The organism is Afipia sp. GW821-FHT04G03, from assembly GCF_059419985.1.
The window spans coordinates 1,022,767-1,070,000 of the sequence record NZ_JBWKSV010000002.1 but is presented as its reverse complement, the minus strand read 5'-3'; the positions used below and the strand labels follow the sequence as shown (position 1 = coordinate 1,070,000).

The following is a 47,234-nucleotide window of genomic DNA, read 5'->3' as shown; positions in this document are numbered from 1 at the left end:
CTGTTACGCTTTCTTTAAAGGATGGCTGCTTCTAAGCCAACCTCCTGGTTGTTTTGGGATTCCCACATCCTTTCCCACTTAGCCACGAATTAGGGGCCTTAGCTGTAGGTCCGGGTTGTTTCCCTCTCCACGACGGACGTTAGCACCCGCCGTGTGACTCCCGGATATTGCTCTCAGGTATTCGGAGTTTGGTTGGGTTTGGTAAGACGGTAAGTCCCCCTAGCCCATCCAGTGCTCTACCCCCTGAGGCATTCATCCGAGGCGATACCTAAATATCTTTCGCGGAGAACCAGCTATTTCCCAGTTTGATTGGCCTTTCACCCCTAACCACAAGTCATCGGAGTCTTTTTCAACAGACACCCGTTCGGTCCTCCAGTGAGTGTTACCTCACCTTCAACCTGCTCATGGCTAGATCACTAGGTTTCGGGTCTAATACAACGAACTTGGCGCCCTATTAAGACTCGCTTTCGCTACGCCTACACCTATCGGTTTAAGCTTGCTCGTTAAATTAAGTCGCTGGCCCATAATACAAAAGGTACGATGTCACCCAGAACGTATCTTGGGCTCCATCTGTTTGTAGGTGTCCGGTTTCAGGTCTATTTCACTCCCCTCGTCGGGGTGCTTTTCACCTTTCCCTCACGGTACTGGTTCACTATCGGTCGATGAGGAGTACTTAGGCTTGGAGGGTGGTCCCCCCATGTTCAGACAGGATTTCACGTGTCCCGCCTTACTCGAGCATCAATGTTCGCATTACTTGTACGGGGCTATCACCCTCTAAGGCTCTGCTTTCCTGACAGATTCCAATTGTCTCACATTGATGACTGGCCTGGTCCGCGTTCGCTCGCCACTACTAACGGAGTCTCGGTTGATGTCCTTTCCTCCAGGTACTTAGATGTTTCAGTTCCCTGGGTTCGCTTAAAACCTCCTATGTATTCAGAGATTTCATACCTTCACTTGATAACCGAAAATCCAAACCCACGGTGACTTGCGTCATCGTGCGCTTAGAGTTTCGGCTATCGAAGGTGGGTTTCCCCATTCGGAAATCCGTGGATCAAAGCTTCTTCGCAGCTCCCCACGGCTTATCGCAGCGTAGCACGTCCTTCATCGCCTCTCATCGCCAAGGCATCCACCGAACACCCTTAAGGCACTTGATTGCTCTCATTATCAATATCCACACACTCGGCAGAATGTTGAACTGCACACTTGCTGAAGATCCGAAGATCATCAGCGCGCCCCCTCGATAGAGGCTGCATGCAGCTGGATATGATTAGAAAGACCAGCTTGCTTCGTAAGATCGAACCGATAGTGAGGCGGTCAAGCTTCACTAACAAAGACGCTGTCACACAAGGTAACAACACCGGCCGTCTTGCGACGCCCGATGCCATCCAGAACCATCTTGCGATGCTTCAGAATGAGCGGCCAGGAGATAGTGTATGAACCCGCAACGCATATCTTGCGACATGCTTCGCGATCCATACTCGGATCGATCTCCTCTTTACGATGTCAGAAATCACGCACGCAGCATCTTGGTGAAGACACTGAATGCGAAGTGATGTTTCGCGGACGACGATTTTGATGCACGCATGATACGTCAGTCTGTCTGGCCTCTGGTGGAGGCAGACGGGATCGAACCGACGACCTCATGCTTGCAAAGCACGCGCTCTCCCAGCTGAGCTATGCCCCCGTTCCAGAAGACGAATGCTCGACGCTGATAGACGCATGGCGCAATCAAAGTGGTGGGCCTGGGAAGACTTGAACTTCCGACCTCACGCTTATCAAGCGCGCGCTCTAACCAACTGAGCTACAAGCCCTAACGACCAATTTCCTTAAAAAGGATTGGGACATGCTTGCGCGCGCCGGCTTGCGCCAACGCATCGCACAAGCGCAGCCCTGGCGCGTGTTCGTCCGCGAAGAAAGAGAAACGAAGACGGCGGTGTCCCGCCAATGCAGCTCAACAATCCTGACGATCGTTGGCCACTGATGTTTCTGAAGAGGTTCGATAGAAACAAGTTTCTGAAGAACCATCCTTAGAAAGGAGGTGATCCAGCCGCAGGTTCCCCTACGGCTACCTTGTTACGACTTCACCCCAGTCGCTGACCCTACCGTGGCCGGCTGCCTCCATTGCTGGTTAGCGCACCGTCTTCAGGTAAAACCAACTCCCATGGTGTGACGGGCGGTGTGTACAAGGCCCGGGAACGTATTCACCGTGGCATGCTGATCCACGATTACTAGCGATTCCAACTTCATGGGCTCGAGTTGCAGAGCCCAATCCGAACTGAGACGGCTTTTTGAGATTTGCGAAGAGTTGCCTCTTAGCGTCCCATTGTCACCGCCATTGTAGCACGTGTGTAGCCCAGCCCGTAAGGGCCATGAGGACTTGACGTCATCCCCACCTTCCTCGCGGCTTATCACCGGCAGTCTCCTTAGAGTGCTCAACTAAATGGTAGCAACTAAGGACGGGGGTTGCGCTCGTTGCGGGACTTAACCCAACATCTCACGACACGAGCTGACGACAGCCATGCAGCACCTGTGCTCTATGCCCCGAAGGGAAGGTTCCATCTCTGGTACCGGTCATAGACATGTCAAGGGCTGGTAAGGTTCTGCGCGTTGCGTCGAATTAAACCACATGCTCCACCGCTTGTGCGGGCCCCCGTCAATTCCTTTGAGTTTTAATCTTGCGACCGTACTCCCCAGGCGGAATGCTTAAAGCGTTAGCTGCGCCACTGAAGAGTAAACTCCCCAACGGCTGGCATTCATCGTTTACGGCGTGGACTACCAGGGTATCTAATCCTGTTTGCTCCCCACGCTTTCGTGCCTCAGCGTCAGTATCGGGCCAGTGAGCCGCCTTCGCCACTGGTGTTCTTGCGAATATCTACGAATTTCACCTCTACACTCGCAGTTCCACTCACCTCTCCCGAACTCAAGATCCTCAGTATCAAAGGCAGTTCTGGAGTTGAGCTCCAGGATTTCACCCCTGACTTAAAGACCCGCCTACGCACCCTTTACGCCCAGTGATTCCGAGCAACGCTAGCCCCCTTCGTATTACCGCGGCTGCTGGCACGAAGTTAGCCGGGGCTTATTCTTGCGGTACCGTCATTATCTTCCCGCACAAAAGAGCTTTACAACCCTAGGGCCTTCATCACTCACGCGGCATGGCTGGATCAGGCTTGCGCCCATTGTCCAATATTCCCCACTGCTGCCTCCCGTAGGAGTCTGGGCCGTGTCTCAGTCCCAGTGTGGCTGATCATCCTCTCAGACCAGCTACTGATCGTCGCCTTGGTGAGCTCTTACCTCACCAACTAGCTAATCAGACGCGGGCCGATCTTTCGGCGATAAATCTTTCCCCGTAAGGGCTTATCCGGTATTAGCTGAAGTTTCCCTCAGTTGTTCCGAACCAAAAGGTACGTTCCCACGCGTTACTCACCCGTCTGCCACTGACGTATTGCTACGCCCGTTCGACTTGCATGTGTTAAGCCTGCCGCCAGCGTTCGCTCTGAGCCAGGATCAAACTCTCAAGTTGGACTTGAAACTTTAAACCGGCTGATCACATCGTTTTGACGAGGTCCCACCATTGTTAGCCGAAGCTAACTTGCTGTCTGCGATTCACATCGCGGACAACGATGGTGTAACCTTATAAAACGTGTACCGCCGAAGTCTTTCGTCCGGTCCCAACCTATTGAAAAACCGAAATTTTCCAACATGCCGAGACCCGCAAGGACTCCGCCGTCCACGTTTCTCTTTCTTCATCTTTACTTGTCAAACAGCCCGAAACCCGAAGGGTCTCACCCGCTCCTTGCAGAGCGAAAAACTCTGGTGTCTCTACTTAAAGAGAACCCCGCAACCTCACCCGACGCCGAATGACAACCGACAACTATCGGCTGTTTTTTCACTCACCTGGGAGAGGAGCTTAACAGGCACGGAAGCTTGCCTGGGCTGTTGGGCCCCGGCGCCGCCGCGCTCAGTGGTCGGGTTATAGGCCCTGCCATCAGAGCTTGTCAACGCCCATGTCAAGAAATCGTCGCATCGCACCCAAGAATTTCACAGGGCCGAGAAACCCTGATTTATCAGGCCTTCGCGCCGTACTTGAGCCACATTCCTGCGACGTCCTGCTCATCAAGTATGCCACGGCGGGGCGAATATCAGTATAACTTCGCCGCACCGGTTCGGGGATTCGGATGATTTGGGATCATCGCGAGGCTTCGGATCAAAACTTCGACGAGTTGCACGGCATTGTTGTTCAGGCGCTCCGCCATCAGTCATGGCGCGGCGAACATCGACGGCGGGTAAAACAATCAGCTGCTTGTGGCTTGCGATCGCTCCGCACGGGGTGGCGGGCCCAAAGAACGGCGCACCGGCAGCTCGTTGAATGCCGGAAGACTTGAAAGACCAGGAAGACTGAGAAGACTTTGAAAATCCGGAAAGACAAGGTCTGCGAAGACTTGAAGGTCTGCGAAGGTTTGGGGGGACGGCGGTTTTGAACCACGGGACGTCACGCGGGGGACACTATGGGCGTGCCGGGATCATTGATCTCGGTCACGAGCCCCCGCTGTCCGTGGACGGTTCGGAAGCTGCGGTCATCGATCGCCGACGCGTCTCCGTCCAATGGTTCAGCGGCACGATTCTCACCGGTCTGTGCGGCGCGGCTTTGATCGGCGGCGCCGTTTTCGCGTCGCTCGATGGCGAAATGACATTCGCCAAGGTGCCCGAACGTGTCGAAGGCGCGTTGCGCGGTGCATTCGGCGCGAATGACAAGGGAGCTGTCGCGCGCAAAAGCGACCGGCTTCCGCCGCCCAGCGATTCGACGGCCGCGCGCCAGGTGATTCGCGTTTCAACGGTGGCCCGCGCCGGCAACCGCGACGTCATGAAGGTACGCCCGTTCGTTCGAATCGCAGGCAACCTCTCACTCACCACCAGCGATCTCTCTTCCAAGGTCCCGGCCTTCAATGCGCAGCGCATGTTGACCGACGTCGGCAGCGCGGCGCCCGCAGACGGCGACGCCCAGACCGCCGAGCCGGATGCGGAAGTCTCTTTCGTGACGCGCGACCTCGCGTCGGTGCTGCCTCGCGCGAAAATCGCGGCCAATGTCGCGATCGACGAAGTTCTGCTGCGGGTCCGCGACGCATCGAACTGGCGGGGCAACAGCGCCGTGAAATATGCGTCAAGTTCACCGACCGATTTCAAGATGGCCTATGCCGCGGAAGGCACGCCCGATCCCTACGCGGGTTTCGAGGCGCGCGTGGTGCCGGAAAACGTCACCCTGCTTCCGAAAACCAAGGATCAGGCCACCGGCGGGAACCCCTCCAGCGAGCGCATCCACATCGTCAAGAAGGGCGACACCGTACAGACCATCCTGCGCGATATGGGAGCGTCACCGGGCGAAGCGCTGGCCATCGCCAACAATCTCGGCGCGCGCGGCCGCGACGGCGGGCTCAAGGAAGGCCAGAAGCTGCGCATCATGATGGCGGGGACCGGCCCCGGACTTCAGCGCCAGCAACCGGTTCGCGTCATCGTCGCCAACGAAGCCACCATCGAGGCCGTCGCAGCGCTGTCCGATCTCGGCAAATACGTCGCCGTCGATCCCCAGAGCTTCAATACCGTGACCGAGACCGCAAACAGCAGCGACGATGACGAAGATGATGACGGCACCGGCGTGCGGCTCTACCAGAGCATTTACGAGACCGCGCTGCGCAACAAGGTTCCGGCCACCGTCATCGAAGACATGATCCGGATCTACTCCTACGACGTCGATTTCCAGCGCAAGGTGCAGGCCGGCGATTCGTTCGAAGTGTTCTTCGCCGGCGAGGACGAAACGCCGGTCAATAACGAAAAGACCGAGGTGCTGTATGCAGCCCTCACCGTCGGCGGCGAAACCAAAAAATACTATCGCTTCCAGGCGCCGGACGACTCGATCGTCGACTACTACGACGAGACCGGCAAGAGCGCGAAGAAGTTCCTGGTCCGCAAACCCGTCAGCAACGCCATCATGCGCTCCGGCTTCGGCGGCCGCCGCCATCCGATCCTCGGCTACACCAAGATGCATACCGGCGTGGATTGGGCAGCCCCTTACGGAACTCCGATTTTCGCATCCGGCAACGGATCCATCGAGAAGGCCGGATGGGAAGGCGGATACGGCAAATACATCCGCATCAAGCATCCCAATGGATATGAAACGGCCTACGGCCACATGACCGCTTTCGCCAAGGGCATGGAGCCCGGCAAGCGCGTCCGTCAGGGCCAGGTGATCGGCTTCGTCGGCTCGACCGGCCTCTCGACCGGTGCCCACGTCCACTACGAAATTCTGGTCAACGGCCGCTTCGTCGATCCGATGCGCATCAAGCTGCCGCGCGGACGTTCGCTTGAGGGGCCGATGCTGACGAGTTTCGAAGCCGAACGCGACCGGCTCGACACCATGATCAACAACCGACCGGGCAGCAATCGTCCGCAGCCGCAAGCCGCCAAGGGCCAGAAGACAGCGCAGGCCGCGGGCGAGCGCTAAATCCCGGCTCCGTGTTTCCCGACAACATTCCTCAATCTTGAAAGATTGCCGACGCCGGTGTCGCGTGCCGTACCGTGCGTGCATCGCAACGTCGGTTTTCGTTGCCAAGCAGCGCTCGACCCCAAATACTCCCTGCATAAATCCCGGCGCGAAGACGCCAAACAGGGAGGCTTGCCATGATGAACCGATTTGTCGCGAGCGCGACACTCGTGGCCGCACTCGCGGTCGGCACAACCACCGCAGCCTTGTCGCAAGCCTATGAGGTGGCGAAGCTGGTGCCAGGCTCGGCGTTTCACGGCGTTCATGGACTGGGCATCGACAAGAGCGGACGCATGTTCGCGGGCAGCGTCGCAGGCGCAGCGCTTTACGAAGTCGACCGCAGCACCGGCACCGCGAAGATTTCCGTGACCGCCGCCGACGGCGGCATGGCCGACGACATCGCGTTCGCGCCCGATGGCACCATGGCGTGGACCGGGTTCATCACCGGCGATCTCTATGCGCGCAAAGGCGACGGCCCGATCAGGAAGCTCGCGTCCGGTCTGCCGGGAATCAATTCGCTGGCATTCCGCAAGGACGGCCGGCTTTACGCCACGCAGGTCTTCCTCGGCGATGCGCTCTACGAGATCGACGTCGAGGGCGCAAAGCCTCCGCGCAAGATCATGGAAAAGATGGGCGGGTTGAACGGATTCGAATTCGGCCCGGACGACCAGCTCTATGGACCGCTGTGGTTCAAAGGCCAGGTCGTCAAGGTGGATGTCGACAAGGGCGAACTCGCAGTGGTCGCGGATGGGTTCAAGGTGCCTGCGGCCGTCAATTTCGATTCAAAGGGCAATCTTTGGGTGGTCGATACTGCGCTCGGCCAACTCGTGAAAGTGGATCCGAAGACGGGCACGAAAAAAGTCGCAGCCCAGCTCAAGCCCTCCCTCGACAACCTTGCCATCGATGACAAGGATCGCATCTTCGTTTCCAACATGGCCGATAACGGCATTCAGGAAGTCGATCCCGAAACCGGCACGGCGAAACAGATCATTATCGGGCAACTCGCACTGCCCGGCGGCATCGGCGTTGTCACTGACGACGGCAAGGACACGGTCTACATCGCCGACGTCTTTGCCTATCGCACGGTTGACGGCGGCACCGGCAAGGTCAGCGAAACCTCACGCATGCACGCGGACGGCGTCACGCTGGAATATCCGATGAGCGCCACGGCCAAGGGCGATTTCGTCGTGCTGTCGAGCTGGTTCACCGGAACGGTACAACTCATCGAGCGCAAGACCGGCAAGACGGTCGAGATGCTGCACGGCTTCAAGGCCCCGCACGATGCCGTGCGCCTCGGTGATGGCAGTCTTCTCGTGAACGAACTCGGCACGAAATCGCTGGTTCGCGCCAGCGGCGAGCACGGCAAGGATCGCAAGACGGTGGCCGGCGATCTCGCGGGCCCCGTCGGCCTCGTCACTGCGAACGACAACACGGCTTATGTGACGGAGGCCTTCGCCGGGCTGGTGTCGAAGATCGATCTTGCGAGCGGCGCCAAGACCGTCGTCGCCAAGGATCTGAAAGGTCCGGAAGGCATCGCGCTTGCGCCCGACGGAAAACTGATCGTCGCGGAGGTCGGCGCCAAACGGATAATCTCCATCGATCCGCAGACCGGCGCCATTACAGAGCTTGCCGGCAACCTGCCGATCGGACTTGCGAGCGCCGCAGGAACCTTGCCGACGAACATCCCGACCGGCGTCGGCGTCGGCGCGTCGGGCACGATCTACGTGTCGTCCGACATCGAGAACGCGATCTACACGCTGAAGAAAAAGTAGCCCGGCAGACAGCTGTACAAATAGAAATAGCCGGGCACGTTGCCCGGCTATTTTATCTTCAATTCAGCTTGCTCTTGGGCACCGGTGGCGTCTCGGTATCGATCCTGGCAAGTTGACCATTGAAGGTCAGGCCGCCATCGCCCGCCGAGACCGCGACCACTTCACCGTCATGGATGCGTCCGGCCAGGATCATCTCCGCCAGCGGATCCTGCACTGCGCGCTGGATCGCACGTTTGAGAGGACGTGCGCCGTAAGCTGGATCCCAGCCCTTCGCAGCCAGCCAATCGCGCGCCTTATCGTCGAGCGTCAACGTGATCTTGCGATCGTCCAGCAGCTTCGAGAGCCGCTGCATCTGAATATCGACAATGCGGCCCATCTCGGTTCGCTGCAGCCGGTGGAACAGGATGATCTCGTCCACGCGATTGAGGAATTCCGGACGGAAGCTCGCGCGCACGATGGCCATGACCTGATCGCGCACCGCCGACGTATCTTCACCCTCTCCCTGGCTGACGAGATATTCGGAGCCAAGATTTGAGGTCATGATGATCAGCGTGTTGCGGAAGTCGACCGTGCGGCCCTGACCATCGGTCAGGCGGCCGTCGTCAAGAACCTGCAGCAACACGTTGAACACATCCGGATGCGCCTTCTCGATTTCGTCGAACAGCACGACCTGATACGGCCTGCGGCGCACGGCCTCGGTGAGCGCGCCGCCCTCGTCATAACCGACATAGCCCGGAGGCGCGCCGATCAGCCGCGCCACCGAATGCTTCTCCATGTATTCGGACATGTCCATGCGGACCAGCGCGGTCTCGTCGTCGAACAGATATTCCGCGAGCGCCTTGGTCAATTCGGTCTTGCCGACGCCGGTGGGGCCGAGGAACATGAACGATCCGATCGGACGGTTCGGGTCCTGCAATCCCGCACGCGAGCGCCGCACCGCTGTCGATACCGCGGTGACCGCTTCGGCCTGACCGATGACGCGCTTGGCAAGCTGCAGCTCCATCTTGAGCAGCTTCTCGCGTTCGCCTTCGAGCATCCGGTCGACGGGGATGCCGGTCCAGCGCGACACCACCTGCGCGACGTGGCTCGCCGTGACGGCTTCCTCGAGCACGACGTTGCCGGCCTTCTCGCTCTCCTCTAGCGCCTTCAGCCGCTTCTCAAGCTCGGGAATGCGGCCATAGGCCAGCTCACCGGCCTTCTGGAATTCGCCACGACGCTGCGCGTCGGCCAGTTCCTGGCGCGCCTGCTCCAGTTCGCTTTTGACCTTCTGGGCGTCGGACAGCTTGTCGCGTTCCGCCTGCCACTTCGCAGTCAGCGCATCGCCCTTTTCCTCAAGATCGGCCAATTCTTTCTCAAGCCGCTGGAGACGCTCCTTCGACGCGGAATCGGTTTCCTTCTTCAGCGCCTCCTGTTCGATCTTCAGCCGCACGATGTCGCGGTCGATGGTGTCGAGCTCTTCCGGCTTGGAATCGATCTGCATCTTCAGCCGCGCGCCGGCCTCGTCGATCAGGTCGATGGCCTTGTCGGGCAGAAAACGGTCCGTGATATAGCGGTTCGACAGCGTCGCCGCTGCCACGATCGCGGAATCCGTGATGCGGACCCCGTGATGTAACTCGTACTTCTCCTTCAGCCCGCGCAGGATCGAGACGGTGTCTTCCACCGTCGGCTCGCTGACGAACACCGGCTGGAACCGGCGTGCGAGGGCGGCGTCCTTCTCGACATGCTTGCGATACTCGTCGAGCGTGGTCGCGCCGATGCAGTGCAGCTCGCCGCGCGCCAGCGCAGGCTTGAGCAGGTTCGACGCATCCATCGCGCCGTCGGCCTTACCCGCGCCGACCAGCGTATGCATCTCGTCGATGAACAGGATAATCTGGCCGTCGGACCCGGTGACTTCGGTCAGCACGGCCTTCAACCGCTCCTCGAACTCGCCGCGATACTTCGCGCCTGCGATCAGCGCGCCGAGATCGAGGGACAGAACCGATTTGTCCTTCAGGCTTTCCGGCACGTCGCCATTGACGATGCGCAGCGCAAGGCCCTCGACGATGGCGGTCTTGCCGACGCCGGGTTCGCCGATCAGCACCGGATTGTTCTTGGTGCGGCGTGACAGCACCTGAATGGTGCGGCGGATTTCCTCGTCGCGGCCGATCACCGGATCGAGCTTGCCGTCGCGCGCCGCCTGCGTCAGATCGCGAGCGTATTTCTTCAGCGCGTCATAGGCGTTCTCCGCCGTGGCGCTGTCGGCGGTGCGCCCCTTGCGCAGCGCGTTCACGGCGGCATTGAGATTTTGCGGGGTGACGCCGCCCTTGGCGAGCAGAGCGCCCGCGTCGCTGTCCTTGTCGAGCGCAAGCGCCAGCAACAGCCGTTCGACCGTGACGAAACTGTCGCCAGCCTTGTCGGCAGCCTGTTCGGCGGCGTCGAAGGCGCGCGCAGTGGCGGGCGCAAGATAAATCTGCCCTGCGCCGCCGCCGGAAATCTTCGGCATCTTGCCGAGCGCATCCTCGGTCGCTTTCAGGATCGCACGGGAATTGCCTCCCGAGCGGTCGATCAGCCCACCGGCCAGACCTTCGCTATCGTCGAGCAGCACTTTGAGGATATGCAGGGGCGTGAACTGCTGATGGCCCTCACGCATGGCCAGACTCTGTGCCGACTGGATGAATCCCTTCACGCGGTCGGTGTACTTTTCAATATTCATTCGGTGTCCCTCAGCCTGCCATTCCGCCCCGAAGGCACGAAATTAGCATCTTCAATGGGTTTCCGCTGCCGGCGTTGACGTTCCTCAACCCGGAGCGGTGGCCGGTCTGGGCCGGCCTCACGCAAATGTGGGAACCCCGGCACGCCTGCGAAAGAGGCAGGGCCAAAAATTCACCCGCGCTGGAATGGCAGGGTAAATTCGCATAAGGATGCCGGATGTCGAACGCCTCCCCCGTCACCGTTAACGGTATCTATCGCTATCCCGTCAAAGGCCTGTCACCGGAAGCGCTCGACCGCGTGGTCCTTCGCGAGAGCCAGACGCTTCCTGCGGATCGCCGTTATGCCATCGAGAACGGACCCACGGGCTTCGACCCGGCGGATCCGAAGTATTTTCCGAAGATCCGGTTTCTGATGCTGATGCGGAACGAGCGCCTTGCCGGGCTGCAAACGCGGTTTGACGACGCCAGCAACATTCTCGCGATTCATCGCAACGACGCGGAAGCCGTGCGCGGCGATCTGGAAACAGCGAGCGGGCGCGCCGCCATCGAACAGTTCTTTGCCGAGAATTTTACAAACGAGTTGCACGGATCGCCCAGAATTCTCTCGGCGCCCGGGCACAGCTTCTCGGACGTTGCAGCCAAGGTCGTCTCGATCATCAATCTCGCCAGCCTTGCCGTGATCGAAACCCTTGTCGGGCAGCCGGTCCATCCGCTGCGGTTTCGCGCCAACCTTTACGTGAGCGGCTGGCCCCCATGGCACGAGTTCGACCTGATGAACACCACGCTCGAGATCGGCGGCGCACAGCTGCGGATCATCAAGCGGATCGTGCGCTGCGCGGCCGTCAATGTCGATCCGGTGACCGCCGAACGCGATCTGAACATCCCGCAGGCGCTGATGCGGGCGAATGGCCATGCGGATTGCGGCGTGTATGCGCAAGTCATCGCCGGCGGCGAGATTGCCACCGGCGATGCGGTTGTGAGTGAAGAGCCGAAGCTGTTTTGAACGATCAGCTCGTCGGCATCACGTAGGCGTAGATCCGCCCGCGCGAATAGCTCGACTCGGCGACACGGCGGCCGTGGTTGCCCGAGATGACGATCGGGTTGCCCTTGGCGTCGATGCCGCTGACGACGCCGACATGACCGCCGCGGCGGCCACGCGACATCACGGCGATGGCGCCGACCTGCGGGCCGGAAATGCGCTGGCCGTAGCTAGCGAACGAGCGCGCCATGTCCGAGCCCGTGCCCTTATGACCCGAGCGCTGAAGCACCATGTTCATGAAGCGCGCGCACCACAGGCTCGCACGCCCTGTGGGATTGCCGCTGCCGATGTAACGCCGCGCTTCCGCAACGATGTTCGATCCGCCGAAGCTCTGCGGAGCAGAAGTTACGGCAGATGCTTCTGCCGGCGCATGACCGCCGCGCCGTCCATGACGAACGCGATATCCACGATGTTTCTTGATGTGATGCTTCTTGATATGATGCACATGAGCATGACGGCTGGCGCCGTGATGTGGCCTCGCCGAAGCCGGGGTCGCGATTGCGACAATTGCCAGTGAGCACAATGCAACCGCAGTGAGACCAACAGGCCGACGAAACGCGTTACTTACAATCATCCATAGTCCTCGTTACACCCCCATTTTCCATCGCTCCATGCCGGAGCGATATGAGTGAGCGGGCGTATGACGGGCGGGATGTGGCAGAAACAAGACAGCTGCGCGCTGAGCGGCGTTGAGCAAGACTGCTATGCGCTCCGCGATTATCGCACGATAACTTAAGGGCCGGAATCACGCGATTTCCGGACGATTTCGCCGTTCGGCCTAATCGCGGCGGCTCAGCAGAAAAACACCCTGCTCGCCGAACATGTTCCAGAACCACCACGGCGCATTGAGCCGCAGCGGCCTGCCGTAGAGGTCAAGCGCCACCGCGCGCTCCATCTTGACGTTGATCTCGTCGCAGAGCTGCACGAAATCCTTGATGGTGCAGAAGTGGATGTTCGGCGTGTCGTACCACGTCGCCGGAAGATTATCGGTGCGCGGCATCTGGCCCTTGACCAGAAGCTGAAGGCGCATTTTCCAGTGCCCGAAATTCGGAAACGTCACGATCGCCCGGTGCCCGATGCGCAGCAGGTTTTCCAGAACCACGCGCGGCTGGCGCGTCGCCTGCAACGTCTGCGACAGCAAAACATAATCGAACGCATCGTCAGGATAATTGACGAGGTCGGTGTCGGCATCGCCCTGCACGACCGCGAGGCCCTTGGAGACGCAACGATTGACGCCCTCGCGCGACAGTTCGATGCCGCGGCCATCGACACCGCGCTTTTCCAAAAGTTGCAGCAGGTCGCCCTCGCCGCAGCCGACGTCCAGCACCTTCGATCCGGGCGGCACCATCTCCGCCACTAGCAGATGGTCGGCGCGGTAGCCGTTCTCGGTCACGGGCAAAATCGCGGTCGGTTTGAAGGCCTGATCCTGGATGGTCATATGCGCGCTCCTAGGTCAGGCCGTGCGCGGACGCGGCCGATTCCAGGAACGCACGGGAAATCTCGATGAATTCGGGCACGTCCAGCAGGAACGCGTCGTGCCCCCTGTCGGTCTCGATCTCGGCGAACGACACCCGCGCGCTTCCGGCGTTGAGGGCATGCACGACCGCGCGGGATTCCGACGTTGGAAACAGCCAGTCGCTGGTGAACGACACGACACAGAAACGCGTGCGCGTGCCGCGAAAGGCCTCCGCCAGCACGCCATTGTGGTCGGCGGCGATATCGAAGTAGTCCATCGCGCGCGTCAGGTAGAGATAGCTGTTGGCGTCGAAGCGTTCGACGAACGACGAGCCTTGATGCCGCAGATAGCTCTCGACCTCGAAATCCGCATCGAACGAAAATGTCGGCACTTCGCGATCCTGCAATCGCCGCCCGAACTTGCGATGCAGCGCCGCGTCCGAAAGATAAGTGATATGCGCCGCCATGCGCGCGACCCCGAGACCGCGGCGCGGATGGGTGTCTTCCTCGAAATAGCGCCCGCCGCGCCAGTCCGGATCCGCCATCACCGCCTGACGGCCCAGTTCATGGAATGCGATGTTCTGCGCCGAGTGCCGCGTGCTGCACGCCACCGCCAGCGCGGAAAACACCCGCTCGGGATAGGCAGCAGCCCATTGCAATGCCTGCATTCCGCCCATCGATCCGCCGACGACGGCGAGCAGCTTCTCGATGCCGAGGTGATCGAGCAGCATCGCCTGCGCCCGAACCATATCAGGCAAGGTGATCATCGGAAAATCCAGCCCCCACGGCTTGCCGGTCTCGGGGTTCGTCGATGACGGACCGGTGGAGCCCATGCAGCCGCCGACCACGTTGGAGCAGACGATGAAGTATTTGTCGGTGTCGATCGGCTTGCCGGGACCGACGAGCGTTTCCCACCATCCCGACTTGCCGGTGACAGGATGCACGTTCGCAACATGCTGATCCCCGGTCAGCGCATGGCAGATCAGGATGGCATTGGAGCGATCGGCGTTGAGTTGGCCATACGCCTGATAGGCAATCTGAAACGGCGCGAGATCGACGCCGCAATCCAGCCGCAGCGGCTTGTCGGTGCCGAACCGCGCGACCAGCGACGTCGGGTGATCCGCCTCATGCGCACGCTCGCCGGTCGGCGCCGCCGCGTTGTTAATGGGCTTGACGTTTACCATCTTGATACTGGCCTCCTCAGCAGGTCTCGCGACCAACGTCGGAAATCAGGCCATAAAAAAACCCGGCCTGAAACGAGGTTCGGCCGGGATCACTTATGTCCCCGGCCTGTTTAGCGAGTTGTTTAACGTGGCTGCAAGCCGGCCGGCTCAAATGACCACGGAATGGCTAAGTTACTAGTCACGAACGGCCTTTTCGTCAAGCTGCACCGCGGGATGCGAACCGCCCCTGCGGCTGCGCGAGGTCAGAATTGCCAATGTTTTCTTTGCTTTCAGGCGCTCCCCTGCCTATCAATGCGCCAGCCAACCCCCTTTCAGACCGGCCTCAATCGCAGCTTCCAGGCTGCAAACACAAGTCGCGATACCATGACCAAGCCGCCGCCATCGCTGCAGGACCTTCGCCTCGAAATCGATTCCATCGATGAGCAGGTGCATGGCTTGTTGATGAAGCGCGGCGACATCATCGACCGCCTGATCTCGGTGAAGAAGACGCAGGAAGTGGGCTCCGCCTTCCGCCCCGCGCGCGAGGCCGACATGATGCGCCGGCTGGTGCAGCGTCATCGCGGTATGCTGCCGCTCGACACGGTCGAGAGCATCTGGCGCGTCATCATCTCGACCTTCACCTACGTGCAGGCGCCCTTCTCGGTTCATGCCGATCTGTCCGTCGGCGAATCCGCGATGCGGGACTCCGCGCGATTTCATTTCGGTTTCACCGTTCCGTTCGTCGCGCATTTCAACGCTGAAGCGGCCGTGGAAGCGGTGGCGAAATCCAAGGGCGATCTCGCGCTGATCTCCGCGACCGGCAGCCGCTCGCCGTGGTGGATCGCGCTCGAACCCGCCGGCACACCGAAAATTATTGCGCGGCTACCGTTCGTCGAGCGCGCCGACCATCCGGCCGCATTGCCGGTGTTCGTCGTCTCGCGCGTCGCTGCGGATGCGATGGTGACCGAAGTCGAGATGTGGAGCGTCCGCGTCTCCGGCTGGAGCGCGGATGTCGCCCGCGCGTTGTCGCCGTTCTCGGAAATCATTGCCGTTCCCGATACCGCATCCGACGGCGCGGCACTGCTGATCTCGGTTCCGGGCCCGGGCGGACTTGCGAAAATCACCGCCGCGCTGCTTGCGGCAGGGGCTTCGGTGCGCTCATCGGCTCTCGTCGGGAGCCATGCAACGCGCTATACGGTCCCGCAATCCAAAGCCTAAGTCTTCATTTCGGAGTTTAAGTCGATGTCACGCCCTGTGCCGAAGCCAGGCATTCTCGATATTGCGCCCTACACGCCCGGCAAAAGCGGCGCGGGACTGAGCGGCCGCGTGTTCAAGCTGTCGGCGAACGAGACCCCGCTCGGACCGTCGCCCAAGGCCGTCGCCGCCTACAAGGCTGCCGCCGATCATCTGGAAGATTATCCGGAAGGCACCTCGCGCGTTTTGCGCGAAGCCATCGGGCGCACCTACGGGCTCGACCCGGATCGCATTATCTGCGGCGCGGGCTCCGACGAGATCCTGAACCTGCTCGCACACACCTATCTCGGCCCAGGCGACGAGGCGATACACACCACCCATGGCTTTCTCGTTTATCCGATTGCCACGATGGCGAACGGCGCGACGAACATCATTGCGCCGGAGACAAACTTTACCGCCGATGTCGACGCGATCCTCGCGCTTGTCACGCCGCGCACCAAGCTCGTCTGGCTGGCCAACCCGAACAATCCGACCGGCACCTACTTGCCGTTCGACGAGGTCAAGCGGCTGCGCGCGGGATTGCCGCCGCATGTGCTGCTGGTGATCGACGCCGCCTACTCCGAATACGTTTCGCGCAACGACTATGAAGCCGGCATCGAGATGGTCGCCACCACCGACAACACGGTGATGACGCGGACCTTCTCGAAAATCTACGGCCTCGCCTCGTTGCGGATCGGCTGGATGTACGGCCCCGAAAACATCGTCGATGCGGTCAACCGCATTCGCGGCCCGTTCAACGTCAGCACCGCGGCAATGATGGCCGCGGTCGCGGCCCTTGAGGACACGGCGCATCAGGACATGTCCCGTGTGCACACCGAGAAGTGGCGCGAATGGCTGACCGACGAGGTCGGCAAGCTCGGACTTCAGGTGACGCCAAGCGCAGCCAACTTCATCCTGATCCATTTCCCGCAGGAGAAGGGCAAGACGGCCGAGGACGCCGATGCGTTTCTGACCAAGCGCGGCCTGATCCTGCGCGCGCTGAAGAACTACAAGCTGCCGCACGCGCTGCGCATGACTGTCGGCACCGAAGAAGCGAACAAGCTCGTCGTCGCAGCCCTGGCCGAATTCATGGGGCGGAAGTGAGCGCCGAACCTCACTTCGGGCGGATCGCGCTGATCGGCTTCGGCCTGATCGGCGGTTCGATTGCGCGGGCGGCACGCGCGCAAAAGCTTGCGGGAGAGATCGTGACCACCGCGCGCTCGCCGGCAACCCGCGCGCGTGTCCAAGAACTCGGTATCGTCGATCGCGTGGTCGACACGAACGCGGAGGCGGTGAAAGACGCTGACCTCGTTATACTGTGCATTCCGGTCGGCGCCTGCGGGCCGGTCGCGGAGGAGATTGCGCCATATCTCAAACCGGGCGCCATTGTCTCCGACGTGGGCTCCGTGAAGGGCGCTGTGGTGCGCGAGATGTCTCCGCATCTCCCAAAAAACGTCCACTTCATCCCCGCGCATCCTGTCGCGGGCACCGAGTACTCCGGTCCCGATTCAGGCTTTGCCGAATTGTTTATCAATCGCTGGTGCATTCTCACACCGCCGGCCAATGCGGACGCTGCCGCCGTCGAAAAACTTGCGGGGTTCTGGCGCGCGCTTGGCGCCAATGTCGAAACCATGGGCGCTGATCATCACGATCTGGTGCTCGCCGTCACCAGTCATCTGCCGCATCTGATCGCCTACACGATCGTGGGCACGGCCGACGAACTCGAGGATGTCACGCAGGCGGAAGTCCTGAAATTCTCCGCCGGCGGCTTTCGCGATTTCACGCGCATCGCGGCGTCCGATCCGGTGATGTGGCGCGACGTGTTTCTCGCCAACAAGGATGCCGTGCTGGAAATGCTCGGCGCGTTTCAGGAAGATCTCTCGAAACTCACCCGCGCGATCCGGCGCGGTGACGGCGAGGCGCTGTTCGAGCATTTCACGCGAACCCGCGCCATCCGCCGCGGTATCGTTAACCTCGGTCAGGAAACCGCCGACCCCGACTTCGGGCGCAAGCACGCAAACCTGCCGAAGAAGGCAGACCAATAGCCGTCAGAACAGCGGCGCGGTCTGCGCGATCCGCAACGGCCCGATGGAAATCACACCCTCGGTGAACTTCAGCGGAAAAGCCCGCGCAGGCTTGCCTTCCAGCGTGGAGGCCTGACCGAGCAGGTTGATCCCCGCAACCACACCCGCATTGGCATTCTTGCGCGCGACATTGCCGAGCCCCGGGATCATGCGGTCGAGCGCGCCGATCACCTTGTTGACGTCCTGCGCGCTGATGCCGGGCGCGACCCGATCGACCGTCGACTGGGGCACGCCATCCATCAGCAACTTGTCGATGCCGAGTTGCGACACGATCCGCTCGAGACCCGCGACCGTCATCGTCAATTCGCCGTCGAGATAGCCGCTTGGTGTAATGCTAAGTGAACCTGCCGCCACCGCGATGGTCTCGCCCTGCTGGACCCGCGACTGGGTGAAATCCAGACGCCCGCCCGCAGCCTGGATTTCCCGGAAACGCTCGGGCCACGGCTTCGGTGCGAAATCCTTCAAGCCGCGCAACAGCGCGCGAATATCGGCATCGAACGGCTCGGCCATGACGGGATGCAATCCCTGCAAACTTGCCGCCGTCAGTTGAAGCGCGGTCTCCACCACCGGATTGTCGGAGATCGAGCCTTCCAGCAGCCGCGTATGCAACTCAAGATGCTTCGCGCGCAGCAGAGGTGTCTGGACTCCGCCGCTGACGCGATCGAACGCCGGATCGTCGAACACCGTCGAAATCCGCTGCGGCGTCGGCAGACCGGATGCGCTGGCCCGCCCCGTGGTCCAGCTGGCAACGAAAGACGACGTCTCGCGCTCATTGCTCACGATCGCAGGGCCGGTAAATTCGGCGATGATTTTTGTCGGGTCGTAGACCTGCGCGACAACCAGAATGTCCTTCAGCTTCGCGATGAGCTGGGTCCGGTCGGCGGTCTGCGACGTCAGCGTCACCACCGGATTTGCGCAACGCACCTCCATGCGGAAGGGAAAGCCAGAGACCGAGCGATTGGCGCATTCATAGGCGCGGCCGGATTTCGCCTCGCGTGTGCGCCATTCGTCGAATTTTTCATCCACGTGAGAGGCCGCGTAGAACCAGAATCCGCTCCACGCCGCAGCCGCGGCGAGAACCAGAACCGGCATCACGAAAACGGGCCAGAGACGGCGGCGAGGTGCGATAGGAGATGTCGGCATGGCAGAAGCTAGATCACCTGAATCGGGCAATTGAAAGATGCACTGTTCGCGCAAATCCCATTGATGTCCATATAGTTGCATGCGCGAAGACAGACTGGTAGGCGTGATCGACCAGGTGACGCAATCATGGCTGCTAAAATCCTTTCCGAGCAGGACTTCCCCGACGATGATCTGTGGGTGTTCGGTTATGGGTCGCTGATCTGGAAGCCGGGCTTTGCCTTTCTCGAACAGAAGCCGGCCCGGCTCATCGGCGAGCACCGCTCGCTCTGCATCTATTCAATGGTCCATCGCGGCACACCCGAAAAGCCTGGGCTGGTGCTGGGACTGGATCGCGGCGGAGCCTGTCAGGGCGTTGCATTCAGGGTGGCGGCGGCCCGGCGGAAAGAGACCGTCGACTACTTGCGCGAGCGCGAACAGGTGACCGGCGTATATCGCGAAGTCATGCGCTCGGTCTGGCTTGAGGGCGATGCACGTCAGCGCGTCAGCGCGCTGGCCTATGTCGCCGACCGCAGCCACGATCAGTATGCGGGCCGACTGACAATGGACGACCAGTTACGCCTGGTGCGCCAGGGACACGGCGCCTACGGACCAAACGACGAGTACGTCATTTCGACAGTGCGCGCGCTGGAGGCGCAGGGCATTCGCGATACGCCACTGCATCGTCTTGCCGTGCTGCTGCATGGCGAGGGCGCGCTACACCGCCACCCCTGACCGAACGCCAGTTCAGGATTGAGGAGCGACGACCGGCGCGGAGAAACCGATCAGCCTGACCTGTTCCTCGCGTCCTGCCTTGACCAGCCTGTCGGTCGCCTCTTCGATGACAGCCTGAAGGCGCGCGGTAAATTCCTGACGCTTGAGGCCCGGCGGAATCGGGTCGAGAAACTCGACAACGAGCGTGCCGGGATAGCGCATGAAGGTCCGGCGCGGCCAGAACAGGCCGGAATTCAGCGCGACGGGAATGCAGGGCACGCCGGCTTCGCCATAAATCAGGCTGACGCCGTTTTTGTAATCGGGCGGCGCGCCGACGGCCCGCCGTGTTCCTTCGGGATAAATCAGAAGCTGCCGGCCACGCTTGGTTTCGCGGGCCGCGCGCTTGGTAATGTCGATCAACGTGCGTCCGCCGGCCTTGCGGTCGACGCCGATCATGCCGGCCTTGCTGAGGTACCAGCCGAACAACGGCAGCCACAGCAGTTCGCGTTTGAGAATGTAAAGCGGCTCATCGAAAAACTGCAGCAGCGCGAAGGTTTCCCACGCCGACTGATGTTTGGAAGCAGCAATCAGCGGCCCTTTCGGAATTTTCTCGCGGCCACGATATTCAACCTTGGTGTTGCAGATGATCCGCATCCACCAGATGCTGGTTCGCCCCCAGTTGGTCGCAATCCAGACGATGCCCCAGCGCGGCATGACATAGGTCGGAATTCCGAGCAGCACCCAGAACGCGAGGTTCAGATAGAAGACGATATTGTAAAGCAGCGAACGCAGAAAAACCGAAACCATCGATAAACCCGAATGTCAGAACCAGACCACTAGTTGGCGGACGCGGTCGCCGGCTTGTTCGGCGCTGGCGGCAAACCGACTTCCGGAATACCGCCCTGCCCCAAGCCACCGAAGGCGACCCTCATCTCGGCAAAAAGATACTTGCCGTATTCCGATAGCAGGAGGCGCAGCGCAGCGCCACTCGTCCACCACGGCTCCTCGCGCCATTTGTCCCCGACCACGGCGAACGGCACGAGTTCGATGTCCGGCATCGCGTGGGACAATTCCACGATCGCACGCGGCATATGATAGTTCGATGTCACCACGATCAGGGAATGAAAGCCGCGCTCGGCCGCCCAGCGTCGCGTCTCCGTCGCATTGCTGCGGGTGTTGACGGCGGAACGATCCAGATCGACGCAGCAGCCGAGCAGGCGCTGGCTGTCCGGTATGGTGCGCTGGATATCGCTGTAGCCATTTGTGGGGTGCACGCCGGAAATCAGAAGCCTGCGTCCATAACCTGCCGAGAGCAATTCGATCGCGTCGGAAACGCGCGACGATCCACCGGTGAGGACCACGATGCCGTCTGCATTACGCGGAGGCTTATCCTCGGAGGGCGGCACCTTCGACAGAAAATCGACGAACCCCAACCCGACGAACAAGAGAACCGCGAAGACGACAAGCATCGCCACGCGTCGGCGCAGGCGCGGATGCGTCGGTTTGCTGTCATGGCTGCGGGACGTCTCGGGCAATCTCAACTCGCTCGGTCACATCGTGTTGCTGTCAGTCTATCGCAAAATCCGGCACGGCTGTGGCCTCAAAACACTGCTCAACCATGTTTTGATCAGTCGCCGTGAGCCGATCGGGCAACAGCATTCGGGAAGGGCCTAGTCGATCTCTTCAAGGGTCGCAAAAAGTGTCCGCCGCGACGCCCATGCGGTGACGGCGGCGATCATGACGGTCTGGGCCGCGAGGGCGAGATACCCCGAAGCCGGCAACGCGAACGTTCCCAGCAGGGCGGCGAACTGGTCGCCGACCGGCGTGCCCGAGAACCAGCTGGCGATGGATTCCGAGAAGCCAAATGTCAGCATCGCAGCCAGTCCGCCAATAATCCCGCCTTCAAGGCCAAGCCGCAGGAAATGGCGCAGGAAGCGATTGGCGATATAGCGATCCTGCGCGCCCACGAAATGCAGCACCTCGACGATCGGCCTGTTGGCCGCCATTGCGCCCCGCGTGGCGAACGACACCGAAATCACGGTCGCTACGATCACGAGAATGAGAATTCCGGTCCCTGCCAGAACGATGGCCCCCGTCATCGACCGCATCCGCTCGATCCAGGCGCGGTGATCGTCGATGCTCGCGGACGGCGCGGCCTGGGCGACAGCCTTGCGCAACACCGCAAGGTCGGGAGCCGCGCCCGGTGCAATGCGTACGACGATGACACGGGGCACCGGCAGATCGCTCAGCGACAGTCCGGTGCCCAGCCAGGGCTCCAGCAACTTGGCCGATTCATCCTTGGTATAAGGCCGCACCTCAAGAATACCCGGCACCACCCGCGCGGCGTCGGTGACGGCGCGAACATCGCGCTCGATGTCGCGCCCCGGAGAAGGCCGCAACTGGATCGTCAGTTCGCTGGCGACATCGGACTGCCACTCGGCCGCGGATGCGCGCACCAGCAGCACCGCCCCTGTCGTCATCGACGCCAGGAACGTCATGATGGCGACGACGGCAATCAGCGCACGCCCGGCAATCGATCCGCGCGGAACGATCGGCGACAGGTTCCGCGCATTCGCAGCGACCTCCGATGTGCTGTCGCCGAGATCCATCATGTTTTTGCGCTCGTCAATCATAGATATGCAACCGCGACTCATGCAGCACCATGCGTCGCGCCTCATATTGATCCATCAGCGCGATATCGTGGGTCGCGATGATGACGGCGGTTCCAGACTTGTTCAATTGAATGAAGAGGCTCAGCAGCCGCCGCGCCAGCGAAGGATCGACGTTGCCTGTCGGCTCGTCGGCCAGCAGCAGTTGCGGCCGCGCGATCACCGCGCGCGCGATGGCCGCGCGCTGTTTCTCGCCGCCGGAAAGAATCGGAGGCAGCGCATCCATCCGCTTGCCGAGACCGACCCAATTGAGCAGATCGATAACTTCCTTGCGATAACTGGATTCGCTGCGCCCCATCACGCGGAACGGCAGCGCGACATTTTCATACGTCGTCATGTGATCGAGCAGCCGGAAATCCTGCAACACGATGCCGATGCGCGAGCGCAGTTGGGCGCGCGAGTCCTTGTTCAGCATCGACACGTCGTTGCCAAACAGATTGACCAGTCCGCGCGTCGGCCGCAGCGACAGGAACAACATGCGCAGCAGCGACGTCTTGCCGGCTCCGGACGGTCCGGTGAGAAACTGGAACGAGCGGGCCGGAATCTGGAAGGTCAGGTCGCGCAGAACCTCCGGGCCGAGCCCGTAGCGCAAACCGACATTTTCGAACCGGACCAAGCTCAGCTCCGTTCGAGAGGGCCGCCGGACACGGCGGTCCCCGGACGGCCGATTGGGCGAATACCGTAAAACGCTTGTGCGTCCGTTATGGTTTCCGATTCGTTAACGGACGCCGGATAGCTTTGGGGCGCTTTCACTTTGGCGATTCGTCCATGCACATTGTCTGTCCCCATTGTACGACATCCTACGCGGTCGATCCGGGCAATTTCCCCGAGACCGGACGCCGGGTCCGCTGTGCCCGATGCCACGAAATCTGGCTGGCGACGCCACAGGAGCTGGCTTCGGCCAACGCCATGTCCCGGCCCGGGATGGAACCCGCCCGCCCGGAAGCCGGCTTCGAGCCGAACGATGACCCATCGGGCGACTGGCAGGACAACCACACCCCGCACATCGACAGCCCATCCATAGCCGCCGAATGGACCGAAGCCGAGACGACGCGGCCAGCCGCCGAAGCCGACCCCTACTGGTCTTCACTGGCCCAGCAGGACGCGATCACCGATGCCGTTCCGGCCAAATCCCGCTCACGATTCAAGGGCGTTGGCCGGTCCATCGCGCCATTCCTGAAGCCCGCAAACTGGGCCCAGGCACTGCCCGGCGCACTGACGCTGCCAACCGCCTGCCTGGCGCTCGGCGCAATCGTTTTTGCCCTCCTCGCCTGGCGCGCCGATGTGGTGCGCGCGATGCCGCAGACTGCGACCTTCTACAAAATGATCGGCATGGGCGTGAACCTGCGCGGCCTCGCCTTCGAGGATCTCAAGATCAGCACTGAGATGGTGGACAACAAGCCGGTGTTGTTGATCGAGGGCGCACTCATCGATGTCGCGCGCAGGTCAGTCGAAATTCCGCGCCTGCGGTTCATCGTGCGCGACGCCAAAGGCGCAGACATCTACGCCTGGAACGCGGTGCTGGAGCAGCCGGTGCTCAACCCCGGCGAAAAAGCCTGGTTCAAGACGCGGCTGGCATCGCCGCCCGCGGAAGGCCGTGAAATTGCCGTGAGGTTCTTCCACAAGCTGGATGTGGGCTCCGGAGGCACCTGAATGCCGCGCGTTCTCATCGCAGACGACGAAGAGTCGATGCGCCTGCTGGTCGCGCGGGCGATCGCCATGGACGGCCATGAGGTCGTGACCGCGGAGGACGGCGCCGAGGCACTGGAGATTCTGACACGCGAAAGCGGCGCATTCGACCTGCTTCTGACCGACATCAAGATGCCGGTGATGGACGGCATCGCGCTGGCGCTGGCGGTGGCGCGTGATTTTCCGCGGTTGACCGTTCTCATGATGACGGGCTTCGCCGATCAGCGCGAGCGCGCCTCAGGGCTGGACGCCATCGTCCACGATGTGATCACCAAGCCATTTGCCGTCGCGGACATCCGCACCGCGGTGGCGGATGCATTGGCATCGCGGAAAATCGACTGACCGTCATTAATTGACGCGTTTTCTTTACACGAACCGGTCTTCACTTCGCTCCATGCTATTCCGCCAGTTGTGGCGCGACCTTGCCCGGCCGTAATGTCAGCCGCGTCAGAATGAATGCCGCAACCGCGCATACCGCGATGGTCGCCACCATCGGCAGCGAGGTGCCGTTGAAGAATGCGCTGGCGACGACAATCATCACCGCGCCCGTGACCATTTGCAGCGTACCGCCCAGTGCTGACGCCATGCCCGCGATCGGCCCGTGTTCCTCGAGCGAAAGGACCATCGTCGACGGGATCACCAGGCCGAGCCATGCGAACGCGCAGAACAACATCACGATCAGAACAGCGAGATTATCGACGCCGCTCGCGATGACGACGAACAGCGCGACCGAAAACGCCGCGTAGCAACTGACCGCGACCGAGACGACTCGCGCGATCCCGAAGCGCCCGGCGAGATAGCCGCTGAGTTGCGACGCCCCGATGAAGCCGATGGCATTGACGGAGAATGAGAGGCTGTACTGCGTCGGCGTCAGGCCGAAATGGCCGATGTAAATGAATGACGAACTGGCAAGAAACGCGAAGAAGCTCGCCATGCCAAAGCCGCCGATGAAGGTCAGCCCAAGAAAGCGCCAGTCGCGAAACAATTCGCCGAATCCGTCCAGCACGCTGCGGACGCTGACCTGAATTCGCTCCTCCGGCGGCCGGGTTTCAGGAAGCACGAAGGCGACCAGCAGGAACGACAGGAGCGCCGCGACGGTGACCGCCACAAATACTGAGCGCCAGCCGAACGGCACAATCAGGCCGCTGCCGACCAGCGGCGCCAGAATCGGCGAGACGCTGAACACAAGCATGACCAGCGACATCAGGCGCGTCGCGTCGACCCCGGTATGCAGATCACGGATCACTGCCCGCGGAATCACCATGACCGCCGCAGCGCCAAGACCCTGCAGGAAGCGAAACGCAATCAGCCACGTGATGCTGGGCGCCAGACCGCAGCCGATGCTGCCGAGCGCAAACACCACGATTCCGAAATAGAGCGGCGGCTTGCGGCCGACCATGTCGGACACTGGCCCATATACAATCTGGCAAACACCGAGCGACACGAAAAAGGCCATCAGCGTCATCTGTGTTGCCGCAGTGGAGGCGTGAAGATCCGCGGCGATCGCCGGCAGCGCGGGCAGATACATATCGATGGCGAAGGGTCCGATCGCGGAGAGCAGACCCAGCACGATCGCGTTCTTTGCAAAATTTGATGACATGACGTGACGTATCCTGAATATTCTTGGCGATTGTGTGGGCGGCCTGCCGGTCAGTCCGCGCGATGGGTCAGCAACCGGTCTCGGGTCGCATCGAAGAGGTTGTGAGGCCGCCCGAAAAATGGTCAATGCCATGGTGATCGATGGCATCAAACAAGAAACGGAACGGGACATGGCGAAAGAACAACAGAAGATCGCGCTGGTGACGGGCGCCGCACGCGGCATCGGCCTCGCCGTGGCTAAACGATTTCTGGCCGAAGGCTGGCGCGTCGTCCTGCTCGACATCGAGGCCGAACTTCTTGCCCAGACTTACAAGACGCTGGCCGCACCCGACACGACACTGGCGATCCATTGCGATGTGTCGGATGCCGATGCCGTCGCGGCCGCGTTCAAGCAAGTCGTGCAGCATTTCGGCCGGCTCGACGCGCTTGTCAATAACGCCGGCATCGCGATCTTCAAGCCCCTGCTGGAAACCACGCAGGCCGACTGGGACCGCGTGCTGGCGGTGAACCTGACCGGGCCGTTTCTGTGCACACAGGCGGCCGCGCCGCTGATGCGCGAGAACGGCGGCGGCGCCATTGTGAATATCACATCGATTTCCGCGCTCCGCGCCTCGACCCTGCGCACCGCCTACGGCACCAGCAAAGCCGGCCTCGCCCATCTCACCAAACAGTTCGCCGTGGAGCTTGCGACGCTGGGCATCCGCGTCAATGCGGTCGCGCCCGGCCCGGTCGACACTGCGATGGCCAAGGCGGTCCACACGCCCGCGATCCGCGCCGACTATCACGACACCATTCCGCTCAACCGCTACGGTCTCGAGGAAGAACTCGCCGAAGCGATCTTCTTCCTGTGCAGTGAGCGCGCCAGCTACATCACCGGCCAGATGCTGTGCGTGGACGGCGGATTCGAAGCGACCGGCATCGGCCTGCCGACGCTGCGCGGAGAAGGCCGCAACGGCTGAGAGCAAGCCGCATTCACGATCTCCACCGCGAAGACGCTCGTGCAGCAGCGTCTCCTGTGTGCGCCGTTCCGCGGCGCTCGGTTCGGCGCGCGCGACTGGACTCAACGCGCGATTGGCCCATGCCATCGGTAAGACCCACGATTCGCGCTTGATGCTCCGCAAACATCGGCGTTGCCGTCCAGCTCTCGTAGTGATCTTCCGTCTCGAACACGCTGATGAGCAGAGCCGAGCTTCCATCCACATCGCGATAGACCCGGCCGCCGTGAAATCCGGGAACCGCGTCCGCGAGACGATTGCGCGCGGTTTCCAGAAAATTTGCAAGTTCGTCGAGTTTCCCCGGCTTGGGCGTGAAGCTGTTGATGAGCACGAACGGCCGGGATGGGCTGTCCTGCGATTGAATTCGGTCCTGATATGTCGCGTCTGGCATGGTTCCATCTCTGATTGTCGGTCGGCCCTTTCGATCATCGAAGCATACCGCTTGCGGCGACCGTGCTCGTAGCCTAGAACCTCAACCATAGTTGAGGTCAAGCCATGATGAAGCACGAGAAATTGACGGGAATTGCACGAGAACTGAGCGTCGGCGAGGTCGCAGAACGCTGCGGGGTCGCCGTCTCTGCTCTCCATTTCTATGAGTCGAAGGGGCTGATTGCGAGTTCGCGAAACCGTGGCAACCAGCGCCGCTATCCGCGAGCGGTCCTGCGCCGTGTCGCCGTCATCAAGGTGGCGCAGAGCACCGGGTTGCCGCTCGCGACGATCCGCGATGCCCTTGCATCGCTGCCTGACGGACACGTCCCGACCGCCAAGGATTGGACCAGGCTCTCGGCGAAGTGGCGTGCCGACCTCGACGATCGGATCGCCAAGCTGACCCGCTTGCGCGATCAGCTGAATGGTTGCATCGGATGCGGATGCTTGTCGATGAAGACATGCCCTCTGTGCAATCCTGGGGATCGGCTTTCGACGCAGGGCACCGGAGCAAGACTGCTCGATCCGTCCTAGCAGCCAGCGACCGTCACCACTTGTCACGTCCGCTTTTTCGGTAGCGCATGTTGCCATGCCGTTTCCAATGCATTCCTGAGTTCAGCGACGCCGAGCGCCGCAAAACTGAGTGTCGTCCATCCCTGCTTGCCCCAGGCATTCGGGACCGGGGCGAATGCGTTTGGCGCAAGCAGGCATTTGAATTCCTGCTCTTCCGGTGAGAGCTTGAGATTGGCAGTGCGGCCATCGGCAGCGAGCGTCACGTAAATCCGCGCCACCTTGAACGCCGCACGGTCAAAATGCGGCGCCTCTGTTGTGCCTTCCAGCGAAAGCGCGATACGCCGCAGATCGCGAGCGGTTGCCATGGCAGATCACCAATCAAACCGGTTTCTCGGCAACGGCCTTCATGCTGGTCAGTCCCTGCACGAACTGATCGCCGCACATCCGGTCGATGTTCATGAACAGGTGCATGATCTTCGCCATGAAGGGCGCCGGACCGTGCATCGCCCAGGTGACGTTCGTCGCGCTGCCCTGCGGGCGCATCGTGAACTCGGCGAAATTGTGAGCCTCGAACGGACTGAAGAAATCCAGCTTGATGACGATCTTTGACGGTGGCGTCGTCTCAAGAATCTCCATGCGGCCTTGGCCGACGTTCTTGTTGCCGGTCCACTCATATACCGATCCCTTGCCGCTCGGTGCGCCGCTGAAGGTCCGCTGCATCACGGGGTCAAGGTTCTCATAGGGCGACCATGAACCCCAATGCCTGTAGTCGTTGATCAGCGGAAAGATTTTATCCGCCGGTGCATTGATGTCGATCGACCGTTCAACGCGAAACGTGTCGGGGCGCATCGCCGCGAGAATGAGAACGATTGCGATAACAACAGCGAGAGCAATCGCGATGTACATCAGAATGGTCATGCCTTACTCCACTTGCCGGAATGTGATCGATAATCATCGTCGCCAGGGAAAGATCAGGCGCAAGCGCTCGTCCCGCAGATAGAGACCGCCCCAGATCATAATGCCGAGATAGACGCCGAACAGCGTATGACTGAACAGCGGGCTGCCGGCGCGGACATGCACGTAGATTGCGCCGCCGAGATAGCCGGTCAGCAAGATCGCACCGAGTACCGAGGTGCGCGGCCATGCATAAAGCACCGTGCCGATCAGCGTCAGCACGCCGAGCATGACCGCAAGATCGGTCGGGATGCCAAGCTGGCGGGACGTCTCGATGACGATATCGAGCGGGATCAGTTTGATAGCGCCGTCGAACAGCAGAAACACGATCACCAGACCGCTAAGGATGCGGCCAGTCCACAGCGCGACCGGCGAAATCGGAACGAGTTCATCCATGATACTCTCCGGAATTCAGGCGCGCAGCGATGAGAGGTAGGCCGCAAGCTGATCCCACGTCCCGCCGAAGCCCTGAGTCATGCTGTCGAAGTTGCCCTCGAACGTCGCGCGCTCTTCGTCCGTCGCGTTCAGCGCGACCACGCGATTGACCAGCAGGGTTTTGCTGCCCTGATCTATAAAAGTCGCTGTCCCCAGCATTTCAACCGGCCATGTCGGCGCCATCGGATGACGGGTCAGGCCTGCATTCTTGTCGGAAAACGAACTGATGAAGACCAGCCGCTCGGGCTTTACGATTTCGCGGAACACCCACTTGCCCCACATCTCGCTGCCGTCCGGCCCCTGCATACCGTAGTGGAAAGTGCCACCCGGCTTGAGGTCGAGATTGCCGACGATCATCTTGAAGCCCTTTGGGCCCCACCACTTCATCAAATGGTCCCGCTCCGTGAAAACCTGCCAGACCAGATCGCGCGGTGCGTCGAACACGCGCTCGATGACGAATTCCTTGCTGAAGACTTCCGCCACGGCGGATTGAGCTGATGTCATTTCTTTTCTCCGACGGATTTTCTGACACCTCGTGATGATCAGGCGGCTACGGGCGGTTGCGGATGCGCGAGGCTCCAGCCGTGGCCGAACGGATCGCGCACCTGCGCGTAACGTGCGCCCCAGAATGCGTCCCACGGTTCGAGGATCGATGTTGCGCCGGCGGCAATGGCGCGCTTGTAGGCTTCGTCACAGTTCGGCACTTCGAGGTGAATGAGAAACGTCGAACCTCCGAGCTTGCCGGGAGATTCGGTTTTGCCGTCGCCGTGGTTACAATACTCCGGGAAGTAATCCATCAGATACACGGCGGCGCCGTTGATCATCATCTGTGCGTGCATCAGGCGCTTGCCGTCTTCCGCGGGCATCCGCAGCGTTTCGATCGCGCCGAACGCCTTGCTGTAGAACGCGAGCGCATCGACGGCGCCGTCCAACACGATATGCGGGACAAGCGGGGGAAGCTGGGCTGGCTGGTCGGTCATGGATAAACTCCTCACTGGCTGATGGTGATGGGATTTCTGACATTCGCTGCCGTAAACGGGTCTCTATTTTTTGAGCGGCGCGCGCGGAGATTTGCGCTTCGCGGTCTTGCGTCGCTTCGCGGGTGTTTCCTGCTTCTCCGTGGCCTGCAATTCGCCGAGATATTCCTCGAGACGGTCGAGCCCCGCCTCCCAGAAGCGGCGATATTCTTCAAGCCAGTCGTCAACTTCCTTGAGCGCGGCGGGTTCGATCCTGCACGGCCGCCACTGCGCCGCGCGGCCCCGCGTCACCAGCCCGGCATGTTCCAGCACCTTGAGATGCTTGGAGACCGCCGGAAGGCTCATCTCGAACGGCTCGGCAAGTTCGGTCACCGACGTCTCGCCCAGCACCAGCCGCGCAAGAATGGCACGGCGGGTGGGGTCGGCAAGCGCCGCGAATTTGCTGCTGAGTGGGTCCATCGGCATCTTCATATAACCAATCGGTTAAATAACCTTCTGGTTAAATACAAGCGTCTCCGCGACCTGTCAAGCGATCCATTTTGAAAATCTGGTTCGGTTTGGAACCGGACCGACCTGCCCGAAGCTCAATAGTCCTTGAGCAGGCGCTCGATGTAATCGAGCTCGATCTGCGGCCGCGCCGGGTCCGCGAGGCGACGGCGCAGTTCTTCCAGAATTCGCCGCACGCGCTGCACATCGATCTCGCCGGGAATCTTCACCGTGAGATCGTCGCTCCATTCACGGCCGCTGAGTGGCCGTCCCAGCGGATCGGTGGTGTTGCCCCTGTTCTGCTGGCGGCCTGCGCGGTTGCCCGGACCGCCGTCCTGCCCCTCGCCGGGCTGCATCGACTGCGCGAGATTCTGCGCGCCCTTGCGCAGAGCTTCCAGCGCTCTCCCTTGCGAATCCACGGCGCTGTCGGCGTTGCCCTGCCCAAGCTGATTGCCCGCATCGCCCATCGCAGAATCCGCGTCGCCAAGCGAGTCGCCGCCGTCCTGCTGGCCGTCCTGCCCCTGACCGGGCTGCTGACCCTGCCCCGGCTGCCCCTTCTCGCCGCGCTGGCCCGGCATCATGCCGTTCTTCTTCATGTCATCGAGCAGCTTGCTCAGCCGGTCGCGCAGCGCCTGCTGGTCCTGACGCAGGCCGTCCATTGCATTCTGGTCGCCCTGCTCGCCGCGGCTGCGGTCGCGCCGGGAATCCTGTCCCTGCTTGAAGGTCTTGTCGCGCAGTTGCTGCTGCTTGCGAATCATGTCGCCGAGTTCGTTCAGCGCCTGCTCCATGTCGCCATCGCCCTGGCCGGGCTGCGCCATCTGCAGGTTTTCCAGCATCTGCTGCATCTGATCGAGCAACGCGCGCGCCGCGTCCTTGTCGCCGGAGCGCGACAGCCGCTCCATGCGGTCGATCATGTTCTTGAGGTCCTGCTGACGCATGACCTTGGTGTTCGGATCGAGCGGCCGCGCCAGTTGCTGTGGATTGTTGCGCAACTGTTCGGCAAGCTGACGCATGAAGTTGTCCAGCGCCGCACGCAGGTTGTCCGTGAGTTTCTTGATCTCCTCGTCGCTGGCGCCGCGCTCCAGTGCATCCTTCAGCGCGTCCTGGGCGGCCCGCAGCGCCTTCTCGACATCGCTGATGTTGCCGTCCTCGATCGCGACCGCGAGCGCCCACAGATTGTCAACGGTTTCGCGCATCGATTCACGCGATTTGGCGCGGCCGAGTTGGGCCGCGATGCTGCGCATGCCGAGATAATACCCAAGCTCCGGCGTAAACGCCTCGGGCGCGATCGTCAGCGCCTCAAGGGCGATCAGCACCAGCGGCTTCTGGTTGGCGTCAAGCGCAAGGTTGCGGCGCTGCTCGATCAAAGCGCGCGCCAACGGCTTTGCGAACAGCCGCTCCGGCATCCGCATGTCGAACGGCTCGCTGCGCCCCTCGTTGCCGGCCTCATCCTTCGCCGTCAGCGTCAGCGTGACATCGGCCCCGGCATAGGGATTTTCGCTGAGGTCCTTCACCGTCTGGCCGACGCCATTACGCGTCCTTGCGTTCGGCAGCCCGAGCGTGATCGACGGCGGATCGTATAGCGGCTGCGGCGTGGCGGCATCCGGCTTGCCGCTGGAGCGTGGCGCGAACTGCGCCTGCGCTTCGGTCACGCCGTAATCGTCTTCGAGCTTGTAGGAGAGCAGCAGCGCACCCTTCGCTTGCCGTTCGGGATCCTTGGCAAGCGAAATCGACGGCGCGCGGTCGGGCATCGCCTTGAAAGTCCATTGCGGCTGCCCCGACGGCGAGCGCACATGCGCGGTGCCGTCACTGGCAATGGTAAAGCGCCGCTCGTTGGTGCCCTGCGGCGCATTCTCCGTGACGGGAATTTCCGTCACGCCGCCACCGGCAGAAACATCCAGCCTGCCGCCGCTGGAGCGGACGATCAACGTACTTCCCGCAGGCACGGAAACGGGACCGGCGTCGGACGGCGGCGTGTCCTTGTTGACGGAGGCCGACAGAATGACCGGCGGACGGCTCGTGTAAGGCGGTGGCGTCACCCACGCATCGACGCGAACGTTGGCTGCGGAAAACGCGCCGTTCCAGTCGAACGCCGCGACCACCCGCGCAAATCGGTCGTTGCCGGCGGCGACAAAGGTCGCGACCATCAGTACGACGACCAGCGCACGAAATGCCCATGGATCGTGGAGCGCCAGACGCGGGGACGGCAAACCCGCGCGGATGCGCTTGATCGACGCCAGCGTCCGCACGCGCTGCTCCTGCCACAGCGCCTGCGTGAGCGGGTCCTGCGATTTCAGCGTATCGGTGAGCGCCGTGGCGGGGCGATGCGGGATGCCGGTGCCGCGATCGAGCCGGCGCAATGCGTCTTCACGGGACGGCCAGCGAAAGCGAATCGCGGGAACAAGCGCTGCCACAGCAAACGCCGCAAACACGACAAATGCGACGATGCGTACCGCGAAGGGGAATGCGACCCAGAGTCCGGCCCACGACGCGGCCAGGAAGAGGCCGACGACCGTCAAAAGCCGCGCGAGATGCGGCCAGCCGCGCTCCCATGCAACCGCAAGCCGCGCGCGCTGCAAGGCCTGCGCAAGCTGAAGCCTCCGCGCCGATTCAGGATCGCGCGGACGCTCGGTTGGGTCTGGGATCGGTCCGCTCAACAGGCTCTCCAGATTTGCGATAGCGCAGCGTATCACAGCGGCGGCAATGAGGCATGGCCTCAACGCGCATACCCACATGCAAAGGTCCTGCCGCCCCCCCATGTTGGGGTGTCACGAAAGCGTGACAGACAAAGCCCGACCGTCGGTCTTGGAGGCATCCGCCTTGGGGCTAATTGAGAGGCGCGCAAAACGAAGCTGGAAGATCATCATGACGGCCAATGCACAGAAAGCCATGACCGGCTTGCTCAAGGCGATGATCGTTCTCGCGGTTCTGTTGTTTCTACCCGCCTGGACACTGCGTTTCCGGGAAGGCTGGGTCTATCTCGCAATCATGGCGGCCTGTTCCGCCGCCATCATCCTGTATCTCGCGAGACATGATGACGCACTGATCGGACGGCGGCTCAAGGCAGGGCCGGTGGCGGAAAAGGAAAAAAGCCAGAAGATCATTCAGGCCCTGACGTCGGTCTTCGGCATTATCCTCTATCTGGTGCCGGGCTTCGATGCGCGCTGGCATTGGTCGCACATTCCGATGGCATTGGTTGTCATCGGCCAGATCGGCGTCGCGCTCGGATTCTTCATCACGTTTCTGGTGTTTCGCGAGAACACCTATGCCTCGAGCATTGTCGAGGTGACCAAGGATCAGAAGGTCATCTCAAACGGGCCCTATGCGATTGTCCGGCACCCGATGTATGCCGGCGTGGTGCTGCTGTTTCTCGCAACGCCACTGGCGCTCAATTCCTGGTGGGCATTCATTCCGGCGATCGCCTTGAGCGCAATGATCGCGGTTCGCCTGATCGATGAAGAAAAATTTCTCGTCGCCAGACTGTCCGGCTATGACGACTATTGCCGGGATGTCCGTTATCGGCTGGTCCCGGGTATCTGGTAATATTGGGTGACTATAGCCAGGGCGCCGTGCGGTCCATCGCGATTAGCGCATCGGCATCGATACGCGGCCGCACCACCGCATACTGTCCATCCTTGACCAGCACTTCCGGCACCAGCGCACGGGTGTTGTAGCTGCCGGACTGCACCGCGCCGTAAGCGCCCGCGGTCATGATCGCAATCAGATCGCCCCGCTTCGGTTCGGCCATCCTGCGATCGAGCGCGAGATAGTCGCCGGTCTCGCAGACCGGACCGACCACATCGGCGGTGAAATCGCGCGCGGCATTCTCGTTCACCGGCAGGATATCGTGATGCGCCTCGTACAGCGTCGGACGGATCAGATCGTTCATGGCGGCGTCGATGATGACGAAGTTCTTCGCATCGCCATGCTTCACATAGATCACGCGGCTCACGAGAATTCCGGCATTGCCGACGATCATGCGGCCCGGCTCGAACATCAGTGTTGCGTCAAGACCCTTGGTCACACGCTTCACCATCGCCGCATAGGCGGCCGGTTCCGGCGGATTGGGCAGATCGTGCTCGTACGGAATGCCGAGGCCGCCGCCAAAATCCACATGCGCGATAGCGTGGCCGTCAGCGCGCAGCGTACCGACAAACTCCACCAGCAGCTTGAACGCGTCCTCCATCGGGCCGAGATCGGTGATCTGGCTGCCGATGTGCATGTCGACGCCGGTGACCTTGATGCCGGGCAGCTTCGCGGCGCGCGCGTAGACCGCGCGGGCGCGGCTCAACGGAATCCCGAACTTGTTTTCGGACTTTCCGGTCGAGATTTTCGCATGTGTCCTGGCGTCGACATCCGGATTGATGCGCACGGAAATACGCGCGGTGCGGCCCGTCTCGCGCGCGAGATTAGACAGCAATTCGAGTTCGGGTTCGGACTCGACATTGATGCACAGAATGTCTTCGGAGAGCGCCTGACGTAGCTCGGCCTCGGTCTTGCCGACTCCGGAGAACAGAATTTTTTCCGGCGGGATGCCGGCGGCCCGCGCGCGCTTCAGTTCGCCACCGGACACGACATCGGCGCCGGCGCCGAGTTTCGCCAGCGTGCGCAGGACGGACTGATTGGAATTTGCCTTCATCGCGTAGCATACGAGGGTCCGCACGCCGGCAAAGGCTTCCGCGAAGACGCGGTAATGCCGCTCGAGGGTCGCGGTGGAGTAACAATAGAAAGGCGTCCCGACCTCGTCGGCGAGGCTGGCCAAGCTCACATCTTCGGCGTGCAGCACGCCGTTGCGATACTGGAAATGATTCATGGCGGGATCAGTCCAGGATCGCGTCGAGCGGAATGCGCTTTTTCTGACCCTTGGGAGCAACCGCGATGCTGCTGCTGCCCGGCGGGCGATAAACTTGGCTTTGCAAGTTCGACGCAGAGTTTTGCTCGGCGATTTCCGCCGCGGTCGCGCCGTTCTGTTGCTGCTCGGCGACGGCACCTGGCGGAAGGTCGAGGCCTGCCTTGCGGCCGCATCCTGCGAGCAGACATGCAGCGGCGATCAGCCCGATGGCCGTTAGTTTTGAGAGCGAAGGAATGGAGCGAGAAGCCACGGGTCAGTCCTTGAATTTGCGCGTCACCATACAAAGAAGGTGTCGCTCTGGCGAGGCCCGGAAATGATGAAAATTTCTGGCTTCAACCCAAATTTTGCTCTTTTTCCAGCCGCTTGAGCCATTCCTTGGCCTGCGCGCGGACGTTGGCGGGGGCCGTGCCGCCGTAACTGGTACGGCTTTCCACCGATGCCTGCACGGACAGGACTTCCAGCGCCTCGGCGGTGATCTTCGGCTCGACCGCCTGCATCTCGGACAATGGCACCTTGTGCAGCGCCAGTCCCTGTTCCGACGCTTTCGCGACGATACGGCCGGTGACGTGATGCGCATCGCGGAACGGCATCTTCAGTGTGCGGACCAGCCAATCGGCAAGATCCGTTGCGGTAGCATAGCCCTCGCCCGCCGCGACTTTCATCCGCGCTTCTTCCGGCACCAGATCGAGCGTCATCCCGGTCATCGCGCGAATCGCAAGAGACAGCGCTTCGAACGCCTCCATCGCACCCTGCTTGTCTTCCTGCATGTCCTTTTGGTAGGCGAGCGGAAGTCCCTTCATCACGATCAGCAACGCCGTCAGCGACCCGATGATGCGGCCGGTCTTGGCGCGCACCAGTTCGGCGGCATCGGGATTTCTCTTTTGCGGCATGATCGACGAGCCGGTAGTGAACTTGTCGGACAGCCGCACCAGCCCCACCAATGGCGAGGTCCAGATCACGATTTCCTCGGCGAAGCGCGACAGATGCACAGCCGCGATCGACGCCGCCGACAGCGTCTCGAGCACGAAGTCGCGGTCGGATACCGCATCGAGCGAATTTGCCATCGGCCGGTCGAAACCGAGCGCGCTTGCGGTGGCGTGACGATCGATCGGAAACGAGGTGCCTGCCAGCGCGGCCGCGCCAAGCGGACTTTCGTTCAGCCGCTTGCGGGCGTCCGCGAACCGGCCGCGATCGCGCGCCGCCATTTCGGCGTAGGCCAGCAGATGGTGACCGAACGTCACCGGCTGCGCGGTCTGCAAATGCGTGAAGCCCGGCATGACCGTGTCGGCATGTTCGATGGCGCGATCGACCAGCGCGCGCTGAAAAGCCGCAAGCGCCCTGTCGATGTTGTCGATAACGTCGCGCACATAAAGCCGGAAGTCGGTGGCGACCTGATCGTTACGCGAACGCGCCGTGTGCAGGCGGCCCGCCGCCGGCCCGATCAACTCACCGAGACGGCTCTCGACGTTCATATGGATGTCTTCGAGCGCGCGCTTGAAGGTAAAGGTGCCTTTGCCGATTTCTGACAAAATCGTGTCTAGACCGCCCGTGATGTTTTTTGCATCGTTTGCCGTAATGATGCCTTGAGCGGCAAGCATGGCTGCATGCGCCTTGGACGCCGCAATGTCCTGGGCGTAAAGGTGCTGATCGACGTCGATCGAGACGTTGATTTCCTCCATGATCGCATCGGGGCTTTCCCCGAAACGGCCGCCCCACATCTTGTTGCTCATATCTTGTTACTCACGCGCTCATCTTCATTAGGGTTGCCCGCCAACCGCTTCGCAAATTGCCACTCGCCACCATCGCAGCAGACCAGTCCCGGAGTATGACAAGCAAAATGCCTGACGCCGTCCAGCAACAACCCGGCCAATCTCGGAAGCCCTTCCGCCGCATCCCCATGGTCGCGGCAGCCATCCTTATAGGCGCTGGGATCGGATATGTCGGGGTATACGGGATCGGTGGGTTAACAGGCAATCCGTCTGGCGATCCGGAGTGCCGTCCGGCTGTCGATCTGGCCAGGAAAATCGCCCCCTTGGCGCGTGGCGAGGTCGCGGCATTAACCATGGCTCAGAACGCGCTGCGCGTACCGGACCTCGCCTTCGATGACGCCGAGGGCAAGCCGCGCAAGCTGTCGGAGTGGCGCGGGCGCACGGTGCTTGTGAATCTGTGGGCCACTTGGTGCGTGCCATGCCGGAAAGAGATGCCGGCGCTCGACAGCCTGCAAGGCAAACTGGGCGGACCGAACTTCGAGGTGGTCGCGATCAACATCGACACCCGCGATCTCGACAAGCCGAAAAACTTTCTCAAGGACGCATCTCTCACCCGTCTCGGCTATTTTGCCGATTCGAAAGCCAAGGTGTTTCAGGAACTGAAATCCGTCGGCCGCGCACTGGGAATGCCGACCTCCGTTCTGGTCGATGGCGCCGGTTGCGAAATCGCCACCCTTGCCGGGCCCGCCGAATGGGCGAGCGACGACGCGGTGAAGCTCATCAAGGCCGCCTCAGGGCAATAAGTCGCAGTTCCCTGGAATCCGCCTCTTGACCTCCTCGCGCACGCGCGTATACTTAACCATATGGTTTACTATTCAACTGACCGCCTGAACCGAGTTTTTGCCGCCGTCGCTGACCCGACGCGGCGCGCGCTGCTGGCGGAACTGGAAGGACGCGAGAGCATCACGATCAGCGAACTGGCGAAACCGTTCGATATGTCGCTGCCCGCGGTCATGAAGCATCTCGACGTGCTCTCGGACGCGGGGCTGATCACCAAGACCAAGACAGGCCGCACAGTCACGTGCCGCCTGACGGCGGCCCCGATGGAGCAGGCAATGGAATGGCTCAGCCGCTATCAGCGATTCTGGACCGCGCAACTCGATCGTCTCGCCGCTTTTGTGGAGAAGGATTCATGCTCACCCAGCCAAGCCTCACCCTCGCCCGACGACTCAACGCGCCCGCCGCAAGAGTCTTCGAAGCGTGGACAGACCCCAGAAAAATCGTCCAGTGGTTCGGACCCGGACACACAGTAGGCGACAGCGTCAAGGCGGACATGGATGTGCGCGTCGGCGGGCACTTCCGCATCAGCTTCAAGACCGACGACGGCGAATATCACGAGGTCGGCGGCAAGTATCTCGAAGTGTCGCCGCCGCAGCGGCTTGTCTTTAGCTGGGCGTGGCATTCGACGCCGGAGCGCGTGTCGCAGGTCACCGTGGTGCTGCGCGCCGAGGGCGACATCACGCTGCTGACGCTCACCCACGACAAGTTCTTCAACGAAGAGGCCCGCGACGGTCACGTCCGCGGCTGGACTGGAACGCTCGACAAGCTCGAGCAGCTGTTTGCGTAAGTGCGGAGGAAATCGACATGAAGCTGTTTTATTCCGAAACGCTGAATCCCCGGAAGGCCTGCGCCGTCGCCAAGTACCTGAACTCGCCCGTCGAGTTTGTTTATGTCGATCTGGCGAAGTCGGAGAACAGGACATCGCAATTTCTCGGCATCAATCCCAACGGCAAGGTTCCCGTCCTGCAGGACGGCGAGACGAAGCTGTGGGAAGCGAATGCCATCATGTGCCACCTCGCGCGCGTGGCGGGTTCGGATATCTGGCCCGACGACCAGCGGCAGATCGAAGTGATGCGCTGGTTGAGTTGGGATGCCAGCCATTTCACGCGCTTCGCCGGAACGCTTTACTTTCAGAATCTCGTCAAACCGCAGCTCGGTTTCGGCGAACCCGATGCCGCCGCCGTGCAGGAAGCCGAAAAATGGGTCCGGCAACACGGTTCGGTGCTCAATAACCATTTACGGGGCCGCGACTATCTCGTCGGCGATGCCATCACACTCGCCGACTTCGCGGTCGCCGCGACGTTGCCCTATGCGGAGAAGGCGAAGATTCCGATCGGTGAATTTCCCGAGATCGCGCGCTGGCACGCACGGCTCAACGAACTGCCGGCGTGGCGCGACCCGTTCCCGGGCCACCACGCCAAAGCCGCCTGATTCACCGCCGGTAACCGGCATAAACCTCGAAGCCACCAGGGAGTTCGAAATGCAGTACGTCGATGGATTTGTTTTGCCCGTCCCGAAAAGGAAGCTGAAAGCCTATACGGCCATGGCCAAGCTGGCCTGCAAGGTCTGGCTCGATCACGGCGCGCTGGATTATCGCGAGTGTGTCGCCGAGGACGTCAAGCCCGGAAAGGTAACGTCGTTTCCGCAGAGCGTGAAGCTGAAGACCGGCGAGACCGTGGTGTTTGCCTGGATCACCTACAAGTCGCGCAAACACCGTGACGCTGTGATGGCCAAGGTAATGAAGGACCCGCGCCTCGCAAACATGATGGACCCGAAGAAAATGCCCTTCGATGCCAAGCGCATGTTTTTCGGCGGTTTCGACACCATCGTCACGGCCTGAAATTATCCCATTCCACGTTCCATTCCCGCGTAAGGAGCAAGTCCGATGCAAAAGATCGTGCCCTGCCTGTTTTTCGACGGCAAAGCCGAAGACGCCGTCAACTTCTACAAGTCCGTCTTCAAGTCCGCCAAGGTCGGCCATATTTCCCGCTATGGCGACAACATGCCGATGCCCAAGGGCTCGGTCATGACGGCGGAACTTGAGATCGAAGGACAGAAGTTTCTGGCGCTGAACGGACCGCCGATGTTCTCTTTCTCACCAGCCATCTCGTTCATGGTGAACTGCGAAACCCAGCAGGACATCGACCACTATTGGGAGAAGCTCTCGCAAGGCGGCGAAACGCAGCAGTGCGGCTGGCTGAAAGACAAGTTCGGCATGTCGTGGCAGGTCGTTCCAAGCGACATGCCCCACCTGATGGGGAGCGCGTCACCGGCGCAGTCGCAGAAGATGATGGAAGCCGTGATGCAGATGACGAAGCTCGACATCAAAACCCTGAAGCAGGTCTATGAGCAGGCAGCCTAGCGCGGTCCACCGCCCCGCGCTCCCAGACCGGAATGATGCAAAGGCTATTCCGGCGCCCGGGGGCGCAACCAATCTCTACACCTGCGCGTTTCATGTCGCGTGGATGCAGGCTGAAACCATGATGCAAAGGAGTGCAGTCATGTTGAAGGCAAGCGAAGCGTTCAGTGGCTTCTCGACCAACGATCTCGGGAAAGCCAAGGAGTTTTACGGCCGGACCTTGGGACTCGAAGTCTCCGAGGAACACGGCCTCCTGACCCTGCACCTCGGCGGCGGCGCCGATGTCCTGATCTATCCAAAGCCCCATCATTCGCCAGCCACGTTCACTGTCCTCAACTTCCCTGTCGAGGACGTCGACAAAGCGGTGGATGAACTTGGCAAACGCGGCGTACGTTTCGAGATCTATGACGAACCGGGCTTCAAGACCGACGCGAAGGGTATTTCCCGCGGTAACGGCGGCCCCACCATCGCCTGGTTCAAGGACCCCGCCGGCAACATCCTGTCCGTGCTCGACGTAAACGGAGCGATGTAAACGCTGCCCTTTGCGGGCGACGAAACACGACGCATCAACGAAGGACGCGACCATGACATCCCACGGCCATTTTCACTGGAACGAGTTGATGACGCCCGATCCGGAGCGCGCGAAACAGTTCTACCAGAAGACCATCGGCTGGACATTTGAGGGGATGCCGATGGATGACGGCGCGACCTATTGGGTCGCTTACGCTGACGGCGAAATGGCCGCTGGAATCTTCCCGACCAACCGCCCCGCGTTTGAAGGCGTTCCGGAAGGCTGGATGTCTTATCTGGCGGTCGATGATGTCGATGCGCGGGTGAAGGCGGCGGTCGCAGCCGGCGCGCAACTGATGCGGCCGATCTTCGACGTGCCGCATGTGGGCCGTATTGCGATCCTGACCGAGCCCGGCGGCGCCGGTATCGGATGGATCACGCCAACCGCGTGATACGCGTCAGACTGAAATGTCGAGATTGCCGCCGACGCCCGGCGCGTTGTTTGCCGCCGGTGCGGGCTGAAGCAATTGCAGGACCGATTTCTGGGAATCGATATTCTGCTTCAGGACGCTGGTCGCGATCTGTTGCTGGGTGCTGGCAGCCTGCATGGCCATCATGCTGCTGACGATACTCATCATATCCATGGAAAACGCACCCGCTCTAACCGACGTGGCGGGAAACTAGCCGACAACAGTTAACGAATGCTGGACAGGCCGCGCGGGGCGCTATCGCGTCGGAATTGGCTTGTCGCCGCGGTAATCATAGAACCCGCGCTGCGATTTGCGGCCGAGCCAGCCAGCCTCGACATACTTCACCAGCAGCGGGCATGGGCGATATTTCGAATCCGCCAGCCCTTCGTGCAGCACCTGCATGATCGACAGACAGGTATCGAGACCGATGAAATCGGCAAGCTCCAGCGGACCCATCGGGTGATGTGCGCCGAGTTTCATGGCTGCATCGATCGCCTCGACGTTGCCCACGCCTTCATACAGCGTGTAGATCGCCTCGTTGATCATCGGCAGCAGGATGCGGTTGACGATGAAGGCCGGGAAATCCTCCGAGACGGCAATCTGCTTGCCCATCCTGGTGACGAACTCACGCGCGGCGTCGAACGTCGCGTCGTCGGTGGCAATGCCGCGGATCAGCTCAACCAGTTCCATCACAGGAACGGGGTTCATGAAGTGGATGCCGATGAACTTCTCGGGCCGGTCCGTCGAGGCCGCAAGCCGTGTGATCGAGATCGACGACGTGTTGGACGCGATGATGGCTTCGGGCCGCAGAACCGCGCAAACGTCGTGGAAAATCTTGCGCTTGACGTCTTCCTTTTCGACCGCGGTCTCGATCACGAGATCGCAGGCCGCCAGACCGTCAAGGCTGTCAGACGAGGTAATCTTAGCGAGTGCGTGTTTATGCGCATCCTCGGTGATGGTCTTCTTGGCGACCTGACGCGACAGGTTGCCATTGATGGTGGCCATCGCGGACTTGAGGCGGTCGGCGGATACATCATTAAGGACGACGTCGAAGCCAGCGAGCGCGGCAACATGCGCGATGCCGTTGCCCATCTGGCCCGACCCAATCACACCAACCGTCTTGATCGCTGCCATTCTCTTCCGGTCTCTGTGTCTTCGCTCGCTTTATCCGAGGCGGCAACAGCTTGCCGCGCCGTCCTTTATATTACGTGAAATACCGGCAGGCGTTTCAAAATTCCCGCCGGATCTCATCAGCAGCATACCACGGCCCCGGCGCATGGCGCGCCGGGATTCCTCCTAAAGCGCCGCGGTCAGTTCAGGGACGGCCTGATAGAGATCGGCGACCAGGCCGAAATCCGCGACCTGGAAGATCGGCGCGTCCTCGTCCTTGTTGATCGCAACGATCACCTTGGAGTCCTTCATGCCGGCCAGATGCTGGATCGCGCCGGAAATGCCGATGGCGATGTACAGTTCAGGCGCGACCACCTTGCCGGTCTGGCCCACCTGCCAGTCGTTCGGCGCGTAGCCGGCATCCACGGCGGCGCGTGATGCACCGACGCCAGCGCCCAGCTTGTCCGCGAGCGGTTCGATGTACTTGGCGAAGTTCTCGCGGCTCTGCATGGCGCGGCCACCAGAGACGATGATCTTGGCCGACGTCAGTTCGGGACGATCGCTCTTGGCGACTTCCTCACCGACGAAGCTCGACAGCGCCGGATCGGCTGCGGCGGTTGCGTTCTCGACCGAAGCGCTGCCGCCCTCGCCCACCGCGCCGAATGTCGAGGTGCGAACCGTGATGACTTTCTTGGCGTCCTTCGATTTCACGGTCTGGATCGCGTTGCCGGCATAGATCGGCCGCTCGAACGTGTCGGGCGAAACCACCTTGATGATTTCGGAAATCTGCATCACGTCGAGCAGGGCTGCGACGCGCGGCATCACGTTCTTGAAGCGCGAGGTCGCGGGCGCGACGAAGGCGTCATACGACCCGCCAAGCGAGACGATCAGCGCAGCCAGCGGCTCGGCCAGATCGTGTTCATAGATCGCGTTTTCCGCGAGCAGGACTTTCGTGACGCCCTTCAGTTTCGCGGCCGCTTCGGCGGCACCCTTGGTGCCTCCACCGCCGCCGGCCACAAGAACGTGGACCTCGGCGCCAAGGGCTGCTGCCGCGGTCAGAGCCTTGTTGGTGGAATCCTTGAGGGTGGCGTGGTCGTGTTCGGCAATCAGCAACGTGGCCATCAGAGCGCCCCCGCTTCCTTGAGTTTCGATACCAGTTCGGCGACGTCCTTGACCTTAACGCCAGCCTTGCGGCCCGGCGGTTCTGATGTCTTGAGAACTTCGAGACGCGGTGAGAGATCGACACCGAAGCTGTCGGCAGCCTTCTCGTCGATCGGCTTCTTCTTCGCCTTCATGATGTTCGGAAGGCTCGCGTAGCGCGGCTCGTTCAGGCGAAGATCGGTGGTGACGATCGCCGGTCCCTTGACCTTGACGGTCTGCAAACCGCCGTCGACTTCGCGCGTCACGTTGAAGTCCGATCCATCGACTTCCAGCTTGGATGCGAATGTGGCCTGCGACCAGCCGAGCAACGCCGCCAGCATCTGGCCGGTCTGGTTGCTGTCGTCGTCGATGGCCTGCTTGCCGAGAATGACGAGGCCCGGCTTTTCTTCGTCCACGATAGCCTTGAGAATCTTGGCGACACCGAGCGGCTCGATGGTGCTGTCGGTCTTCACGAGGATGCCGCGATCCGCACCCATGGCGAGGCCGGTCCGGATAGTCTCCGACGCCTGCGCGGGCCCGATCGAAACCACCACAACCTCGGTCGCCTTGCCGGCCTCTTTCAGGCGCAGGGCTTCCTCGACGGCGATTTCGTCGAACGGATTCATCGACATCTTGACGTTGGCGAGCTCGACGCCCGTCCCGTCGCTCTTGACGCGAATTTTGACGTTGTAGTCAATGACGCGCTTAACCGGCACCAGAACCTTCATCGGTTCCCTTTCGTCCTGAAATGGTTGATCACATCCACTCTAAAGCGGTTGGCGGCGGAACCTAAAGGTCCCGCCAATCCGGGTCAACGCGCGAAAGCTGGAATTCAAGGAAGGTATACCTAATATCAGCGCTCAGCGGTTTTGGCCGGGCACCCAGAGCACGTCGCCGGCCCCGTTGTCATTGACCGCACGGCTGGCCACGAACAGGAAATCCGACAGCCGGTTGAGATACTGGACGGCGGCGTCGCTCACGGGCTCGTTCGGCTGGGATGCCAGTTCCACAACCATTCGTTCCGCCCGGCGGCAGACGGTCCGGGCTAGATGAAGATGCGCGGCGGCCGGCGTTCCGCCAGGCAAAACAAACGAGCTGAGCGGCGCGAGGTTTGCGTTGAGCGCGTCGATGTCCTGCTCAAGGCGCTCGACCTGCGTCCCCAGCACGCGCAACCGCTCGGCCTTGCCGTCACGCTGCGGCACGGCGAGATCGGCACCGAGATCGAACAGGTCGTTTTGAATGCGTCCGAGCATGGCGTCGATGTCAGGCGCCTGCGCCAGATGAAGCCGGACGACCCCGATGGCGGCATTGGTCTCGTCAACGGTTCCGTAGGCGCTGACGCGAAGATCGTATTTCGGGCGGCGCTCGCCGCTGCCGAGCGCCGTGGTGCCGTCGTCGCCGGTGCGGGTGTAAATCCGATTGAGAATGACCATCGCGTCGATCCGTTATGACAACAAGGTGGTGATTGAAATCCGGTCGGCCCTCGTCAGTCAGCTTTTCCCGAGTACCCAGACCGCGAGCATCGCGATCACGATGGCGATGAACTGGAACAGCACGCGCAGGCGCATCAGGCGCTGCGACGTATTGGGAGAACCTCCGCGCATCATGTTGAACAGGCCGAGAAACAGCACGATGGTAACCGCGGCCAGGGCGATGGGGAGAGCAATGCTTGAGAGAAAGGATGACATAAGGGCTACATAACACCGGCTGCGGCATCGCGCCATTGCTTGAGGGAAACAGAGGGAAAGAACCCTTTCCGTCTTCAACCGTACATGACTTTAGGGGGCTGGTGATCCGGTTCTGACATTCGTATCATAATCGTGGCGGGCACTTTTACGAATGTCAAAACCAAAGGATCACCAGAATCATGGCTTGCTAGTGTCCTTTCGTATCCGACGTTCGCTCGGAAGCTGCTACGGAGTGAAGCGAACATCGGATACGGGACACTAGCGCGGTAAATCATGGGTGTGATGGAACAGGGTGAAACGTGAGGCTGCTTCGCAACGCCTTCAATATCGCGCTCGATGCGTTCTACACCTTTCTGGCCGATGACGGCTGGGCGATCGCCAGCCACATCGCGCTGTCGGCGCTGATGGCGCTGTTTCCCTTCCTGATCGTGATTACGTCGCTTGCCGGCTTTTTCGGCTCGAAGGATCTCGCGGACCAGGCGGCCGAACTGATGCTGGATGCCTGGCCGTCGCAGGTGGCCAGCGCTCTGTCCGGCGAAATCCATAACGTGCTGACACAATCGCACGGCGGTGTTCTCACCATCGGCGTCGCGCTGGCGATCTATTTCGCATCGAATGGCGTAGAGAGCCTGCGCGTCGGACTTAACCGCGCCTATGGCGTCGTCGAACCGCGGCGCTGGTACTGGCTGCGGCTGGAATCGATCGGCTACACCATGGTCGCCGCGGTGACGTCTCTCGCCATGGCGTTCCTGATCGTGCTCGGACCGCTGATCCTCGCCGCTGCACGGCGCTATGTGCCGCTGCGGGTCGAGCCGAACGAAGACCTTCTCAACGTCCTGCGGTACGGCCTGACCATCGTCGCGCTGATCGTCGCGCTGGTCATCCTGCACAAATGGCTACCGGCCGGCACGCGCAAGATGCGCGCGATTATGCCGGGCATCGTCGTGACGATGGTCGCGTCGCTGGTTTCCGGCATCGTGTTCGGAAAATATCTCGAACGCTTTGCCAGCAACTACGTCACGACCTATGCCGGCCTCGCATCGGTGATGATTGCGCTGGTGTTCCTGTATTTCATCGCCGCGATTTTCATCTACGGCGGCGAGCTCAATGCCTCCATCGTCAAGGCGCAAAAATCTAGCGCTTTGCCGCCTGAAGCAGAGCCGTCGCCAGCGCGCGTGGGCTGACGGGCTTGGTCAGGAACGCATCGGCGCCGGCGGCGCGCGAGGCCTGCTCGTCCTCTGCGCGGCCCGACACGCCGATGATGGTGATGCGCCCTTGCGTGCCTTCAAGCGCCCGAACACGCCGGATCGCCTCGATGCCGTCGATACCCGGCAACACCATGTCCATCAGCACCGCATCGAAGTCGCCTTGCGCGATACGCTCCGGCGCCGCCTCGCCGCGTCCGATGAATTCGGTCTGATGGCCGAGTTCGGTGAGAATGGCATTGAGCACGACGCGGCCGAACGGATTGTCCTCGATACTCAGGATACGAAGGCTCTGCGCCGAATGCAGCGGCGTGTCGGCCCCAGGGACCGTCGCCAGTCCCTTGGCGCGCTTGAGCGCCACGGTCAGCGTGAACGTCATTCCGCCACCGCGCCGCTGGGTCGCAACGATATCGCCTCCCATCGCGCGCGCAAGCTGCTTGACCGACGACAGCCCGAGGCCCGCGCCGCCGAAGCGGGAGGCAATGCTGACATTGGCCTGCGAGAACGGCTTGAACAGCCGCCTGATCTCCGCCAGCGAGAGGCCGATGCCGCTGTCGGACACCGCGAACGCGACGCCGAGTCGGCCCGCCGGCCCGGACACGGCGGACACACTCAGTGCGACCTTGCCCTGCGGTGTGAATTTCACGGCATTGTCGATCAGGTTTTCGAGCGCCGCTCGCAGACGCACGGGATCGCCGATCACAAAGGCCGGTAGTTTCGTGGCGATGTCGACCTGCGACTGCAGGCCCTTCGCCGCGGCCCGGCCGGCCATCGAATCCCCGATGGCCCGCGCCAGCGCCTGAA

General features: G+C 61.5%; 50 protein-coding genes, 2 tRNA genes, 2 rRNA genes and 1 riboswitch (2 of these 55 only partly in view). Of the genes, 22 read left to right on the top strand and 32 right to left on the bottom strand.

Annotated elements, in window-relative coordinates:
- From AC07UB_RS14415 to AC07UB_RS14405, 3 genes are all read right to left on the bottom strand, one after another.
- Positions 1-1,154: ribosomal RNA gene (locus AC07UB_RS14415) — 23S ribosomal RNA — on the bottom strand; it reaches 1,666 nt to the left of the window's first position.
- A gap of 454 nt (positions 1,155-1,608) precedes the next feature.
- Positions 1,609-1,684 (bottom strand) — tRNA-Ala (locus tag AC07UB_RS14410).
- 50 nt (positions 1,685-1,734) lie between these two features.
- Positions 1,735-1,811, bottom strand: a tRNA-Ile gene (locus tag AC07UB_RS14405).
- A 32-nt stretch (positions 1,812-1,843) separates the two neighbouring features.
- Between AC07UB_RS14405 and AC07UB_RS14400 the strand changes: the two genes are divergently transcribed.
- Positions 1,844-1,981: a hypothetical protein gene (locus tag AC07UB_RS14400; protein ID WP_492790839.1), complete on the top strand. Its 138-nt coding sequence runs from the start codon at positions 1,844-1,846 to the stop codon at positions 1,979-1,981.
- A gap of 50 nt (positions 1,982-2,031) precedes the next feature.
- On the opposite strand, the gene AC07UB_RS14395 is transcribed toward AC07UB_RS14400, so the two are convergent.
- Positions 2,032-3,520: ribosomal RNA gene (locus AC07UB_RS14395) — 16S ribosomal RNA — on the bottom strand.
- Together the 16S and 23S rRNA genes with 2 tRNA genes alongside form the textbook arrangement of a ribosomal RNA operon.
- Before the next feature lie 954 nt (positions 3,521-4,474).
- Between AC07UB_RS14395 and AC07UB_RS14390 the strand changes: the two genes are divergently transcribed.
- Both AC07UB_RS14390 and AC07UB_RS14385 read left to right on the top strand, forming a co-directional pair.
- Positions 4,475-6,496, top strand: coding sequence for a peptidoglycan DD-metalloendopeptidase family protein (locus AC07UB_RS14390; protein ID WP_492790840.1), 2,022 nt, complete (start codon positions 4,475-4,477; stop codon positions 6,494-6,496).
- A 176-nt stretch (positions 6,497-6,672) separates the two neighbouring features.
- Complete coding sequence (locus AC07UB_RS14385) at positions 6,673-8,307, top strand: Vgb family protein (RefSeq protein WP_492790841.1); 1,635 nt, start codon at positions 6,673-6,675, stop codon at positions 8,305-8,307.
- A 58-nt stretch (positions 8,308-8,365) separates the two neighbouring features.
- On the opposite strand, the gene clpB is transcribed toward AC07UB_RS14385, so the two are convergent.
- Entirely contained in the window at positions 8,366-10,999 is a 2,634-nt protein-coding gene (gene clpB, locus AC07UB_RS14380) for an ATP-dependent chaperone ClpB (RefSeq protein ID WP_492790842.1), read from the bottom strand.
- Positions 11,000-11,214: 215 nt separating this feature from the next.
- Here clpB and AC07UB_RS14375 point away from each other — a divergent pair, with 215 nt between their 5' ends.
- Positions 11,215-12,000, top strand: coding sequence for an MOSC domain-containing protein (locus AC07UB_RS14375; protein ID WP_492790843.1), 786 nt, complete (start codon positions 11,215-11,217; stop codon positions 11,998-12,000).
- 4 nt (positions 12,001-12,004) lie between these two features.
- Here AC07UB_RS14375 and AC07UB_RS14370 read toward each other — a convergent pair whose 3' ends face one another.
- From AC07UB_RS14370 to metX, 3 genes are all read right to left on the bottom strand, one after another.
- Positions 12,005-12,610: a TIGR02594 family protein gene (locus tag AC07UB_RS14370; RefSeq protein ID WP_492790844.1), complete on the bottom strand. Its 606-nt coding sequence runs from the start codon at positions 12,608-12,610 to the stop codon at positions 12,005-12,007.
- Between the two features lie 204 nt (positions 12,611-12,814).
- Positions 12,815-13,474 carry a methionine biosynthesis protein MetW gene (metW, locus tag AC07UB_RS14365; RefSeq protein WP_492790845.1) on the bottom strand — a complete coding sequence of 220 codons (660 nt, stop codon included), beginning with the start codon at positions 13,472-13,474 and terminating at the stop codon, positions 12,815-12,817.
- Positions 13,475-13,484: 10 nt separating this feature from the next.
- Positions 13,485-14,675, bottom strand: coding sequence for a homoserine O-acetyltransferase MetX (gene metX, locus AC07UB_RS14360; protein WP_492790846.1), 1,191 nt, complete (start codon positions 14,673-14,675; stop codon positions 13,485-13,487).
- Positions 14,676-14,764: 89 nt separating this feature from the next.
- Positions 14,765-14,844, bottom strand: a riboswitch (SAM riboswitch).
- 194 nt (positions 14,845-15,038) lie between these two features.
- On the opposite strand from metX, the gene AC07UB_RS14355 reads away from it, so the two are divergent.
- From AC07UB_RS14355 to AC07UB_RS14345, 3 genes are read left to right on the top strand one after another with little or no spacing between them, the layout of a single operon-like run.
- On the top strand, positions 15,039-15,872 hold the full coding sequence (locus AC07UB_RS14355; protein WP_492790847.1) for a chorismate mutase: 834 nt from the start codon (positions 15,039-15,041) through the stop codon (positions 15,870-15,872).
- A 24-nt stretch (positions 15,873-15,896) separates the two neighbouring features.
- The gene (gene hisC, locus AC07UB_RS14350) at positions 15,897-16,991 is read left to right on the top strand and encodes a histidinol-phosphate transaminase (RefSeq protein WP_492790848.1); all 1,095 of its coding nucleotides are present in this window, start codon (positions 15,897-15,899) and stop codon (positions 16,989-16,991) included.
- Entirely contained in the window at positions 16,988-17,932 is a 945-nt protein-coding gene (locus AC07UB_RS14345; protein WP_492790849.1) for a prephenate/arogenate dehydrogenase family protein, read from the top strand. The genes hisC and AC07UB_RS14345 overlap by 4 nt, the downstream gene beginning before the upstream one ends.
- A gap of 3 nt (positions 17,933-17,935) precedes the next feature.
- Here the strand turns inward: AC07UB_RS14345 and AC07UB_RS14340 are convergent, their stop codons facing one another.
- Positions 17,936-19,114, bottom strand: coding sequence for a DUF2125 domain-containing protein (locus AC07UB_RS14340; protein WP_492790850.1), 1,179 nt, complete (start codon positions 19,112-19,114; stop codon positions 17,936-17,938).
- A gap of 126 nt (positions 19,115-19,240) precedes the next feature.
- Between AC07UB_RS14340 and AC07UB_RS14335 the strand changes: the two genes are divergently transcribed.
- Positions 19,241-19,825: a gamma-glutamylcyclotransferase gene (locus tag AC07UB_RS14335; protein ID WP_492790851.1), complete on the top strand. Its 585-nt coding sequence runs from the start codon at positions 19,241-19,243 to the stop codon at positions 19,823-19,825.
- A 12-nt stretch (positions 19,826-19,837) separates the two neighbouring features.
- Here AC07UB_RS14335 and AC07UB_RS14330 read toward each other — a convergent pair whose 3' ends face one another.
- The 4 genes from AC07UB_RS14330 to ftsE form a co-directional block, all read right to left on the bottom strand.
- Entirely contained in the window at positions 19,838-20,611 is a 774-nt protein-coding gene (locus AC07UB_RS14330) for a lysophospholipid acyltransferase family protein (protein WP_492790852.1), read from the bottom strand.
- Between the two features lie 29 nt (positions 20,612-20,640).
- Positions 20,641-21,339 (bottom strand): YdcF family protein, encoded by a 699-nt coding sequence (locus AC07UB_RS14325; RefSeq protein WP_492790853.1) that lies wholly within the window; start codon positions 21,337-21,339, stop codon positions 20,641-20,643.
- A gap of 135 nt (positions 21,340-21,474) precedes the next feature.
- The gene (locus AC07UB_RS14320) at positions 21,475-22,416 is read right to left on the bottom strand and encodes a cell division protein FtsX (RefSeq protein WP_494653588.1); all 942 of its coding nucleotides are present in this window, start codon (positions 22,414-22,416) and stop codon (positions 21,475-21,477) included.
- A gap of 13 nt (positions 22,417-22,429) precedes the next feature.
- Positions 22,430-23,089, bottom strand: coding sequence for a cell division ATP-binding protein FtsE (gene ftsE, locus AC07UB_RS14315; protein ID WP_492790855.1), 660 nt, complete (start codon positions 23,087-23,089; stop codon positions 22,430-22,432).
- 152 nt (positions 23,090-23,241) lie between these two features.
- On the opposite strand from ftsE, the gene AC07UB_RS14310 reads away from it, so the two are divergent.
- Both AC07UB_RS14310 and AC07UB_RS14305 read left to right on the top strand, forming a co-directional pair.
- Complete coding sequence (locus AC07UB_RS14310; RefSeq protein ID WP_492792700.1) at positions 23,242-24,126, top strand: zinc-ribbon domain-containing protein; 885 nt, start codon at positions 23,242-23,244, stop codon at positions 24,124-24,126.
- The gene (locus AC07UB_RS14305) at positions 24,127-24,504 is read left to right on the top strand and encodes a response regulator (protein WP_492790856.1); all 378 of its coding nucleotides are present in this window, start codon (positions 24,127-24,129) and stop codon (positions 24,502-24,504) included.
- A gap of 55 nt (positions 24,505-24,559) precedes the next feature.
- On the opposite strand, the gene AC07UB_RS14300 is transcribed toward AC07UB_RS14305, so the two are convergent.
- Entirely contained in the window at positions 24,560-25,762 is a 1,203-nt protein-coding gene (locus AC07UB_RS14300; RefSeq protein WP_492790857.1) for a multidrug effflux MFS transporter, read from the bottom strand.
- A 169-nt stretch (positions 25,763-25,931) separates the two neighbouring features.
- On the opposite strand from AC07UB_RS14300, the gene AC07UB_RS14295 reads away from it, so the two are divergent.
- Positions 25,932-26,720: an SDR family NAD(P)-dependent oxidoreductase gene (locus tag AC07UB_RS14295; RefSeq protein ID WP_492790858.1), complete on the top strand. Its 789-nt coding sequence runs from the start codon at positions 25,932-25,934 to the stop codon at positions 26,718-26,720.
- Positions 26,721-26,733: 13 nt separating this feature from the next.
- On the opposite strand, the gene AC07UB_RS14290 is transcribed toward AC07UB_RS14295, so the two are convergent.
- Positions 26,734-27,147: an antibiotic biosynthesis monooxygenase family protein gene (locus tag AC07UB_RS14290; protein ID WP_492790859.1), complete on the bottom strand. Its 414-nt coding sequence runs from the start codon at positions 27,145-27,147 to the stop codon at positions 26,734-26,736.
- 107 nt (positions 27,148-27,254) lie between these two features.
- On the opposite strand from AC07UB_RS14290, the gene soxR reads away from it, so the two are divergent.
- Positions 27,255-27,716: a redox-sensitive transcriptional activator SoxR gene (soxR, locus tag AC07UB_RS14285; protein ID WP_492792701.1), complete on the top strand. Its 462-nt coding sequence runs from the start codon at positions 27,255-27,257 to the stop codon at positions 27,714-27,716.
- A gap of 23 nt (positions 27,717-27,739) precedes the next feature.
- Here soxR and AC07UB_RS14280 read toward each other — a convergent pair whose 3' ends face one another.
- The 7 genes from AC07UB_RS14280 to AC07UB_RS14250 form a co-directional block, all read right to left on the bottom strand.
- On the bottom strand, positions 27,740-28,060 hold the full coding sequence (locus AC07UB_RS14280; protein ID WP_492790860.1) for an MmcQ/YjbR family DNA-binding protein: 321 nt from the start codon (positions 28,058-28,060) through the stop codon (positions 27,740-27,742).
- 13 nt (positions 28,061-28,073) lie between these two features.
- Entirely contained in the window at positions 28,074-28,613 is a 540-nt protein-coding gene (locus tag AC07UB_RS14275) for an SRPBCC family protein (RefSeq protein WP_494653584.1), read from the bottom strand.
- 33 nt (positions 28,614-28,646) lie between these two features.
- Complete coding sequence (locus AC07UB_RS14270) at positions 28,647-29,045, bottom strand: DoxX family protein (protein WP_494653582.1); 399 nt, start codon at positions 29,043-29,045, stop codon at positions 28,647-28,649.
- A gap of 15 nt (positions 29,046-29,060) precedes the next feature.
- Entirely contained in the window at positions 29,061-29,588 is a 528-nt protein-coding gene (locus AC07UB_RS14265) for an SRPBCC family protein (RefSeq protein ID WP_494653580.1), read from the bottom strand.
- 38 nt (positions 29,589-29,626) lie between these two features.
- Positions 29,627-30,064, bottom strand: a complete 438-nt coding sequence (locus AC07UB_RS14260) for a VOC family protein (RefSeq protein ID WP_494653578.1) — start codon at positions 30,062-30,064, stop codon at positions 29,627-29,629.
- Positions 30,065-30,127: 63 nt separating this feature from the next.
- Positions 30,128-30,520 (bottom strand): ArsR/SmtB family transcription factor, encoded by a 393-nt coding sequence (locus tag AC07UB_RS14255; protein ID WP_492790865.1) that lies wholly within the window; start codon positions 30,518-30,520, stop codon positions 30,128-30,130.
- A gap of 125 nt (positions 30,521-30,645) precedes the next feature.
- Positions 30,646-33,204, bottom strand: a complete 2,559-nt coding sequence (locus AC07UB_RS14250; protein ID WP_494653575.1) for a TIGR02302 family protein — start codon at positions 33,202-33,204, stop codon at positions 30,646-30,648.
- Between the two features lie 208 nt (positions 33,205-33,412).
- Between AC07UB_RS14250 and AC07UB_RS14245 the strand changes: the two genes are divergently transcribed.
- On the top strand, positions 33,413-34,090 hold the full coding sequence (locus AC07UB_RS14245; RefSeq protein WP_494653573.1) for a methyltransferase family protein: 678 nt from the start codon (positions 33,413-33,415) through the stop codon (positions 34,088-34,090).
- A 10-nt stretch (positions 34,091-34,100) separates the two neighbouring features.
- On the opposite strand, the gene lysA is transcribed toward AC07UB_RS14245, so the two are convergent.
- The 3 genes from lysA to argH form a co-directional block, all read right to left on the bottom strand.
- The gene (gene lysA / locus AC07UB_RS14240) at positions 34,101-35,360 is read right to left on the bottom strand and encodes a diaminopimelate decarboxylase (protein WP_494653571.1); all 1,260 of its coding nucleotides are present in this window, start codon (positions 35,358-35,360) and stop codon (positions 34,101-34,103) included.
- Positions 35,361-35,367: 7 nt separating this feature from the next.
- Positions 35,368-35,649: an LPS translocon maturation chaperone LptM gene (gene lptM, locus AC07UB_RS14235; protein ID WP_492790869.1), complete on the bottom strand. Its 282-nt coding sequence runs from the start codon at positions 35,647-35,649 to the stop codon at positions 35,368-35,370.
- An 82-nt stretch (positions 35,650-35,731) separates the two neighbouring features.
- Complete coding sequence (gene argH / locus AC07UB_RS14230; protein ID WP_492790870.1) at positions 35,732-37,129, bottom strand: argininosuccinate lyase; 1,398 nt, start codon at positions 37,127-37,129, stop codon at positions 35,732-35,734.
- A 107-nt stretch (positions 37,130-37,236) separates the two neighbouring features.
- Between argH and tlpA the strand changes: the two genes are divergently transcribed.
- From tlpA to AC07UB_RS14190, 8 genes are all read left to right on the top strand, one after another.
- Positions 37,237-37,911, top strand: coding sequence for a thiol:disulfide interchange protein TlpA (gene tlpA / locus AC07UB_RS14225; RefSeq protein ID WP_494653641.1), 675 nt, complete (start codon positions 37,237-37,239; stop codon positions 37,909-37,911).
- 60 nt (positions 37,912-37,971) lie between these two features.
- Complete coding sequence (locus tag AC07UB_RS14220) at positions 37,972-38,421, top strand: ArsR/SmtB family transcription factor (protein ID WP_494653568.1); 450 nt, start codon at positions 37,972-37,974, stop codon at positions 38,419-38,421.
- Entirely contained in the window at positions 38,388-38,735 is a 348-nt protein-coding gene (locus AC07UB_RS14215; protein ID WP_492792702.1) for an SRPBCC family protein, read from the top strand. The genes AC07UB_RS14220 and AC07UB_RS14215 overlap by 34 nt, the downstream gene beginning before the upstream one ends.
- A 17-nt stretch (positions 38,736-38,752) precedes the next feature.
- Positions 38,753-39,379 carry a glutathione S-transferase family protein gene (locus AC07UB_RS14210; RefSeq protein ID WP_494653566.1) on the top strand — a complete coding sequence of 209 codons (627 nt, stop codon included), beginning with the start codon at positions 38,753-38,755 and terminating at the stop codon, positions 39,377-39,379.
- A 49-nt stretch (positions 39,380-39,428) separates the two neighbouring features.
- Positions 39,429-39,788: a DUF1428 domain-containing protein gene (locus AC07UB_RS14205; RefSeq protein ID WP_492790874.1), complete on the top strand. Its 360-nt coding sequence runs from the start codon at positions 39,429-39,431 to the stop codon at positions 39,786-39,788.
- Between the two features lie 45 nt (positions 39,789-39,833).
- On the top strand, positions 39,834-40,310 hold the full coding sequence (locus tag AC07UB_RS14200; RefSeq protein WP_494653563.1) for a VOC family protein: 477 nt from the start codon (positions 39,834-39,836) through the stop codon (positions 40,308-40,310).
- A 139-nt stretch (positions 40,311-40,449) separates the two neighbouring features.
- On the top strand, positions 40,450-40,839 hold the full coding sequence (locus AC07UB_RS14195; protein WP_494653561.1) for a VOC family protein: 390 nt from the start codon (positions 40,450-40,452) through the stop codon (positions 40,837-40,839).
- 52 nt (positions 40,840-40,891) lie between these two features.
- Positions 40,892-41,269: a VOC family protein gene (locus AC07UB_RS14190; RefSeq protein WP_492790877.1), complete on the top strand. Its 378-nt coding sequence runs from the start codon at positions 40,892-40,894 to the stop codon at positions 41,267-41,269.
- A 6-nt stretch (positions 41,270-41,275) separates the two neighbouring features.
- On the opposite strand, the gene AC07UB_RS14185 is transcribed toward AC07UB_RS14190, so the two are convergent.
- From AC07UB_RS14185 to AC07UB_RS14160, 6 genes are all read right to left on the bottom strand, one after another.
- Positions 41,276-41,461 carry a putative motility protein gene (locus tag AC07UB_RS14185; RefSeq protein ID WP_492790878.1) on the bottom strand — a complete coding sequence of 62 codons (186 nt, stop codon included), beginning with the start codon at positions 41,459-41,461 and terminating at the stop codon, positions 41,276-41,278.
- A gap of 81 nt (positions 41,462-41,542) precedes the next feature.
- Positions 41,543-42,421, bottom strand: a complete 879-nt coding sequence (locus tag AC07UB_RS14180; protein ID WP_492790879.1) for a 3-hydroxybutyryl-CoA dehydrogenase — start codon at positions 42,419-42,421, stop codon at positions 41,543-41,545.
- 162 nt (positions 42,422-42,583) lie between these two features.
- Positions 42,584-43,519, bottom strand: coding sequence for an electron transfer flavoprotein subunit alpha/FixB family protein (locus AC07UB_RS14175; RefSeq protein WP_494653558.1), 936 nt, complete (start codon positions 43,517-43,519; stop codon positions 42,584-42,586).
- Positions 43,519-44,265: an electron transfer flavoprotein subunit beta/FixA family protein gene (locus AC07UB_RS14170; RefSeq protein WP_492790881.1), complete on the bottom strand. Its 747-nt coding sequence runs from the start codon at positions 44,263-44,265 to the stop codon at positions 43,519-43,521. Before AC07UB_RS14170 ends, AC07UB_RS14175 begins: the two co-directional genes overlap by 1 nt.
- A 132-nt stretch (positions 44,266-44,397) precedes the next feature.
- A complete protein-coding gene (locus tag AC07UB_RS14165) occupies positions 44,398-44,970 on the bottom strand; it encodes a cob(I)yrinic acid a,c-diamide adenosyltransferase (RefSeq protein WP_492790882.1) in 573 nt (190 codons plus the stop codon).
- A gap of 57 nt (positions 44,971-45,027) precedes the next feature.
- Positions 45,028-45,225, bottom strand: a complete 198-nt coding sequence (locus AC07UB_RS14160; protein WP_492790883.1) for a twin transmembrane helix small protein — start codon at positions 45,223-45,225, stop codon at positions 45,028-45,030.
- Positions 45,226-45,524: 299 nt separating this feature from the next.
- On the opposite strand from AC07UB_RS14160, the gene AC07UB_RS14155 reads away from it, so the two are divergent.
- Positions 45,525-46,409, top strand: a complete 885-nt coding sequence (locus tag AC07UB_RS14155) for a YihY/virulence factor BrkB family protein (protein ID WP_494653555.1) — start codon at positions 45,525-45,527, stop codon at positions 46,407-46,409.
- Here AC07UB_RS14155 and AC07UB_RS14150 read toward each other — a convergent pair.
- On the bottom strand, positions 46,360-47,234 hold the 3' portion of the coding sequence (locus tag AC07UB_RS14150; RefSeq protein ID WP_492790885.1) for an ATP-binding protein. Its footprint extends 376 nt past the window's final position; only the last 875 of its 1,251 coding nucleotides appear in the window; its start codon lies beyond the right edge, outside the window — the gene reads right to left on this strand; the stop codon is at positions 46,360-46,362. The two genes, AC07UB_RS14155 and AC07UB_RS14150, sit on opposite strands and share 50 nt — an antisense overlap.

Excerpts from the sequence above, each read along its gene's own strand:
- AC07UB_RS14400 (WP_492790839.1), top strand. The coding sequence starts at position 1,844 with ATGCTTGCGCGCGCCGGCTTGCGCCAACGCATCGCACAAGCGCAGCCC.
- AC07UB_RS14385 (WP_492790841.1), top strand. The coding sequence starts at position 6,673 with ATGATGAACCGATTTGTCGCGAGCGCGACACTCGTGGCCGCACTCGCG.
- clpB (WP_492790842.1), bottom strand. The coding sequence starts at position 10,999 with ATGAATATTGAAAAGTACACCGACCGCGTGAAGGGATTCATCCAGTCG.
- AC07UB_RS14375 (WP_492790843.1), top strand. The coding sequence starts at position 11,215 with ATGTCGAACGCCTCCCCCGTCACCGTTAACGGTATCTATCGCTATCCC.
- AC07UB_RS14370 (WP_492790844.1), bottom strand. The coding sequence starts at position 12,610 with ATGATTGTAAGTAACGCGTTTCGTCGGCCTGTTGGTCTCACTGCGGTT.
- metW (WP_492790845.1), bottom strand. The coding sequence starts at position 13,474 with ATGACCATCCAGGATCAGGCCTTCAAACCGACCGCGATTTTGCCCGTG.
- metX (WP_492790846.1), bottom strand. The coding sequence starts at position 14,675 with ATGGTAAACGTCAAGCCCATTAACAACGCGGCGGCGCCGACCGGCGAG.
- AC07UB_RS14355 (WP_492790847.1), top strand. The coding sequence starts at position 15,039 with ATGACCAAGCCGCCGCCATCGCTGCAGGACCTTCGCCTCGAAATCGAT.
- hisC (WP_492790848.1), top strand. The coding sequence starts at position 15,897 with ATGTCACGCCCTGTGCCGAAGCCAGGCATTCTCGATATTGCGCCCTAC.
- AC07UB_RS14340 (WP_492790850.1), bottom strand. The coding sequence starts at position 19,114 with ATGCCGACATCTCCTATCGCACCTCGCCGCCGTCTCTGGCCCGTTTTC.
- AC07UB_RS14335 (WP_492790851.1), top strand. The coding sequence starts at position 19,241 with ATGGCTGCTAAAATCCTTTCCGAGCAGGACTTCCCCGACGATGATCTG.
- AC07UB_RS14330 (WP_492790852.1), bottom strand. The coding sequence starts at position 20,611 with ATGGTTTCGGTTTTTCTGCGTTCGCTGCTTTACAATATCGTCTTCTAT.
- AC07UB_RS14320 (WP_494653588.1), bottom strand. The coding sequence starts at position 22,416 with ATGATGGATCTCGGCGACAGCACATCGGAGGTCGCTGCGAATGCGCGG.
- AC07UB_RS14310 (WP_492792700.1), top strand. The coding sequence starts at position 23,242 with ATGCACATTGTCTGTCCCCATTGTACGACATCCTACGCGGTCGATCCG.
- AC07UB_RS14305 (WP_492790856.1), top strand. The coding sequence starts at position 24,127 with ATGCCGCGCGTTCTCATCGCAGACGACGAAGAGTCGATGCGCCTGCTG.
- AC07UB_RS14300 (WP_492790857.1), bottom strand. The coding sequence starts at position 25,762 with ATGTCATCAAATTTTGCAAAGAACGCGATCGTGCTGGGTCTGCTCTCC.
- AC07UB_RS14295 (WP_492790858.1), top strand. The coding sequence starts at position 25,932 with ATGGCGAAAGAACAACAGAAGATCGCGCTGGTGACGGGCGCCGCACGC.
- AC07UB_RS14290 (WP_492790859.1), bottom strand. The coding sequence starts at position 27,147 with ATGCCAGACGCGACATATCAGGACCGAATTCAATCGCAGGACAGCCCA.
- soxR (WP_492792701.1), top strand. The coding sequence starts at position 27,255 with ATGAAGCACGAGAAATTGACGGGAATTGCACGAGAACTGAGCGTCGGC.
- AC07UB_RS14280 (WP_492790860.1), bottom strand. The coding sequence starts at position 28,060 with ATGGCAACCGCTCGCGATCTGCGGCGTATCGCGCTTTCGCTGGAAGGC.
- AC07UB_RS14275 (WP_494653584.1), bottom strand. The coding sequence starts at position 28,613 with ATGACCATTCTGATGTACATCGCGATTGCTCTCGCTGTTGTTATCGCA.
- AC07UB_RS14270 (WP_494653582.1), bottom strand. The coding sequence starts at position 29,045 with ATGGATGAACTCGTTCCGATTTCGCCGGTCGCGCTGTGGACTGGCCGC.
- AC07UB_RS14265 (WP_494653580.1), bottom strand. The coding sequence starts at position 29,588 with ATGACATCAGCTCAATCCGCCGTGGCGGAAGTCTTCAGCAAGGAATTC.
- AC07UB_RS14260 (WP_494653578.1), bottom strand. The coding sequence starts at position 30,064 with ATGACCGACCAGCCAGCCCAGCTTCCCCCGCTTGTCCCGCATATCGTG.
- AC07UB_RS14255 (WP_492790865.1), bottom strand. The coding sequence starts at position 30,520 with ATGGACCCACTCAGCAGCAAATTCGCGGCGCTTGCCGACCCCACCCGC.
- AC07UB_RS14245 (WP_494653573.1), top strand. The coding sequence starts at position 33,413 with ATGACGGCCAATGCACAGAAAGCCATGACCGGCTTGCTCAAGGCGATG.
- lysA (WP_494653571.1), bottom strand. The coding sequence starts at position 35,360 with ATGAATCATTTCCAGTATCGCAACGGCGTGCTGCACGCCGAAGATGTG.
- argH (WP_492790870.1), bottom strand. The coding sequence starts at position 37,129 with ATGAGCAACAAGATGTGGGGCGGCCGTTTCGGGGAAAGCCCCGATGCG.
- tlpA (WP_494653641.1), top strand. The coding sequence starts at position 37,237 with ATGCCTGACGCCGTCCAGCAACAACCCGGCCAATCTCGGAAGCCCTTC.
- AC07UB_RS14220 (WP_494653568.1), top strand. The coding sequence starts at position 37,972 with ATGGTTTACTATTCAACTGACCGCCTGAACCGAGTTTTTGCCGCCGTC.
- AC07UB_RS14210 (WP_494653566.1), top strand. The coding sequence starts at position 38,753 with ATGAAGCTGTTTTATTCCGAAACGCTGAATCCCCGGAAGGCCTGCGCC.
- AC07UB_RS14205 (WP_492790874.1), top strand. The coding sequence starts at position 39,429 with ATGCAGTACGTCGATGGATTTGTTTTGCCCGTCCCGAAAAGGAAGCTG.
- AC07UB_RS14200 (WP_494653563.1), top strand. The coding sequence starts at position 39,834 with ATGCAAAAGATCGTGCCCTGCCTGTTTTTCGACGGCAAAGCCGAAGAC.
- AC07UB_RS14195 (WP_494653561.1), top strand. The coding sequence starts at position 40,450 with ATGTTGAAGGCAAGCGAAGCGTTCAGTGGCTTCTCGACCAACGATCTC.
- AC07UB_RS14190 (WP_492790877.1), top strand. The coding sequence starts at position 40,892 with ATGACATCCCACGGCCATTTTCACTGGAACGAGTTGATGACGCCCGAT.
- AC07UB_RS14185 (WP_492790878.1), bottom strand. The coding sequence starts at position 41,461 with ATGGATATGATGAGTATCGTCAGCAGCATGATGGCCATGCAGGCTGCC.
- AC07UB_RS14180 (WP_492790879.1), bottom strand. The coding sequence starts at position 42,421 with ATGGCAGCGATCAAGACGGTTGGTGTGATTGGGTCGGGCCAGATGGGC.
- AC07UB_RS14175 (WP_494653558.1), bottom strand. The coding sequence starts at position 43,519 with ATGGCCACGTTGCTGATTGCCGAACACGACCACGCCACCCTCAAGGAT.
- AC07UB_RS14170 (WP_492790881.1), bottom strand. The coding sequence starts at position 44,265 with ATGAAGGTTCTGGTGCCGGTTAAGCGCGTCATTGACTACAACGTCAAA.
- AC07UB_RS14165 (WP_492790882.1), bottom strand. The coding sequence starts at position 44,970 with ATGGTCATTCTCAATCGGATTTACACCCGCACCGGCGACGACGGCACC.
- AC07UB_RS14160 (WP_492790883.1), bottom strand. The coding sequence starts at position 45,225 with ATGTCATCCTTTCTCTCAAGCATTGCTCTCCCCATCGCCCTGGCCGCG.